This window comes from Abyssibacter profundi, assembly GCF_003151135.1.
Taxonomy (GTDB): Bacteria; Pseudomonadota; Gammaproteobacteria; order Nevskiales; family OUC007; genus Abyssibacter; species Abyssibacter profundi.
Genome location: NZ_QEQK01000004.1, coordinates 57,672 through 113,761 on the forward strand (window position 1 = coordinate 57,672; position 56,090 = coordinate 113,761).

The following is a 56,090-nucleotide window of genomic DNA, read 5'->3' on the forward strand; positions in this document are numbered from 1 at the left end:
ACTCATGGCGCAACTTGGATTGCAGATTGAGGAGTGGGCATGACAGCGCAGGCGCCGGTCATCGCGATCGATGGGCCCAGTGGTGTTGGGAAAGGGACGCTGGCCCTGTCGGTTAGCCAGGCCCAGCAATGGCACCTGCTGGACTCTGGAGCGCTTTATCGCCTGGTGGCGTTGAGTGCGCTGCGGCGTGGCACCGCGTTGGACGACGCGCGGGTGCTGGGCGAGACTGCCCGCCACCTGCCGGTCCGGTTTGAGGTTGTCCAGGATCAGGGCGTGCGTATCGATTTGGACGGCGATGACGTGACCCGGGCCATTCGTGAAGAGTCAGTGGGCGAGGCCGCATCGCGCGTGGCCACCTTGCCAACAGTGCGCGCCGGCTTGCTGGATCGGCAACGGGATTTTCAACAGGCCCCCGGCCTGGTGGCAGATGGCCGTGACATGGGGACGGTGGTGTTTCCTGACGCCGCTCTCAAGGTCTTTTTGACGGCATCGGCGTTGGTACGCGCGCGGCGACGGGCCGCGCAGTTGAGCGTTTCCGAAGACAGTGCTATTTTTGAACGGATTTACTCTGATATTATTCAGCGTGATGAGCGTGATGCGACCCGTGCGACGGCGCCGTTAAAGCCCGCCGACGATGCCGTGATCATCGATACCTCCGAGCTTGGCATCGAGCAGGTATTCGACCGTGTCATGGCGCTGATTGCAGAACGACGCCTGTAAGGCCGTCTCGCCACACTGACAGTTTAAGCCCGGGGCGCCAAGGATTGGCGCCCCGATTGTTTTTGACAGCCCCGGCATTTACGGATGAACCGCCGGTACAAACCAAGTGTGTTTAATTCTTATGTCTGAAAGTTTTGCTGAACTCTTCGAGCAATCCATTGCTCAACAAACCATGCAACCGGGTTCGATTGTTACGGCCCGTGTTCTGCAGGTTAAGCCGGATGTGGTCATTGTCGACGCGGGCCTGAAGTCCGAAGGCGTGATCCCGATCGAGGAGTTCTACAACGACTCCGGTGAGCTGACCATCGGCGAAGGTGACGACGTCGAAGTCGCCCTGGAGACCGTTGAAGATGGCTTTGGCGAGACCAAGCTGTCCAAGGAAAAGGCCGAGCGCATCAAGACCTGGGACCGGCTGCAGAAGGCGTTCGACGACGAGGAAATCGTCGTGGGTCAGATCAGCGGCAAGGTCAAGGGTGGTTACACCGTCGACGTGGGCAATGTCCGCGCGTTCCTGCCGGGCTCGCTGGTGGATATCCGTCCGGTGCGCGACACCGCCTACCTGGAAGGCAAGCCGCTCGAATTCAAGGTCATCAAGCTGGATCGTGTGCGCAACAACGTCGTGGTCTCACGTCGCGAAGTGCTGGAAGCCGAATACTCGGTGGAGCGCGAGGCGCTGATCGAGAAGCTGCAGGAAGGCATCGTGCTGCAGGGCGTGGTCAAGAACCTCGTCGACTACGGCGCGTTCGTCGATCTGGGCGGCATCGATGGTCTGCTGCACATCACCGACATGTCCTGGAAGCGCGTCAAGGATCCGTCGGAAGTTGTCGAAGCTGGCCAGGAAGTCGAAGTCAAGGTGCTCAAGTTTGATCGTGAGCGCATGCGCGTCTCCCTGGGGCTGAAGCAGCTGGGTGAAGATCCCTGGGTCGATATTGCACGTCGTTACCCCGAGTCCACCCGCCTGTTCGGCAAGGTCACGAACATTACCGATTACGGTGCGTTCGTCGAAATCGAAGAAGGTGTGGAAGGCCTGGTTCACGTGTCCGAAATGGACTGGACTAACAAGAACGTGTCTCCCGGCAAGGTCGTGCAGATCGGCGACGAAGTCGAGGTCATGGTGCTGGATATCGACGAGGAGCGTCGTCGTATTTCCCTCGGTATCAAGCAGTGCATCCCCAACCCGTGGGAAGAGTTCGCCCAGAACTTCCAGAAGGGCGACAAGGTCCGGGGCGCCATCAAGTCGATTACGGACTTCGGCATCTTCATCGGCCTGGACGGCGGCATCGATGGTCTGGTCCATCTGTCCGACCTGTCCTGGAACGAAGAAGGCGACGATCTGGTCCGCAACTTCTCCAAGGGCGAAGAGATCGAAGCCGTTGTGCTGTCCATCGATGCCGAGCGTGAGCGCATTTCGCTGGGCGTGAAGCAGATGGAACAGGATCCGTTCGCGTCCTACATGGGCCGTCATCCGAAGGGCTCCATCGTCACCGGTACCATCCGCGAGGTGGATCCGCGTGGTGCCGTCATCGATCTGGAAGAGGGCATCGACGGTTACCTGCGTGTGGCCGACATCGCCCGCGAGCGGATCGAGGACGCCCGCACGGCGCTGACGGTTGGCGAGCAGGTGGAAGCCCGCATCGTCGGTATGGACCGCAAGACCCGTTCGATTTCCCTGTCCATCAAGGCCAAGGAAATGAAGGAAGAGGCCGATGCCGTGGCCGAGTACAGCCGCAGTGCTCAGACCGGCACGACCAGCCTGGGTGATCTGCTCAAGGAGCAGATGGGTGACGGCAAGGACGCGTAAGCGCATCTTGCAATCGCTGTAAGCTTAGGAAAATAAAGAGGAAAAAAGCCCGTGGCGTGTTGCGCGCCACGGGCTTTTGTTCTAGTGTGGCCGGGTGATGACCGATAGGAGCGCGACCGCGTTCATGACCAAGTCTGAACTCATCGATCAATTGGCCGACCAGCAACCCCATCTCTCTCACAAGGATGTGGAGCTGGCAGTCAAGTTGCTACTGGACAAGATCACGGATTCGCTGGCCGGCGAGGACCGGATCGAGATCCGCGGATTCGGCAGTTTCTCGCTGCATCACCGGCCGCAGCGGATTGGTCGCAACCCCAAGACGGGCGATGCGGTTGTCATCCCTTCGAAAGCCGTCCCTCATTTCAAACCCGGCAAGGAGCTGCGTGAGCGTGTCAACGGAAACAGCTGACCAGCAACGTAGCGCCGTCGGTCGGGTTCTCATGGTGCTGGCGCTCGTCCTGGTGTTCTGCCTCGGCGTGGCATTGGCCTTCACCAACACCGAGCACGTCACCGTCGACTTGCTGGTGGCCGAATTCTCGGGCCCGCTGATCTTCTGGATGGTGATCGAACTGCTGATTGTGGTCGTCATCATGCTGGCGGTCAGCGCGTTGCGCGTGGCCCGTCTCAAGCGCCAGATCAAGCGGCAATCCCGCCAAATCAAGGATCAGGAGGCCGAACTCAAAAACCTTCGGAACCTCCCGATCCACGATGTTTGACGCATTCGGCCTAGCGCTGCTGCTGATGCCCATGGCCGGAGCCGTGGGCTGGTATCTGCGCAGCCGCGTCCGCCCACCGGAGGCTGCGGCCGCTCCCAACACCGATTACCTGCAAGGTGTGCAGTATCTCGTCAACGACGAGACCGACAAAGCGATGGATGTCTTTATCCGCCTACTCGAGGTCGATAACGACACGGTGGAAACGCATCTGGCGCTCGGGTCGTTGTTCCGACGGCGCGGCGAGGTCGATCGGGCGCTACGGGTTCACCAGAATCTAGTCGCTCGGCCTAATCTCGATCACCAATACCGCAATCGGGCCCGATTGGAACTGGCTCAGGACTACATGAAGGCAGGCGTGCTGGATCGGGCCGAAGGGCTTTATCTGGAGCTGCTGGAGCAGGGCATGTTTCTGGACGTGGCCCTGGCGTCGCTGGTGTCGATTTACGAGAAAGAACGCGATTGGGAGCGCGCCATCGAGGCCACCCGTCGTCAGGAAAAGGTGCAGGGCCGCCCGGAGCCCCGTCGCCTGGCTCAATATGCCTGTGAGCTGGCCGAGGAAGCACTGTGGCAGAAGGACACCAAGACCGCGCTGCAGTGGACCAAGAAAGCGCTGGCCGATGATCGCGACTGTGTCCGCGCCAGCCTGTTGGAAGGCAAGGCGCGTGAGGCCGCAGAAGATCCCAAGGGGGCCATCCGTGCCTACCGACGCGTCGTCCGCCAGGACACACGCTATGTTGTTGAAACGCTGCAGCCGCTTAAACGGTGCTATGCGGCCGTTGATGATCGCGATCAGTGGTTAAGCCTATTGCACGAACTGGCGAGCGCTGAGGCGCCGCCGGCAGTGCAGATTGCGCTGGCGGACGAGATTGGTAACGGGCAGGGCGTCGAACGGCTGGCCGAGTACCTGTCGCACACGCCATCGTGGACGGCATTCAACCATCTGTTGGCGCTGAATCAGACCGAATTACCAGGGCCATTGGCGGCCCCCCTGGAGACCCTGCATACGGCGCTAAAAGCCACGCTGGCCAGCGCACCGCTCTACGCCTGCCAGCAGTGTGGTTTCTCTGGTCGGGCGATTCACTGGCAGTGTCCGAGCTGTCGCCACTGGTCTTCCATGGTGCCGGTGTCTGACGTCGCGCGTCCTGGAATGGGCTCGCGCCAGGCCGCATCGTGATGCCGGCAGCGCGCCAGTCGTCAATTCGACCTTCGTCGAACAATTACCTATCCTGAGATGACTGGGGTGCGCGTCTAAGGAGTATCGATGCCGCTGGCGTTTGTGACCGGGGCCACGGGATTCGTCGGCCTGAACTTGATCGAAGCGCTGGGGCGCGACGGTTGGGACGTCGTGGCATTGCATCGGTCTAGTTCGGATGTCTCCGAGCTCCTGCACCGGGGTGTCGAGCGCAGGGAAGGAGATATCACCGACTTGGACGCTGTGCGCTCGGCGATGCCGGAGCATGCTGACGTGGTGTTCCACGTGGCCGGGGATACCAGTTTGTGGCGACGACATCGAGCCGGTCAGACGCTGGTGAATGTCCGAGGGACCCGCAATCTCGTCAAGGCGGCGCTTGAGCGGCGTGCCGCCCGTTTTGTTCATACCTCCAGCGCAGTTGCATTCGGTTTGCATTCCGGTCGGATCAACGAGCAAACACCGGTGTCCGCAGCAAAGTCGCCGATTGATTACGTCCGGACCAAGGCCTTGGCTGAGCGAGAGATTCGCCGGGGTATTGCCCGGGGCTTGCAGGCTGTGATCATCAATCCAGCCAATATTCTCGGGCGCTATGACTACAACAACTGGTCCAAGCTGTTTCAGCTAATCCAGCAGCGCCGATTGCCCGGCATGCCCGATGGGGGCGGTTCTTTTTGCCATGCAGAGGCCGTAGCCAGCGCGCATATTGCCGCCGCTCGGGACGGGCGGGTCGGTAACAATTATCTGCTGGGCGGGCAGGATGCCGCCTACCTGACGCTGGTCAAGCGGGTGGCACGTGTATTGGGGCGGACAGTCGCGCCCAGGCCGCTGCCAGTTCCGGTGCTTGCAGCGTACGCGCGGCTGGAGGAGACCGTCGCACCGGTGTTCCGACGAGCACCGGATCTGACGCGCGAGACCGTGACGTTGCTCGCCAGCAACATCTACTGCGACACGACGCGGGCTCGCCAGGAGCTGGGCTTTGAGTGCGTTTCCATGGAGCGGATGCTGCGTGAAACCATGGATTGGATGGTGGAGGCGGGTTTGCTTGCCTCGGTTAACCCGTCGAACCGCTCCGTCTGAGTTCGGCCGGCGCGTTGCGTCGGTACTCCAGCATGCGTGACTCCAGCCGTGCACGCTCCACTTCAGACAAGTCCTGTCGCTGCAGGCCGGTGTGCAACTGATTGATGGCTGCCCGGTAATTGCCGCGGTAACGGAAGAATGCGGCCATCTGATAGTGCGCCTCCGGCTCTCGGCCGCTGTCTCGGGCCGCCAGGGCCAGCAAGCGGAATGCATCGGGTTGATGGCGCTGATAGGCCTGGCTGGCCAGCAGCACCCGTCGAGCCTGGTCTGATTCCCCGTTGCGGATGAGCGTATCGGCGTAGGCCAACGCCGTGGGCGCGTAGCCAGGGAAGCGCCGCATGGTGTCTTCGTAGCGGGCATGGGCTGCCCGGTGCTGACCCGCGATTTGCTCGGCCTGGGCGAGGGCAAGCTGCACGTTAATCTGGTCGGCGTCAGCGATTTGCTTCAGCTGCCTTAACGCCGCTTCACCATCGCCACCGAGCATATCGATGAGTGCGAGGCCGTAGCGAGCTTCGTCATCCGTCTGATCGTGCTCCAGCGAGCGCTGAAAAAATTCGCGCTCCAGCGAGGGCGGGGAGGCAGCCAGAACCCGTGCCCGGGCACGCATGTAACGGTATTCTTTCGAGCTCTCCCGTTCGACCGGCCCGTACTCTTCTGCGCGGTTTAAAGCTTCGGAAACGCGCGTGGCCGAGACCGGGTGGGTGAGGAGAATCTCGGGAAGCTGATTGCCGTAGAGGCGGGTTTGCTGGTGTAGCCGTTCAAAGAATGTGGCCATACCACGTGGATCAAACCCGGCCTGTGCGAGCGTGCGGATCCCGAGTCGGTCAGCTTCTAGCTCATGGCTACGGGTGTGGTTGATCTGCCGCTGTTGGACGGATGCCAATCCGATGCCCAGTGCGGCCTGCACGAGATCGGGGTCTGTGGCACCGGCCAACGCCGCGGCGACCACCAGCGCTGCGGTGGCCAGGTTCCAGCCGGCGGAGCCCTGGAGTTGCCGTGCAATATGCCGCTGGGTGACGTGGGCTTCTTCATGGGCGACCACGCCAGCGAGTTCCGATTCGCTGCTGGACGCCTTGATCAGACCCGTGTGTATACCGATGTAGCCACCAGGCAATGCGAAAGCATTAATGGAGTCATCCCGGATGACAAAGAAGGTGAAGCCGTTGGGTCCGGTTCCTCCATGAACGGCCAGCCGAGCCCCGAGTCGGGTGACGTACTCGGTGAGCTGATGATCCTCAAGAATCAGCCCGGCAGCGTGGAGTTGGGCTTCGATCCGGGCGCCGATATCGGCCTCTTCGGCAGGAGACAGCGTGCGGTCCGCCGGCTCTCCGAAATCGGGAAGATTGACGCTGGCCAGGGCGGTCGTAGCCGCCAGAGCTGCCGTGCAGATCACGACCAGCAGATTGCGGAGAACTGACATCATGTGGTTTCGAGGCGTGTGCTACAGTCGCTGGCATTCGGTGCGCGAACGCCGACTCGGATTCATCCTACGCCGATTAGAGTTCCGCTGCTCGGGAGAGTTCGCCGATCTTTCAGGCCGTACCCGTTGCCGGAACTCCCCGGTGGTTCAGCGGTCTGCTGCAGGAGCCGGCTCGGGGCCACGATGCCCAAAGGCTGCGCCTCCTCCACTGTCCAGGCAAGGAGCCGATTCGTCGTGCATGCGGTCAAGGACTGGCTGAAGCGCCAGCTCTCCAATCCCCAGGTGGTCAGTCTGGCGCTGGTGCTGTTCGCCGTCTGGATCATCATCACGTTCTTTGCCGGTACGTTGGCCCCCGTTCTGGTGGCTGTGGTGCTGGCCTACCTGCTGGAAGGGCCGGTGGCCGTACTTCAGCAACGCACGCGTCTACCGAGATGGTTGTCGGTCACGGTGGTCTGGGCGAGTTTCTGCGCCGGTTCGCTGGCAGCGTTGGTGCTGCTGCTGCCGATGTTGTCGCGGCAGGCCACGCAGGTTGTCCAGGAAGTGCCGGTCATCATCGGCAACATCCAGGCCTATTTGATGACGCTGCCGGAAAAATACCCCTCCATGGTGTCGCCCAAGCAAATCGAAGAGGTCATGCTTTCGGCCGGCGACTACGTGGCTGAATTCCGCCAGTTCGTGCTCAGCAACAGCGTGGTGGTGGGTGTCGGGCTGTTGTACATCGCGGTGTACGTGGTGCTTGTGCCGCTGCTCATGTTTTTTCTGCTCAAGGACAAAACCAGCATCCAGGCGTGGTTCCGTGGTTTTCTGCCTGATGACATCGGCCTGCTGCGCCGGGTCTGGGGTGATGTCGACCGCCAGCTGGCGAACTATGTGCGCGGCAAGTTCGTGGAGATCATCATCGTCTGGGTCGCCGCGTTCGCCACGTTTATGTTGCTGGGCTTGAACTACGCCATGCTGCTGTCCGCACTGGTGGGATTCTCGGTGCTGGTGCCGTATCTGGGCGCGCTGGTGATCACAGCGCCGATTGCAGCCGTGGCCTGGGCACAGTGGGGCACCGAGCCCCAGTTCTACTACGTGCTGATCGCCTATGGGGTGCTACAGGCGCTGGATGGCAATGTGCTGGTACCACTGCTGTTCTCCGAGGCCGTGGATCTCCACCCCGTGGCCATCATTGTCGCGGTGCTGTTCTTCGGCGGCATTTGGGGGTTCTGGGGTGTGTTCTTTGCGATCCCGCTGGCCACGGTCGTCAACGCCATCATCAATGCTTGGCCGGAGCGCCTGCGTGATACCGATGCGCCACCCGAGCCAGCAGACACCCACGAGACGGCTACAGCGTAGCCGACGCGAAGGCTGCCAACCGGGAGCGCTCACCGCGCGCCAGGGTCACATGACCACCGTGCTCCCAGCCACGGAAATGGTCGACGACGTAGGTCAGCCCCGAGTTGGTTTCCGTGAGATAGGGTGTGTCGATCTGGCTGAGGTTGCCCAGGCAAACAATCTTGCTGCCTGGGCCTGCGCGGGTGATCAGGGTTTTCATCTGCTTGGGCGTGAGATTCTGCGCCTCATCAAGAATGATGTAGCGGTTGACGAAGGTGCGTCCGCGCATGAAGTTGACCGAGCGAATCTTAATCCGCTTGGACAGCAGTTCGTTCGTGGCAGCGCGTTCCCATTCACCGGCGTCGTCGGACTGGGTGAGTACCTCGAGGTTGTCCATGAGCGCCCCCATCCAGGGCGTCATTTTTTCTTCTTCGGTGCCGGGGAGAAAGCCGATGTCGTCACCGACCGGCACGGTGACGCGGGTCATGATGATCTCGCGAAAGCGCGATTGATCCAGCGTTTGCGCCAGACCGGCGGCCAGCGCTAGCAAGGTCTTGCCGGTCCCGGCGGCGCCAAGCAAGGTGACAAAATCGATACTGGGGTCGAGCAGCAGATTAAGGGCTAGGTTCTGCTCGCGATTGCGGGCATGAACGCCCCAGACGGACTGTTTGCCTTCGCTGTAGTCATTAATGACCTGCAGCGTGGCCGTGTCCTCTCCAACGGATCGGACGATGAGGTCTGGGCCGCTGCCATCCTCGAAATACACGAACTGGTTGGCATGCAGGTCCTGGATTTCGGGGCCGCCCAGCCGGTAGTGCGCAGAGCCTCGATCATCCGTCCACGACTCCATGTTGTCGCCATGGGCTGACCAGAACCCCTCCGGCAGCGCCTTGTAGCCGGCATCCAGCAAATCCAGATCATCCAACACGCGATCGCTGGCGTAGTCCTCGGCCGGAATGCCGGTGATAGCGGCCTTGATGCGCAGGTTGATGTCCTTGGACACCAGCGTGACCTGACGATTTGGGTGCTCCGCCTTCAGTGCCAGGGTGGTGACGAGAATACTGTTGTCGGGTTTGTTGCCAGGCAGCAGATCGGGCAATTCGACATTGGGTGGTCGGGTCTGGAAGTACAGACGCCCGGATGGCACGGCCTTGTTACGGATATTGAGGCCGAAGTCGGGTAGGGCGAGGCCGGCTTCGATCGCCTGTTCGTCCACGCCGTGGATCATCTCATCAAGAAAACGACTGACCTGACGGACGTTCCTCGACACCTCGCTGGTGCCTTTCTTGGCAGCATCTAGCTCCTCCAGCACCACCATGGGGATATAGAGGTCATGCTCTTCGAATCGAAACAATGCGGAGGGGTCGTGCATCAGGACGTTGGTGTCCAGTACAAAGATGCGGGTCGTCATTCCGGTGCTCCCCGGTGGCTAAACCAAACGAGGGGCGGTGTTGGCCGCCCCTCGTGTCTGAATCGTTACAGTGCTTGAATCGCCTCAAGAACCGCTTGCGCGTGGCCCTTGACCTTGACCTTGCGCCAGGCCTCGCGCAGTCGGCCCTCGCCGTCGATCAGGAAGGTCGATCGCTCGATCCCCATGTACTTGCGGCCGTACATGTTTTTTTCTTTCATCACGTCGTAGGCCTGACAGACGGTTTCGTCAGGATCGGACAGCAGGTGGAACGGAAACTCGTGCTTGGCCCTGAAGTTCTCATGCGAGCGAATGCCTTCGCGGGAAACGCCCAGCACCTCGGCGCCGGCCGCCTGGAACTGGGAATACAGGTCGCGAAAATCCTGGCCTTCCTGCGTGCATCCGGGGGTGCTGTCCTTGGGGTAGAAATACAGCACCAAGTGCTTGCCCTTGAAGTCCGCCAGCGAAAGCGTTTGGTCACCCGTGGCCGGTGCAGAGAAATCCGGTGCGGGTTGTCCGATCTCTATCGTCATATCTGCGGCTGTCTCCTAAGCGTGGGTCGTTCGAGTTGAATCTAGTTCTTGATCGGGTCCAGCAGGCCGTCGGCATGTAACTCGTCGCAAAGGTCCATGAAAGATTCGCGCAGCGCCGGCGGGTGCGCATTCACAGGGACATGGACCACCAACTGCAGGTTCGCAAGCGCCGCGCCAGTCTGCGCCGCGTCATAGTGCTGGGCGGCGATCTCGACCACCGAGGCGTCGTGACTGCGGAAGAACTCCAGCACATCCCTGAGCAAGCCAGCTTCCTGCGGTGCGATGATCTCGACGGCATAGGGGCGCAGCTTGTCATCCATGGGACGCGGCGCGCTGCGTGTGCAATGCGCCGTCAGGCCCAGATCGCCGGCAATCGCCGGTAGCGCGGTTTCGAGTCGGCCCAGGCTGCTCCAGTTGCCGCTGACCAACAGGTTGGCGGCAAACTGGTCACCGACCGGGTACAGGCGGCATTCAAGAATGCTGCAGCCGCGGCTGGCGATCTCGGAGACGACGGACCGGGAAAGGTCTGCCTGCTGGGGACCGTTGAGTGCGATCGACAGCAGGTGTTGCGTATGCGGCATATCAGATTGTCTACGTTATACTGCCGCGCCTTACAGGGGCTGCGGCGATTCGGAAGCGGGCGCGCCTCGCCCCCGTGACTTTTCGAAATTCTAGCAAATGCCGGCCGCCCGAGGGCTGCCTGGCCAGAGTGCAATCCAATGTTTGAAGGCAGCAACGTCGCGCTAGTGACTCCAATGCATCCGGACGGTCGCGTGGATTTCGATGCGCTGGATGCCCTGGTGAATTGGCATATCCAAGCCGGCACTGAGGGCCTGGTGGCCGTGGGCACCACGGGCGAGTCCGCAACCCTGTCGGTCGACGAGCATCTGGAGGTCATCCGCCGGGTCATTGCCGTGGCCGATCAACGCGTCCCGGTCATTGCCGGTACCGGCGCCAACTCCACAGCAGAAGCCATCGCGTTGACGGTCGAGGCTGGGCAGGCGGGTGCCGCCGGTGCCCTGGTGGTCACGCCGTATTACAACAAGCCGCCACAGGAAGGGCTTTACCAGCATTACTGGGCGGTTGCCGAAGCCTCTAGCATCCCTGTCATTCTCTACAACGTTCCGGGCCGAACTGGCTGCGATCTGCTTCCGGAAACGGCCGTCAGGCTGGCCGCGCACCCACGGATTGTCGCGTTGAAAGAAGCCGTCGGAGACCGCGAGCGCGTGGAGACGTTGCGGAGTCGGCTTCCACAACCGTTCGTGCTGCTGTCCGGAGACGATGGGACGTCGGCTGATGCCATGCTGGCGGGCTTTGATGGCGTGATTTCGGTGACCGCGAATGTGGTGCCCGAACAGATGCGCCGGCTTTGTGATGCCGCACGCGCGGGCGACGTCGAAGCCACGCGCGAAGCAGATGCACCGATGGTGGGGCTGCACAGTTCGCTGTTCCTAGACCCGAACCCCATTCCAGTTAAATGGGCGCTGCAGCAAATGGGACGGATTGGAGGCGGCATTCGCCTGCCGCTCGTCCGTCTGCAATCTCAATTCGAAACCCCGGTTCGCACCGCACTGGTCGATGCCGGCGCTCTGGAGCACTGAATGCACAGCAAGACCCTCTTCACAGCCGTACTGGCCCTGGCCGCGGCAGGTTGCGCCAGCACACCCTGCGACCTGGACGAGCCCTACCACCGCGCGGTGGCGTATCCCTATCTCAAAGATGGACCGGGTGTGGCTGCGCCTGAGCCGACGGATGAGTTCCGCATTCCTCAAGTCCCTGAATCTGTCGAGTTTGCAAAGGACGACACCAGCGGCGACGAGCACGCCTGCTTGGAGGTGCCCGCACCACTCCCCGAGTTCGAGGCGGCACCCGCCCAGCCGGAAGAGCCAGCGGAAACAGAACAGGGCTAGCGCACGCCCCGGCATTGCCATCCATCGGCGATATCGCTACCATCGCGCGCCCTGCCAGTCGCCACTTAGCGTAGCGGCCGGACAAAACTAGGGAGAAGTGGCCGAGCGGTTTAAGGCGCACGCCTGGAAAGCGTGTTGGGGTTTACGCCCCTCGAGGGTTCGAATCCCTCCTTCTCCGCCAAATGAGAAAGCCCCGCACCAGCGGGGCTTTTTCGTTTGGTGGGGAAGGGGATTTGGATGAGAGCCCACGGTTCGACGATTGGGCCAGGACGGCCCAATCGGACGCGGGAGCGAAGCGACGGCGCCGCGTAGCGGCGAGGGCCAGGATGGCCCGAGTCTATCCCTCCTTCTCCGCGATGATTAAGCCCCGCACCAGCGGGGCTTTTTCGTTTGGTGGGGAAGGGGATTTGGATGAGAGCCCACGGTTCGACGATTGGGCCAGGACGGCCCAATCGGACGCGGGAGCGAAGCGACGGCGCCGCGCAGCGGCGAGGGCCAGGATGGCCCGAGTCTATCCCTCCTTCTCCGCGATGATTAAGCCCCGCACCAGCGGCGCTTTTTCGTTTGGTGGGGAAGGGGATTTGGATGAGAGCCCACGGTTCGACGATTGGGCCAGGACGGCCGAATCGGTCGCGGGAGCGAAGCGACGGCGCCGCATAGCGGCGAGGGGCAGGTCGGCCCGAGTCGATCCCTCGTTCTCCGCGATGATTCAGCCCGGCACCAGCAGTTCATCAGTCGCGGGTCAGCGCAGGGGCAGCTACTCGATCACTCTTGCGAGTCAGGCTCGCGTTCCGGTGTGCGATTTTGTTGCTCGTAAAGCGATTCCAGCACATAAGACAAGCGGTCGCCCAGGTGTTTGTTGGCGGCGATTTCCATCGATCGCGCAACCTCAGACAGCACCCCTTGCTCCACTAATGGCCGAAGGCGCCAGACCAGCTCGGCCAGCTCGGGCACTTTGTCTGCTGGGGGTAGGCCCGGGCCGTATTTGTCGAAGCAGTGGCGTTCGACCAGCCGCACCATGTCTTCGCTGGCCGCCTCGACATTCGCACGCAGTTTGCGCACGACGCTGACCATGTCTTCGAACGGGATGCCTGCGGCCACCAGTTCGGCCGCGGCGTGGACGATTTTCGGGCTGGGCGCACGAAATTTTGCACCGGTCTGTTCCAGCAGGCCCAGGTCAGTGGCGATCATCAGCCACCTCGGGGAAAAGTGACCGCGGAACAGGCGCATCAGATCTCCCAGCGAATAGGTTTGCGGGACTTCATCGGTCCATGGTGACGATACCGCGCGTTGCAGGCCCATGAGGTCGGCGATGTCGTGGCCGGCTTCCATGGCCTGGAATAGCTCGCCAATGCTCGTGAGCGTATAGCCCCGGCTAATCATCTCGCTGATGACCCGCAGTCGAGACAGGTGATCGTAGTTGTAGATGCTGACCCGGCCCCGGCGAATCGGAGGCGGGATTAAGCCCCGGTCCTGATAGGCCCGGATATTCCTCACGCTGGTGCCCGACAGTCGCGATAACTCACGGATGCGGTATTCCGCGGGCTGGTCGCCTTGGGCGGCGGCTGCCTTGTCGGATGTGCTCATGGTGTCGTCCATCTGTGCTGTGCCCCCCATGCGGCAATGCGCCCCATCCTACAAGCCGGTCGAGGACGAGGGGTGATGACATCAATAGAGAGAATATTACATCAAGTGATGTTGACATTGTGATCCAACGTTGACACCGTATGGTGACACTGACATCCATCGGAGCGTTAAACATGCTGCCCATTCGACGGGACTTCCGGTTCAATCTAGGTTCGCGAGATGTACTGAACTGGCACGAGCGCGGTCCGTACGTCACGCACTTCTTCAACACGCTGTCGGTGTTCTTCCCGGTCGGTGAGCGGTTCTTCATGCACGCGGTGCGGCACTACCGGGACCAGATCACCGATCCGGAACTGAAACAGGCAGTCACCGCATTCATCGGTCAGGAGGCCATGCACGGCCGCGAGCATGAGGCCTACAACGAGGCGGTCTCCGCTGCGGGCATGCCGGTTGAGGCCATGGAGGCCCGCGTGGATCGCCTGCTGGAATACATCAAGGCAAATCGACCAAAGTCGATGCAGCTGTCGGCGACCATCGCCCTGGAGCATTTCACGGCCATCATGGCCGACAAGCTACTGGCCGACCCGAGCATCATGGGTGACTCCGATCCTGTCCTGACCAAGATCTGGAACTGGCATGCGCTGGAAGAAACCGAGCACAAGGCCGTGGCCTACGATGTGTGGGCGGCGGTCATGGAGCCAGGCACCAGTACCTACCTCAAGCGCAGCTTGGGGCTGGTGCTGGCTACGGTCATCTTCTGGCCGTTGGTGGCCAATTTTCACTGGCGGATGGTCAAAGCCGACGCCACGCTGGAGCGCGGCTTGGTGGCGCGTGTGAAGGGCTATGTGGGCTTGGCGGATTTTTTGTTCCGTTCTCCGGGGGCGCTACGGAAGACCATTCCGGAATGGGTGGACTACTTCCGCCCCGGCTTCCATCCCTGGGATCACGACAACAAGGCGTTTCTGGAGCAGTTGCCAGCCTTTGAAGCCGAGATGCAGCGCATGATGGAGGGGCCGAAGGCCGCCTAGCGCGTCCACAACCCATGTTTTGCGACAAGGCCGAAGCTGACGTTGGCTTCGGCCTTCGTTTGTTCGGAGCCTGGCTAGCGCAAACGCACTGCGGCCGGTTCACGCTAGACTTTCCGCGCCATTTAACGACTGACTGAGATCATGGACGAGACACAAAATCGACCAACAACGGTGATTGTTGGCGGCGGGCAGGCCGGCATTGAAGCTGCATTTGCACTGCGCCAAAACGGTTATGAAGGGCGGGTGCTCGTCTTTGGCGATGAGGACGAGCTGCCCTACCGGCGACCGCCGTTGTCCAAGGCGTATCTCGACGGGAGCATGGCGCGTGAATCGCTGACAATCCGCAAGCCCGCCATGCTTGAGAAGGCGAATATCGAATGCAAGACCGGCCTGCGGGTGACTGCCATTGATCGGCAGGCTCGGCAGGTCACTTTGTCTGATGAAGCATCCGTCGGGTATGACGATCTCATCCTGGCGACTGGAGCCCGGGTTCGACGCCTGGGTGAACCAGCCGATGCGGCGGCCAACGTGCACTACATCCGCACGCTGGCTGACATCGACCGGCTCAAGCCTTCATTTGAGGCAGGGAAGCGGCTTCTGGTCGTGGGCGGTGGTTTCATCGGACTGGAGGCGGCCGCGTCAGCCATCAAGGCGGGGCTGGATGTCACCGTCGTCGAGATGGGCGATCGATTGCTGCAGCGCGTGGTCGATGCCCCGATGTCGGCGTATTTTGAGCAGGCCCACTCGCGTCGCGGCGTCCAGGTGCTGACCGGTACCGGCATTGACGAATGGCAGGGAGCCGGACAGGTACAGTCGGTGACATTAACCAATGGCAAGTGCTTACAGGTTGATGTGGTCGTGGTCGGTATCGGCGTGATCCCGGAGACGGAACTCGCGGATGCGGCTGGACTCACCGTCGACAACGGGATTGTCGCGGATGCCTATTCCCGGACGAATGACCCGCACATCTATGCCGTGGGTGACTGTGCGAATCACGCGAACCGGTTTCTGGGCCACGCAGCCCGGCTTGAGTCGGTCCCAGCTGCCCAGGAGCAGGCCAGAACCGCGGCGCGCAGCATCTGTGGACAGGACGAGCCGCATGAAGCCGTGCCGTGGTTCTGGTCAGATCAGTTCGATTTGAAGTTGCAAATGGCCGGCCTATTGGGTGCACACGATCAAACCGTGTTACGTGGCACGCGGGATGAGGACTCATTTGTCGTTTTCTATCTGCAGGCCGGCATCATCGCTGCGGCGCATGCCGTCAATCGGCCGCGCGAGTTCGCCCAGATACGCAAGCTGATCGCGGCGCGTACCCCGGTCGACGGCGATAAGCTTGCCGACGAGGCTTGTGCGATTGCCGATGCTGCACAGGCAGCGGCCGCCTAGCGGGTCGCTTCCGGGGAGAAATCTGGAGCACGTGCCGTTGTTTTTGCGCGAACTCGCGGCAGAAGGAAGTGGTAAATCATTGAAATAAAATGATTTACAAAGAATCCGTTGCAGGGCGGTAGGGAGGTCTGTACTATGCGCCTCCCTGGTGCGGGGTGGAGCAGCCAGGCAGCTCGTCGGGCTCATAACCCGAAGGTCGCAGGTTCGAATCCTGCCCCCGCTACCAATCTTCTTAAAAGCCTCGTCTCCGACGGGGCTTTTTCGTATGTGCGACAGCAACTTGGGTCCGCACGATGAAGTGGTTTCCAGGTTGTTTGATGTTCCAGGTCTGGTTGTTCCTGGCTCGTGTGCAGCATTTGTGAGCGTTGGCGGGTCTTTACTGATTTGCCTCCTTGAGTGTAGGGGCGGTCATCCCTATAATTCTGCGCCTCATGCGGGGCGTTTAGCCTGCACGTCGGGTGTCATCCGGTCTGTGCGGTAGACGTCTTTAAGTAACGTGTCGCGTGCTGCTCATGGTTTGGGGCGGCAGGCGAGCTGACCGAATAAGGGAGCCCCGACCGATCGGGGCTTTTTTATTCTTGAGGATTTGAAAGCTTTGCAGCGAGATCTGACAGCACTGATTGAGCCCGTGGTCGAGTCCCTCGGCTATGAGCTTGTGTGGCTGCAACTGGCCGGCGGTGATGGTGAGCAAATCCTGCGGCTTTACATCGATCACGCGGACGGAATTGGTCTGGGTGATTGTGAACGTGTGAGTCGCGAGGTCAGTGCGCTCATGGACGTTGAAGACCCGATCTCGGGTCACTACACGCTGGAGGTGTCATCGCCAGGTCTCGATCGGCCGTTGGTGAAGCCACAGCACTTCGATGCGTTCGTCGGCTGGGAGATCAAGCTTCGGCTGGTGGATAGCATCGAGGGACGCAAACGTTTTCGCGGCCAGTTGATGGCGCGAGACGACGAGACGATCGAAATGACAGTTGATGGTGAGCTGCACCGGTTTGCGTTGCGCGACATCGACACGGCACGGCTGGTGCCAGAGGAATAGGTCCTAGGAATGGCGGGTGAAATGAACAAGAACGTACTGCTCGTAGTCGATGCGGTGTCCAACGAAAAGGGCGTCGAGAAGGACATCATTTTCGAAGCCATCGAAATGGCGCTGGCCTCGGCCACGCGTAAGAAACATATCGATGACATCGACGCCCGCGTCGAGGTCAATCGTCAGACTGGGGCCTACAACACCTTCCGCCGCTGGGAAGTCGTACCCGATGACGCGCCGACCGCTGAAGAAGCTGGCGAGGATCACGAGGGCCCGGTGTTCATCGCCGAGTCGCGCTCCATTCGTTTGTCCGATGCGCAGCAGCAGTACGAAGGCATTGAAGTCGGCGACTATGTGGAAGAGCCGATGGAGTCCGTGGAGTTCGGCCGCATTGCCGCACAGGCTGCCAAGCAGGTCATCGTGCAGAAAGTGCGCGAGGCCGAGCGGGCACAGGTGGTCGAGGCCTACCAGGATCGAGTCGGCGAACTGATCACCGGTCTGGTCAAGCGCATGGAGCGCGGGGCCGTCATCATGGACTTGGGTGGCAACGCCGAAGCCATTATTCCGCGTGACCAGCTGATTCCACGTGAGCCGATGCGGCCTGGTGATCGCGTCCGCGGATTTCTTTATGACGTCCGGGCTGAGCCCCGCGGTCCGCAGTTGTTCGTGAGCCGCACGCGGCCGGAGTTTTTGATCGAACTTTTCCGTATGGAAGTTCCGGAAATCGGCCAGGGGCTGATCGACGTCAAGGGCGCGGCGCGCGATCCGGGGCTGCGGGCCAAGGTTGCCGTCCTGGCCAAGGACAAGCGAATCGACCCCGTTGGCGCCTGTGTGGGCATGCGCGGCTCACGTGTTCAAAGCGTGTCGAATGAACTCGGTGGCGAACGTGTGGATATCGTGTTGTGGGACGAGAATCCGGCGCAGTTCGTGATCAATGCCATGGCGCCTGCTGATGTTGCCTCCATCATCATGGATGAGGACTCGCATGCCATGGACGTGGCGGTGGACGGCGAAAAGCTGGCTCAGGCCATTGGTCGAGGTGGACAAAACGTGCGCCTGGCGTCCGAGCTGACAGGCTGGACGCTGAACGTCATGACCATCGAAGACGCAGAGAGCAAGGGTGAAGATGAGGCGGAGCGGCTGATCGGGTTGTTCCGCAACCAGCTTGATGTGGACGAAGAGGTCGCTGTCATCCTGGTCCAGGAAGGGTTTACCTCCATCGAGGAGATCGCTTATGTCCCGGCGGATGAGCTCACCCAGATCGAAGAGTTTGATGACGGGATTGCCGAGGAGCTGCGTAACCGAGCACGCAACGTCCTGTTATCGCGCGCGATCGGTGGAGGCGAGGGTGACAAAGCCCAGCCTTCTGAAGATCTGGTTGCCCTGCCGGGCATGTCCGAGGTGGTGGCCTATGCGCTGGCCGCGGAAGGCTTCACCACCCGGGATGAGTTGGCCGACGCGGCAACAGACGAAATTTCAGGCCTGGGCGGTCTGACGGACGCCAAGGCGGCCGAATTGATTATGGCCGCCCGCGCCCATTGGTTTGAGGATGAGGAAGCGGCGGCGGAGTAATTAAACCTGCCTGTTTGCGAACTGATCCACGTATTGAATTGAGAGGACTCGAATGGCTGAGATGACAGTCCAGGACCTGGCCAAGGAAGTCGGCATTGCTGTTGACGCACTGCTGACCAAACTTGCGGATGCCGGGATCGACGCCACGAGCGCCGACGCCAAAATTTCCGACGAAGACAAGCTGACCCTGATTCGCCACCTCCGTGGCGGAACCAGCTCGGTCAAGCTTTCTGCACCCAGCGACAAACGCATTAGCGTTCCGTCGCGTAAACGCAGCCAGTTGAAGGTGAGCGGCCAACGCGGTTCGCCGGCTCGGACCGTGAACGTGGAGGTGCGCAAGCGGCGCACCTTCGTGCGTCGCGATCCTGCGGCCGAGGAACAGGCTCGCGAACAGGAAGCCGCCAAGCTGGCGGAGGAGAAGGCGCGCCTGGAGGCTGAAGAGGCCGCCAAGCAGGCTGCGGAAGCCAAGGCAGCCGCCGAGGCCGAAGCCGAAGCAGAGGCAAAAGCCAAGGCTGAGGCCGAGGCCGCCGCGGCCGTCGAAGCCGAACGCAAGGCTGCTGAGGAAGCTGAGAAGCAGCAGGCCGAAGCCGAAGCCGCAAAAGCCAAGGCGGAAGAGGAAGCGGCTAAGAAGGCGGCCGCCGAAGCTGAAGCCAAGCAGGCCGAGGCGCCCAAGGTTGAGGCTAAGGACGAGGCCAAGGAGGCTGAAAAGCCTGCAGACAGCAAGCCGGCCGATAAACCGGAAGACGCGCCAGCCGAGCCTGCCGGCCCCAAACGTCGTGTCATTGCCGACGAGCTGGCACGCGGTGAACTGGAGGCTGCACGCCGTCGTGCGGCTGAGAACCTGCGGCGTGCGTCCAAGGCACCGCCGCCGGCCCCGCCCCGTAACAAGGCTGAAGAAGAGCAGCGCCGTCGCGAGGAATTGCACGTCGCCAAGGGCAAGGCCGGTCGACGCCGCAAGTCGGGGCGCTCGCCGTCACGCGTTCGCGTCAAGACGGAGCATGGTTTTGCCAAGCCGACAGCACCGGTCGTACGTGAGGTGGCAGTGCCGGAGGCCATTACGGTGGGCGAGCTGGCGCAGCGCATGGCTGTCAAGGCCACTGATCTCATCCGCGACATGATGAAGATGGGTGAAATGGCGACCATTAACCAGGTCCTGGATCAGGACACGGCCACGCTGCTGGTCGAGGAGATGGGGCACTCCGTCAAGCGTGTTAGCGAGGCGGACCGCGAAGAATCACTGATTCAGGGTGCGGTGGGTGAGTCGGATGACTCGATCACCAAACAGCCTCGTCCGCCGGTTGTGACCATCATGGGTCACGTCGATCACGGCAAGACGTCGCTATTGGATTACATCCGCAAGTCACGGGTCGCGTCTGGTGAGGCCGGGGGCATCACGCAGCACATCGGCGCCTATCATGTTGAAACCCCCAACGGGATCGTGACCTTCCTGGATACCCCAGGGCATGCCGCGTTTACCAAGATGCGTGCGCGCGGCGCGTCGTCGACCGATGTCGTGGTGCTCGTGGTGGCCGCTGACGATGGCGTCATGCCGCAGACCAAAGAGGCCATCGATCACGGTCGGGCCGCTGGTGTGCCGATGGTGGTTGCCGTCACGAAATGTGACAAGCCCGAAGCCGATCCCGAGCGCGTTCGCAATGAGCTGTCTCAGGAGCAGGTGATCCCCGAAGAATGGGGGGGTGAGTACCAGTTCATCAATGTGTCTGCGCACTCGGGTGAGGGCGTCGACGCGCTGCTCGAAGCGATTCTGCTGCAGGCCGAAGTGCTGGAATTGAGCGCGCCGGTCGATGCACCAGCCAAGGGTGTTGTCGTGGAGTCCAGCCTTGAGAAAGGGCGCGGACCTGTGGCAACGGTTTTGGTGAAGGAAGGCACGCTGAGCAAGGGCGACGTCATTATTGCCGGCGCCAATTTTGGACGTGTGCGCGCCTTGTTTGACGAGAGCGGAAGCCAGGTTGATTCCATCGGCCCGTCCATGCCGGCCGAGGTGCTGGGTTTGTCCGGTACGCCGGAAGCCGGCGACGAGGTGCTTGCTGTTGCCGACGAGAAGAAGGCGCGCGAGCTGGTCGAGTTGCGTGAAGCCAAACAGCGCGAGAAGCGTCAGATGGATCTGGCCAAGGATCGTCGAAACGCGATGATGGCCAGCTTGTCCGAAGGCGGGCTCAAGCAGCTGGCCATCATGATCAAGGGTGATGTGCAGGGCAGCGTCGAGGCCTTGGCAGATGCCATTGCGAACATCCCGACCGAAGAAGTCTCGGTCAAGGTGGTGTCCTCCAATGTCGGTGGAATCAGCGAGTCCGATATCGATCTCGCCGCGGCGTCCAATGCCCTGGTGATTGGTTTCAACGTGCGAGCTGACGGTAAAGCCCGCAAGGCCGCACAGGAAGCCGGCGTGGATGTGCGCTACTACAGCGTGATCTACGACGTGATGGACGACATGCGCGACGCGGTCAGCGGTCTGCTGGGCACCGAGACCAAGGAACAAATCGTCGGTACCGCCGAGGTGCGCGACGTGTTCCAGGCCACCAAGTGGGGCAAGGTCGCAGGCTGTCTCGTGGTCGAGGGTCAGGTCCGCCGCGGACTGCCCATCCGCGTGTTGCGCGACAACGTCGTGATCTACGAGGGCGAGCTGGAATCGCTGCGCCGGCATAAGGACGACGTGCAAAAGGTCGATGCCGGTACCGAATGCGGCATCGCGGTGAAGAACTACAACGATGTGCGCCCAGGCGACAATATCGAGGTGTTCGAGCGCATCGAAGTCCAGCGTAAGGTTGCCGAGACGGCCGAGGCCTAGCGCCTCGGTCGACGGTTACAGCTGTGCCAAGAGAAGCGCCACGGTCCAGTCGGGTCGGATCACGCATTAAGCGTATTCTCGGCCAGGTCATTTCCATGGATGTCCGCGATCACCGTTTGGGTCTGGCGACGGTAACGGATGTCGAGGTCACCAAGGATTTGTCAGTTGCGCGCGTCTACATCAGCGCTCTGGGCGATCGCGCGGCCGCGGATCAGGCTGTGGAGGTGCTGAACGAGTCGGCGCCCTATCTTCGCCACCGGGTCGCCCAGGCAATGTCGCTGCGACACACGCCGTCGCTGCGTTTTATGCCCGATTACAGCCAGGCGGATAGTGACCGCATTCGTTCGCTGCTCAGTGACGATCACCAAACGCCGCCCGACGCGGACTAAGAGCCCGACGCTTCATGGCGAGAAAACGACGCGGGCGGCCGGTTAGCGGCATTCTTTTATTGGACAAACCGGCTGGCGCCAGCAGCAACGGCGTGTTGCAGCGGGTTCGGTGGCTGTTTAAGGCCCAAAAAGCGGGACATACCGGCAGTCTCGACCCCTTGGCGACAGGCATGCTACCCATTTGCTTTGGTGAGGCCACCAAACTCTCGGGCTATCTGCTGGATGCCGACAAGCGCTATACCGTCACGGCTCAGCTGGGAACGGCGACGACCACCGGTGACGCGGAAGGGGAGGTTGCAGAACACGGCGGCCTCGATCCCCGATCGTTTGTCGCTGCCGCCCAAGACTTCGTCGGCGAGATCGAGCAGGTTCCCCCCATGTACTCGGCGGTCAAGCACCAGGGTCGCCGGCTCTACGAACTGGCGCGCGCCGGAGAAACCGTAGAGCGTAAGCGGCGCCGCATCAGCATTCATGCCATAGAGCTCATTGATCAGACAGCCGAATCCGTGACGCTGTCTGTCTCGTGCTCGAAAGGCACCTATATCCGTACGCTGGTCGAAGACATCGCCAAGGCGGCGGGTGGCTGTGCCCATGTTGCCGCTTTGCATCGAACCCAGGCCGGCCCATTCGAAGGCGCCATGGTTACGATGGATCAAATCGAATCGTTGTCAGACGACGTTGCAGCCCTGGATCAATTGTTGTTGCCAGCAACCACGGCGGTGGCCGATTGGCCCACAGTCCATGTCAATGCTGACTCAGCCTACTTTCTGAGGCGGGGGCAAGCGGTGCAGGTGCCCAAGGCGCCGACCGAAGGATTGGTGGCCATGCTGGGGCCCGGCAACGACTTGATCGGTATCGGTGAGATCCTCGACGATGGCCGTGTCGGGCCGCGTCGGGTGATGGCTTCACAGCCAGCTGGCGATACGCCGTCCTAGGCTCTTTGCGATGCCTGTGACGCCGTGCGGCGGACGCTGTGCAAAAGTCCTTGTTTTCGCGTGATTGCCGCACTAGAATACGCGCCCTTCGATGCCCTCGGGCGTACCGTTTTTCAGGAGTAATTGAATGTCCTTGTCGTCTGACCAGAAGCAGAGCGTGATCGGTAAGCATCAGCGTTCGAGTGCTGACACCGGCTCGCCTGAGGTTCAGGTGGCGCTGCTGTCCAAGCGTATCACCGAGCTGGGTGATCACTTCGCCAAGCACAAGAAGGATCATCACTCCCGCCGCGGCCTACTCAAGATGGTCAACCATCGCCGCAAGCTGCTGGACTACCTCAAGAAAAAGGATCTTGGGCGTTACCAGGCTCTGATTAAAGAACTCGGTCTACGCCGCTAGGCCGCAACGATTCGACACCGGCCGACTTTCTGTCGGCCGTTTTTTTGCAACGGATAAATAATGGATTCGATCAAGAAGACCTTTCAGTACGGTGCCAATACCGTCACGCTCGAAACCGGCGCGATTGCGCGTCAGGCCTCCGCCGCCGTCACGGTGAACATGGATGACACGGTTGTGCTGGTCACCGCCGTGGCGCAGAAGGAGGCAAAACCGGGCCAAGGCTTCTTCCCGTTGACGGTGAACTACCAGGAGCGTTTCTACGCCGGTGGTCGCATTCCGGGTGGTTTTTTTAAGCGTGAAGGTCGTCCGACCGAAGGTGAGACGCTGACGTCTCGCTTGATCGACCGGCCCATCCGGCCGCTGTTCCCGAAGGGCTTCCTGAACGAGGTTCAGGTCGTTGCAACGGTGATCTCGTTGAACCCTGAAGTGCAGCCCGACATCCCGGCGCTCATCGGCGCCAGCGCTGCGCTGACCCTGTCCGGTTGTCCCTTTGCCGGTCCGATCGCCGCGGCGCGAGTCGGTTACATCGACGGCGAGTACGTGCTCAACCCGTCGACCACCCAGATCGAATCCTCCGCGCTGGATCTCGTCGTGGCCGGCACCAAGGACGCGGTGCTGATGGTCGAGTCCGAAGCCGAGGTGCTGACCGAAGAGGTCATGCTGGGTTCGGTCCTGTTCGGTCATGAGCAGTCGCAGATCGCCATCCAGGCCATCGAAGAACTCAAGGCAGAGGCGGGTAAGCCTGCATGGGAGTGGTCAGCACCGGCGGAAGATACCGCGTTGGCCGAAGCGGTTTCCGCAGCTGAAGCTGAAGTGACCGAGGCCTACTCGATTGCTGACAAGCTGGCACGCCAGGACCGCCTGGCCGAGATCCGCACGGCGCTAATCGAAAAACTGGCGGGTGAAGACGAAGACGCCCAGTGGACGGCATCGGATGTGGCGGGCGCGTTCTCCAAGTTGGAGAAGCGGATTGTTCGCAGTCGTGTGCTGGACGGACACCCCCGGATTGACGGGCGTGACACGCGCACCGTGCGTGGTCTGGATATCCAGGTTGGCGCAGTACCGCGCGCGCATGGGTCCGCCGTGTTTACCCGCGGTGAGACACAGGCTCTGGTCGTGACGACCCTCGGGACGGGCCGCGACTCTCAGATCATTGACAGTGTGTCGGGCGAAACCAAAGACCCGTTCATGCTGCATTACAACTTCCCCCCGTACTGCGTGGGTGAGACCGGGTTCATGGGCTCACCGAAGCGCCGCGAAATCGGTCATGGCCGGTTGGCTCGTCGGGGTGTGGCTGCCGTGCTGCCGGATCTCGAAAGCGAGTTCCCTTATGTCGTGCGTGTGGTGTCCGAGATCACCGAGTCCAACGGCTCCAGCTCCATGGCTTCGGTTTGTGGAACCAGTCTGGCGCTGATGGACGCCGGTGTCCCGATCAAGGCGCCGGTGGCCGGTGTGGCCATGGGCCTGATCCTGGATAACGACCGCTTTGCCGTGTTGACCGATATCCTGGGTGATGAAGATCACCTGGGCGACATGGACTTCAAGGTGGCCGGCACCACGGACGGCGTCACCGCCCTGCAGATGGATATCAAGATCGCCGGCATCACCCGCGAGATCATGGAGCGAGCGCTGGACCAGGCGCGGGAAGCGCGGCTGCACATCCTGACCGAAATGAACAAGGTCATCGATACGCCCCGTGAGGACATGTCCGAGTGGGCGCCCCGTATCACGACCATCAAGATCAACCCGGATCGCATCCGTGACGTGATCGGCAAGGGTGGCGTCACCATTCGCGCGATTACCGAAGAGACCGGGACGACCATCGATCTGGATGATGATGGAACGGTGAGGATTGCCGCTGTCGACAAGTCTGCGGCTGATGCGGCCGTTAAGCGAATCGAAGAATTGACTCGTGACGTGGTCGCGGGCGAGGTCTACGAAGGCAAGGTCGCGCGTTTGATGGACTTTGGTGCCTTCGTCACGATTTTGCCGGGCAAGGATGGGCTTGTTCACATTTCCCAGATCTCAGATAAGCGTGTCGAGAATGTCTCCGACGAACTGTCGGAAGGCCAGGAAGTACGCGTCAAGGTGCTGGAAGTCGACAAGCAGGGACGCATTCGCCTGTCCATGCGACTGGAAGAGGGTGAGCGGCAGTAAATTTGACTGCCGCGACATCGATGTCAGTGTCGTCTGCATGGATTTCCCACGTCAGGACGGCGATTTCGAACGATCGTTCAGATAGAATCCGTCGGAAATCGACACTTTGATGCTTGCTTCACCTCATAGGATTCGTTAATGTACCCATTAACAGTTGCTTTACAACGGTTCGGGGAAGCCGAAAGTAACTGCCACGAATCCGGGGGGTGAAGTGGAAAAGGCTCTCGAGGGAGAGTGCCAAGGTGCGTGAAAGGCGTGATGCCTTTCTCAAGGAGACTAGACAAAAGCCCGGCTAGCCCGGGCTTTTGTTTGTCTGCGATTCGCGGCGAGCAGTCCTTCGCATGCCCCCGCCCCGATTAGACGATTTGGACATCAGGGCCGTGTGCGGCTGGCCTCGAGCGCCCCGTGTTGGGCCTGTGTTCAGGCAAAAAAAAGCCCCCGGGGACGGGGGCCAAGGTGCGAGAAAGGCACGAGGGCCTTTCTGGAGGAGACTCTGTTCAGAAGACCGCGCCTTCGGCGCCACGTCTTCGTCTATGTTGCGGTGCAGTATAACCGAATTAGGTGGCCGACCCAACCCTATCCGGGTCCTTACCTCGAGCCAGCAACCATGACTCCACGCAAAAAAAAGCCCCCGGGGGAGGGGGCCAAGGTGCGAGAAAGGCACAAGGCCTTTCTGGAGGAGACTCGGGTCAAGTTGCAGCGCCTGTGGCGCAGATCAACTGTCTGATGTTGCGATGCAGTATATGGTTAGCTTACTAATGTGTCAACAAAAATGTTGCGCTGCACCCAAGGGAATCAATTCCCTTGCTCTAGTCTTTCGTGGAGGTGGGTGACGACGCCTCGCTGTCGTCCTCTTCCAATTTGCCGCCAGCCTTTCCACGTGGAAGATTCTTCACGAATTCACGACGCACGGCACGCCAGAGTTGCGTGTTTTCAGCCGCCAATTCCTTGAGCGACTGGAGTGGCGTCGCCGTGCCCAAGCGCGTGCGTAACTGATCTTTCAACTGTCCGCTGCGTTCGATGAACAGCTGGAGCGAAAGTTCCAGGTAGTGGCTGGCCGTGCTCTGCATGCTGTCGCCATAGAAGCGGATCAGCTGCTCCAGCAACTGTGTACGGAAGAGGGGGTTGCCGCCTTCTTCCTGGTCGGCGATGACTTGCAGCAGGATATTCCGGGTGATGTCCTGGCGGGTGCGTTTGTCGATCACGACGAACTTCACTTCGTCGATCACCAACTGGCGAATTTCCTCCAGCGTGATGTATCGGCTAATCGCCGTATCGTAGAGCCGGCGGTTGGGGTACTTCTTGATGACACGAACGTCGTCAGTCATGGATAGTCTTAAATTGTTGCGCTGCGGAAGTGTGCCAGATGCCCCTCCTGACGCCTAGCTGGTCGGCCAGAGGCCGGCGAAGTCGTGGCATCGGGTGCAGTCGCCGTCTCTTCGGCTGATGTGCGCGTCAACCCTTGCGCCGAAGCGCATCCTCAACTGCGGTGGGAGTTCAGTTGGCTCAGGCGTTCGCGCCAGGCGATCACACCGGCTTGCCAGAGCTCGGGCAGTGTCTTGGCTTCTCGAGCCGCGGTGATGGTCTCCGGTAGCCCCAGTGCGCGGAATGCGGCGCGAATGGTCTCAATGGGTTGCATCGGGTCGATGGCAGGGGCGTGATTCTGTTTGCTGAGCTTGCGGCCATCGGCACCGCGCACCACGGGCACATGGGCATAGCGCGGTGTCGGTAGCCCCAACAGCGTAAGCAAACAGCGCTGGGTGGCGGTCGTTGGGAGTAAATCATCACCGCGCACCACGTCTGTAATCCCGCATTCGGCGTCGTCAACTGCACCGGCCAAGACATAGGCATAACTGCCATCAGCGCGCAGTACCACGGGGTCGCCGTAGTCACGCCCCTGAAGACTGTGTTGTGGGCCGGCCAGCCGGTCGATGAATCGATCCTCCAGCTGGTCAATACGCACACGTGAGCAGCGCGCGACGCGGCCATCGGACAAGCCAGACCGGCACGTTCCGGCGTAGACGCCGGGGCGCGGCGCATGCCTGCGCACCTGCGCGCGGGTGCAGGCGCAGCCATAAACCAGGCCGGCTGCCGACAAGGACTGGAAGGCCTGCTGGTAGGTCGACTGTCGCCTGGATTGCCAGTACACGGGTTCATCGGCCTGCATGCCCAGTTGGGCCAGCGTGTTGATCATTGTCCGGGCAACGTCCGGATCGCAGCGGCCTGTGTCCAGATCCTCGATGCGCAGTTGCCAGCGGCCGTCGTGCGCGCGGGCATCCAGGTAGCTGGCCGCCGCAGCCACCACGGAGCCCCGGTGTAGGGGGCCGGTGGGAGAGGGGGCAAAACGTCCGATGTACGTCACAATTCGGCCTTGTTGTGGCTCATAGGTCGGCTCATGTCCGTATTATGTGGGTTCGTCCGCTAACGCCGCGATAAGACCGTGTGGTTACAGGCTTTACTGTTTGATCTCGATGGCACGCTCGCCGACACCGAAGCTGAGGGGCACCGGCCCGCCTATAACAGTGCGTTCAAGGATTTAGGCCTCACCTGGAAATGGGGCCCGCGGCTATACCGCAAGCTCTTAAGCCTGCCGGGCGGGCGAGAGCGGGTTCGACACTATGTGGAGTCCTATGACCCGGAGCGTGGCGATCAGTCGGTCGACGAGCTGGTCGATGCCGTTCACACGGCGAAGTCACGCCACTACGCGCGGCGGCTGGCGAAGGGGAAAATACCGTTGCGACCCGGTGTGCGCAGGCTGATCGAGCAAGCCAAAGCCATGGGGGTCAAAGTGGCGATTGTCACGAACGCTAGCCACGCGAGCATTGAACCGTTTCTGTCGCATGCGATGGGGCCGGACCTGGTGGACAAGGTGGATCTGGTCATCGGTTCGGAAGAAGCACCGGCCAAGAAACCCGCACCCGACTTGTACCTCATGGCGCTGGAGCGTCTGGGGGTTTCGGCTGATCGGAGTCTGGCCATTGAGGATTCCGATGTCGGGTTGCAGGCCGCGCGCGCTGCAGGTCTGACAACCTTGGTCACGGTGAATTCGAATACGCGTAGCCAGGTGTTCGATGAGGCGGTGTTGGTGGTCGACAGCCTGGGTGAGGCCGATCGGCCGGTGGAGGTGCTGAACTCACTTGGCGCCGACGCGGGTTGCCACGTGATTGATGTGCCGTTTCTCAATCAACTGATCGAGCCCGAAGCGGATGCGTGACCAGCATGTGTTGGCGTTGGACGTCGGCACCCAGAGCGCGCGTGCAATTGTGTTTGATGCCCGGGGGCGGCTGGTCGCGAGCGCGCAAACCGCGTTCGAGCCCTACCAGTCACCGCATCCCGGCTGGGCGGAGCAGGCGCCGGAGGTTTACTGGGACGCCATCTGCGAGAGCTGCCAGCGCGTGTGGGCACAACCCGAGGCCCACCCGGGCCGCATCGCGGCGGTCAGCCTGACCACACAGCGAGGCTCCGTGGTCTGTCTGGATGCGCAGGGACAGCCCCTCCGACCCGCGATTCTCTGGTTGGACAAACGGATGCAGCCCGGGCTCGGCAACGTGCCGGGCCCCTGGGGCTGGCTGTTTCGCGCGCTGGGTGTGGAGGAAACCATCGCCCAGTTTCGAGCCGATGCAGAATGCAACTGGCTGGCTGCGCAAGAGCCGGACACCTGGGCCCGTACGCGCCATTTTTTGTTCCTGTCCGGCTACCTCAGCCTGCGATTAACCGGACAAATCCGGGATTCGGTGGGCTGTCAGGTCGGCTACGTGCCCTTCGACTACCAGCGGCAGCGGTGGGCGCATCGCATGGACTGGAAGTGGCGAGCGGTTTGTGTCCGGGCTGCACAGTTGCCTGAACTGGTGCCGGTGGGCAAACCCCTGGGCCGCTTAACCCCCGAGGCCGCTGCGGCGCTCGGTCTGCGGGCGGATCTCCCGTTGATCGCGGCCGCCGGTGACAAGGCCTGTGAGGTGCTGGGCTCGGGCGCCTTGTCACCCGATACGGCCTGTCTGGGTTACGGCACCACGGCCACCATTAACACGGTGTCACCGCGTTACCACGAGGTGATCCGTTATCTGCCAGCCTATCCTGCCGCCGTGCCAGGGCATTTCAACACCGAGGTCCAGATCTTCCGCGGATTCTGGATGGTGTCCTGGTTCAAAGAGGAATTCGGTGCTGCCGAACGTGCGTTGGCGGCCTCCGCCGGCTTGCCCACCGAGGCCGTGCTTGATGATCAGGTCCGCGATATCGCCCCCGGTTGCGACGGCTTGATGCTGCAGCCGTACTGGAGCCCGGGCGTTCGCGAGCCAGGGCCCGAAGCCCGCGGGGCCATCATTGGTTTCAGTGACGTACACACCCGCGCGCATCTGTACAGGGCCATATTGGAGGGTCTGGCCTATGCCTTGCGGCATGGTCGAGAGCGGATCGAACGCAGTACGCGACAGCCGATCCATCGCCTGCGCGTGGCCGGTGGCGGCTCGCAAAGTGATGTTGCCATGCAGATCACCGCTGACGTCTTCGGTCTGCCTGCCGAACGCCCGCATGTTTATGAAGCGTCGGCGCTGGGTGCAGCGATCTGCGCGGCGGTGGGCGTCGGGCTGCACCCTGACTACCGGACAGCTGTCCGCGCCATGACGCATGTGGGCGACGTGTTCGAGCCTGAGCCGGCGTCGGTGGCGACGTACGACGAACTCTACCGGCGTGTGTATGCACGCATGTACAGGCGGATGCGTCCCCTGTACCGGCAACTGGCACGAACAGCGGTTGCGGGGTAGCGCCCCCGGGGGTTCCCGCCATCTACCCCGGGGGCTGCGTCGTTACTGGACCGCGCTGCGCTGCCCGCGAATCTCATCAAAGAATGTTGCGTTCGACGGGGCTCGACCGAGGAAGCTGCGCACCATGGCATCGGCCGACTGTTCGGAGCCCCGCGCCAGAATCAAGTTCCGAAAGCGTAGGCCCACCTGCGGATTCACGATGCTGGTCCCGAAGGCCGAGAGCATGTCCAGTGCGATGGCCTCCGACCACATATAGCCGTAGTACCCCGAGGCATACCCGCCTGCGATATGCGAGAAGGCGCCGGGAAACTGCGTCTCAGGGGCGTAGCCATACGGGGTCTGTGCCGTCATCTGCTCCCAGAGGGCCTGGGCCGACTGGGGCGGGTTTTGATAGAGCTGAAAGTCGAAGCTCGCGTACAGATGCTGTCGCGCATATCGCATGCCACTGGCCAGGCGACGGGCGACATCTAGGCGACGAATCTGGTCTTCGCCCAGCACCGGGCACCCCGTACAGTGGGCTTGCAACAAAGCCAGTGATTCGGGGCGCCGGGCCCATTCCTCGAACATCTGCGAGGGCGCTTCGACAAAGTCGCGCTCGACACTGGTGCCGGCATGTGACACGTAGCGGGTGCGTGACAGCACACCGTGCACGCCATGACCGAACTCGTGGAAAAAGGTCTCGACCTCGCCCTGGGTGAGCCCGTTCCGGTCGAAATTGGTCACGAGAACCGAGATCGGTGTCCGGCCTTGCAAGGTGCTGGCACCTCGGACGGGAAAGGCGGCTGCGTGTTTGAACTTGCCCTGGCGGGGAAACAAATCCAGATAGAGACCAGACAGCCGCTCTCCACTGTGCTGGTCGATGACATCGTAGTAGACGACATCTTCATGCCAGACAGGCACGTCGGCGGGTTCGAAACGCAGGCCGTACTGGGTGGCCGTCACGGCGAGTATCCAGTCACGCACCGCCAGGGTGGGGAAGTACGCACGTAGCGCCTCTTGATCGACTTGTGCGGTGGCTTGCCGGTATTGCTCGATGTAGTACGAACGATCCCACTGCTTGAGTTGGACTTCGTCCAGCGGGCGTCCCTGGTCTTCGGCCTTCATCGCACGCAGACGCGCCACGTCGGCGGCCTCGGCTTCGCGGGTGACAGCGCCGACCTCGGTTAGGAAACGGTCCAGCCGTGCCACCGAGCCCACCATGCGCCGCTGGAGCACGAACTCGGCGTAAGACTCCAGCCCGTGCAGGCCGGCGTATTCGTGCCGCAGTTCAACAATGCGATCCAGCAGTTCCAGGTTTTCCGCGCCGCCACGGCGGTTGAACGCGGTGTAGTAACGCTGACGGGCCGACTCGTTGCTTGCGCTGCGCATGAACGGTCCGTAGTCCGGGTAATCGAAGCCCACCGTCAGGCTGCCGCCGGGCTGGACGTCGTGCTGCTCCAGGTAGCTGGCTGGCAGACCTGCGAGCTCATCTCCAGAGAACGTCAGCTTGGTGTTGTTCTCCCGGATATTTCGCGCGAACCGCTGACCCAGCGACTGGAGTTCGGTGAGGATTGCTGCGGCACGTTGACGCCGCTCCGGGGGCAGGCTGACACCGGCATCCGCGAAAGCGATCAGCAAATCCTGCTTGAGCTTGGCGTCGATGGCGTCTTGCGGCTCCACGTCCGAGATGGCCGCATAAAGCGCCTCGTCCTGATACAGCGAGGTCTCAAACTGTGTGTACTCGACAATGCAGGCCTCACCCGCATCCCGCACCGTCTTATCCGGGTGCACATAGGCCAGGATGTACACCGGACCCACGGTGTTTTCCACCGACGCCATCATCCGGTCCCAGCCGTGCAGGACCGGACCATCAACACGGCCTTGCGCCAGCTGCTGGGCGCGTGCCGCCCCCAACGTGAGGGCCTGCTCGCAGCTGGCCGAGATTTCCGCCGCCGTGAGCATGGGTAGGGTGATCCGTGCTTCGGCGACACCTGCGAGCAAACAGCTCGCCACACAAAGCAGGCGGCGCATCATTGTCCTACCCCCGTGACGGCTGGTGGCACCGGTGCGGGCGGAGCCGGCGTCCAGTCTTCGGCGCGGTGCTCGGCCACCACATTGGTGTAGATGCCACCGCGTACGTAGAACTCGGCGGTGACGCGCATATAGCGAGGCGATGTGGCGGCGACCAGATCGTCCAGGATGCGATTGGTCACGGCCTCGTGAAATGCGCCCTCATCGCGAAAGCTCCACATATAGAGCTTGAGCGACTTGAGCTCCACGCAGGTCTGGTCTGCGATGTAGTCCAGGTGAATGGTGGCGAAATCAGGCTGGCCGGTCTTGGGGCACAGGCAGGTGAACTCAGGAATCCGCATCTGGATCAGGAAGTCACGCTCAGGATTCGGATTCGGAAAGGTTTCCAGGTCCTTGGAAGGCTGGGTGGACATAGGGGCTCCAAGTCGGTGCTGCGGCACGGTTGCGCATGCGCGGTAGGGCGCGCATACGCAAACAATGGGATGGCGAAGCAAGCGGGATCATCGGTTTTCACCCACGTCGGCTACTTCGCGGCGACCGCATTAATTTACACTACGGCGTTGATTCCCCTGAACAGCGCCACCTGATGCGGCTCAGCGCCATCCGGCTTGCCGGTTTCAAGTCCTTCGTGGACCCCACGCACCTCAAACTGGATTCCAACCTGACCGCGGTTGTGGGTCCCAATGGCTGCGGCAAGTCGAACATCATCGACGCGGTGCGTTGGGTCATGGGCGAATCCAGCGCGCGACAGCTGCGTGGCGATGCCATGGAAGACGTGATCTTCAACGGCTCCAAGGGTCGTAAACCGGTGGGCCGGGCCTCGGTTGAACTGGTGTTCGATAACAGTGAAGGCCGGCTGGAAGGTCAGTTTGGGCAGTACGCCGAAATCTCCGTCAAGCGCGAGCTGGCTCGCGATGGTCAGTCCACCTATTTCCTCAACGGCAAACGTTGCCGGCGCCGGGATGTCTCCGATCTGTTTCTCGGAACCGGGTTGGGCTCTCGCAACAGCTACGCAATCATCCAGCAGGGCACGGTCTCCCGTCTTGTGGAGGCACGTCCCGAGGACATGCGCAACATCATCGAGGAAGCCGCCGGAATTTCGCGTTACAAGGAACGGCGGCGTGAGACCGAGAACCGAATTCGGCATACCCGGGACAATCTGGATCGCCTAGATGATCTGCGATCCGAGCTGGGGGAGCGACTGGCTCAGCTCAAGCGCCAGGCCGATAACGCCGAGCGATACAAGCTGCTGAAAACGGAAGAGCGCAAGGTCGGGGCCGAGCTCGTCGTGCTGCGTCTGCAGGCACTGGAAGTCGAAAGTCGCGAGCAGGAGGCCCGGATCGAGTCGGCGCGTAGCGCCTACGAGGCCGCCCGCGTGGAGGCCGATGCCGGTAACAAATCTGCCGAGGAGGCCCGGGCGGATCAGCAGGTGGCCACCGATGCGCTGCAAGCGGCGCAGGGTGCGTTCTATGGGGCCGAGTCGGCACTGTCGCAGCTGGACCAGGCGATTCGCCATGCCAGAGAGCTGGCTGAAATTCGCCGCCGTGAGCAGGCTCAGCTTGCTGGAGAGCTGGACCGTCTCGAAGCCGAGCAGAAAACGGCCGGGGATGCACGGCAGACGCTTGAACGCGAACTGGCCGATGCGCGCGCCCAACTGGCACAGGCCACGGAGAGCGAAGATCGTTTGGCCGACCAGGCGGCTCGGGCCGAAGAGGAGCTGTCCCGCGTCCAGTCCGGCTGGGACCAGATTGTCGAGCAGGCCCAAAAACCGTTACGAGACGCCGAACGGGAGCGTGTTCGCGTAGAGCATGCCGAGCGGCAACTCGAAGACTATGCGCGTCGCGCCGACAGGCTGCGCGCGCGCCTGGCGGAACTGGACATCGAGGCGGCGGAGCGCAAGGCGGCGGCATCGACGCAGCAGCACGCCAAACGGGTTCAGGAGCAGGAGGCCGCGCGCGCGCAGGTCACTGAACTGGATGTCCGATTGGGTGAATTAAGACTGCGCCGCAGCGAATCTGACCGCGCCCTGGATGAGGCCCGCAAGGTGCTGCACCGCCTGCGAGGCCAACAAACCTCATTGGAGGCGCTGCAAAAAGCGGCCCTGCAACAGGACGAAGCCCGCATGGGCGGCTGGCTGCAGCAACATGGTCTGGCCGAGCAGCCGAGGCTGGCGCAGCTGCTACAGGTCGAACCTGGTCATGAGACCGCCGTCGAGGCGGTGCTGGGTCCCTGGCTACAGGCAGTGGCCGCTGCCTCGGCCCCCGAGCTGGAGGACGCACCGCCCGCGGCGCTGGGCTTGGTGTCAGACAGTCCTTCGGGCGCCTTGCCTGTCCCGGCCACAGTAGCGGGCGCACGGCCGCTCATCCGTCTTGTCGAGGGCCCAGCAGTTCTCATGGCTTTGCTCGATGACGTCTACTACACCGACGATCCGGCGACGGCCGCGCACCGGGCCGACCAACTCAAGCCCGGTCAGCGTCTGGTGACGTCAGACGGCTCCATTTACGGGCCTGGTTACCGCTGGTACGCATCGGCCGGGTCGGCAGGGGAGTCCGTGATCGCGCGTGAGCGCACCCTCAAGCAGCTCCATCAAGACGTCAGCGCGGCGGAAGCCGAGGAGCAGCAGCATCGGCAAGCCCTGGAGACGGCCCGGACTGAATTGTCGGCACTGGATGCCCGACGCTCCGAGCTGGTGAGCGCTGCCGATCAAGTGAGTCGCCAGGCTGCCCGGGCGTTAGCCGAGCAGGAGCGGGACCAGAGTCAGCTGGAGCAGGCGCGGCGTCAGCGAGAGGCCGGCGATACCGAGCTCAAGGAGCTCACGGCGGCTCAGATCAAGGCACGCGAGGAGCTGGACGCGGCGAGAGCCACGCTGTCCAAACTCATGGAGCAGGCAGCCCAGGCCGAGCAGCGCCGCAACGCTTTACAGGCTGAGTTGACCCAGGCACGCCAGGCCATGGCCGAGGTGCGTCATCAGCTGGATCAGGCCCGTCGTAGCCGCCAGGATGCTGCGATGCAGCTGTCTCAGCGCGAAACCCGCCTGGGTGCCGCCCGCCAGCGGGTCGATGAACTGGTGGCCCGTCGCCGTGAACTCGATGCGCGGTTGCGTGCCGAGGATGCCCGTGCGGACCGTAGCGAAAAGCCGATCGAGACGCTGGAAGCCGAGCGTGGTCCCGCCGAGGCGCATAAGCAGGCAGCCGAGGCCGATTTGCGCAAGGCCAGAGAACGCCTGCAAACCGCCGAGGTGCGTGTCCGCGAGCGAGCAGACCTTGCACGCAAGGCGAGTTCGAAACTGGAGCCCCTGCGCGAACGACTGCAGCAGGCCAAGCTGGATGCCCAGGGCTTGCAGGTGCGCCGCCAGACGCTGGTTGAGCGCTTGCAGGAAATGAATGCCACGCTGTCAACCGTTCGAGCCGGCTTGCCCGAGGACGCCACGGTCGATGCGTGGGTTGAACAGCTGGCCTGGTTGGAACGGCGGATTCAGCGGCTGGGTGCAATCAATCTGGCCGCGATTGAGGAGTACGCCGAACAGCAGGCCAGAGCCGAGTATCTGGATGCCCAGCACAAGGATTTGACCGATGCCCTGGAGCAGTTGACCTCGGCGATTAACCAGATTGACCGCGAAACGAGGGCGCGCTTCCGCGAAACCTTCGAAACGGTCAACGGCCACTTCCAAACACGGTTTCCCATGTTGTTTGGCGGTGGTGAGGCGACACTGGAGCTGACCGGCGACGATTTGCTGGAGACCGGCATCCGGGTCATGGCGCGGCCGCCAGGCAAACGGAATGCGTCAATCCAGCTCTTGTCCGGTGGCGAGAAAGCGATGACAGCCGTTGCGCTGTTGTTCGCGCTGTTCCAGCTGACCCCGGCGCCGTTCTGCATGCTGGATGAGGTCGACGCGCCCCTGGATGACGCCAACGTTTCGCGCTACTGCGACATGATTCGGCACATGTCGGAAGACGTGCAATTTATAATCATCTCTCACAACAAGCTGACGATGGAACTGGCCGACCGGTTGCACGGTGTCACCATGCAAGAACCGGGTGTCTCGAGGCTGGTCAGCGTGGACATGGAACAGGCGCTGGAGATGGCCGGCTGACCACATGGCGGCTGATCGAAGCGTATCCGAATAAGGCAATGGAAATAGCATGAGCGCAATGCAATGGGCCCTACTGGTGGCCGGACTCGCTGTGGTGGGCCTGGTGTACTGGTACAGCCGGCGAGACCTCGACGAGCCCGAGACAACCGAGACGGAGGATGCGCAGGGCCAGATGGGGCTTTGGGACAACTTCGGGGATCAGTTCGACGAGTTTGGTGTTGGCAAACCGCGGGTCCGCTCTGCCCCCGGGCTGGATGAACCCGCCGATGACCAGGCCGATGCGCCGGAACCCAAGCTGGTCGTCTTCTATCTTGTTGAGCGGAACAACGCCTTCATTCCGGGGACCCACATCCACCAGTCCATGGATGTGCTCAAGATGCAGTTCGGGCATCGTCACATCTATCACCGGATCAAGGAGGTCGGTGGGGTGCCCCAGGAGGTGTTCTCGGTGGCCAGTATCGCGAAGCCGGGCTACCTGGATCCGCAGGAAGCCGAGAGTTTTTCGACTCCCGGGCTGGTCGTTTTCATGAACCTGCCGGGGCCGGAGCATGCGGAGGTGGCGCTGGACGATATGCTGCGGACCACACGAAAGCTGGCCGAGTGGCTGCAGGCCGATATCCTCGACGATCAGCGCGAACCGCTGAGCGATGAGCGCATCGAGGCCTTGCAGCGGGATGCGCGTCTCATCGCCAGTTCACGATGAGCAATCCGGCGCAGCGGATCGCCACGCTGCGCGATGAACTGCACGCGCATGCGTATCGCTACTACGTGCTCGACGCGCCTTCGATACCGGACGCTGACTACGACCGACTGTACCGAGAGCTCGAAGCGCTGGAGGCCGCTCACCCCGAACTGATCACGTCCGATTCGCCGACCCAGCGCGTCGGAGCACCGCCGGACACGGCGTTCGCACCGATTCAGCACCGGCTGCCGATGCTGTCGCTGGCCAATGCCTTCAACGAGCAAGAGGTTCGGGATTTCGATCGGCGGGCCCGTGAGCGTACCGACGTGGCATCGCTGCGCTACGTCGTCGAGCCGAAGATGGATGGCCTGGCCGTCTCGTTAACCTACGAGAACGGGCGGTTGGTCCAGGCGGCTACCCGAGGCGACGGTCGGACGGGCGAAGACGTGACGGCGAATGTGCGCACCATTCGCCGGGTGCCCCTGCGCTTACAGGGCGAGGCACCGACCTTGGTGGAGATCCGAGGCGAGATCTATCTGCCGCTGGAGGGCTTCCACGCCATGAATCGGCGCCTGGAGGCCGAGGGCGCGAAGACCTTCGTCAATCCCCGTAATGCCGCCGCCGGCGCGCTGCGTCAGCTCGATCCTGCCATGACGGCGCAGCGGCCGCTGGACCTGGTGTGTTATGCGCTTGGCGCCATGGAAAGCGGGGAACTCCCCGAGACGCATGCCGAGGTGCTCGAACAGTTGCGCAGCTGGGGATTGCCTGTCTCCGATCTCAATACCGTGGTGGATTCGGTGGACGGCTGTCTGGCGCGTTATCAGCAGCTCCAGACGCAGCGGCCCGAATTGCCCTATGAAATCGACGGCGTGGTGTACAAGGTGGACTCGCTCGCCCTGAGAGCAGAGCTAGGGCAGGTGGCACGCGCGCCGCGCTGGGCCATCGCCCACAAGTTTCCGGCAGAAGAGGCGAGTACCCGGCTGCTCGATGTGGAATTCCAGGTCGGTCGCACGGGTGCGCTGACGCCGGTCGCGCGTCTGGAGCCGGTGTTTGTGGGTGGCGTTACGGTCTCGAACGCGACGCTGCACAACATGGACGAGATCGAGCGCAAGGATGTGCGGATCGGAGACCGCGTGGTCGTGCGCCGGGCAGGCGATGTCATTCCCGAGGTGGCGCGGGTGCTGCCCGATGCGCGTGATGATGATGTCCGGCCCGTCCAAGCGCCAGACCAGTGCCCGGTCTGCGGGTCGGCAGCGGTTCGCGCCGAGGGTGAGGCGGTGGTCCGCTGCTCGGGTGGGCTGGTTTGCTCGGCGCAGCGCGAGGCGGCATTGCGACACTTTGTGTCCCGGCGCGCAATGGATGTCGATGGGCTGGGCGACAAGCTCATCCAGCAACTGGTTGCCAACGGCCGTGTGCAGTCGCCAGCGGACCTGTTCACGCTGACTGCAGAGGAACTGGCCGGACTGGATCGCATGGGTGCCAAGTCTGCTGCCAATCTGGTTGCGGCGCTGGAGCGGGCGCGGGAGACCGAGCTGGCCCGGCTTATCTTTGCGCTGGGCATTCGAGAAGTAGGCGAGGTGACCGCGGCGGCTCTGGCTGCAGCCTTCGGCGATCTGGACCCGCTGATGCAGGCCGAGGAAGCGGATCTGCTGGCCGTGCCGGATGTCGGCCCCATCGTCGCTCGGCACGTGCGCAGCTTTTTCGATCAGCCCGACAACCGTCGTGTGATCGAGGCCTTGCGCGAACGTGGGGTGCGCTGGCCGGCGGTGGAGCCACCTGAGGACACGGGCCAGGCCCAACCCCTGGCGGGCAAAACCTTCGTGGTCACAGGGGCGCTGGATGGTCTGAGCCGCGACGAGGCGAAAGCTCGAATTCAGCAGGCCGGGGGCAAGGTCACCAGCAGCGTTTCAAAAAAGACGGATTACCTGGTTGCCGGAGCCGATCCGGGCTCCAAGCTCGAGAAGGCACGGAGCCTGGGTGTTGCGATAATCGACCAAGCCGAGCTGGAGGCCTTGCTGACCGGTGGCTGAGGGGCCTGGCTACCGACCCGGCGAGTGATCGCGACGATCGTGGCGGGCAGGCGGCGGGGGTTCGCGCACAGGGGACTCCGGGGCGAGGCGCTCGCTGCGCCAGATCCGTCGGGCGATGCCAACGCCAATGATCAGCGAATGCTCGGTATCGACGAGCGGGCTATCTGCGAACGTGGCACCCGACAGATTGTCGTACAGCATGAAGGTGCCGATCCGCGTGTCGCCGCGGCGCCAGGTCAGGATCACATTGGCGCGCGCGCCGGAGTATCCGCCGCCGGCATCGTAGGCGGGCCGATCGAGACGTGCGAACTGGGGTTGCACGTCATAGAAATAATCGTGGTATTTCTCGGTGGCGAACAACGGGCCGACCGATAGCGTCAATCCCCAGGCGGTGCTGCCTGCCAGCCAGTTGCGCGATGCTTCCAGGTTGGGGTGCAGTAGCCAGCCGATGCTGCTCACACTTTGCAAATCGGTGGCCATGACCGCCCGTGCCGGGATGCGTAGGCGATGCGTCCAGCCGCCGGGCTCACGTTGCAAGACGAAATCCAGTGATGGTCCGATTTCGAACGTCGCATCGATATCGGGCATGTCTTCCCGATTGGGGTTGTCGTCGGCATCGCCAGGTAGCGAGGTGGCCAGCGACAGAGACAACTCCGCATTGAGTTCTTCGAAGAGCGAAGCGCTGGCGCCCTCGCGGCTTAAGCGAAAGCGTTCGCCACGATAGACTGCGTAGGGAGCGGGAAGTCCGAAAACACTGTACTGCTCGGCACCGCGATAGTCGGGAAACGTGGAGCCGGCGGCGGCAAAGCCGACCTCCCAGAGCGGGTCTCTGGGTGCATCCGCCGACACCGCCGAGCAGGCATAGCAAAGCGCAGCAAGCCCAAAGGCTGCAGAGTAAAGTCGATTCATATCATTGAGTGTGCAGCGTTTGATGGGTGAAGGCGAGTGGTAATCCGGTGCTGGCGCGCCCTTCGATTGTTCGCGGCCGCAGGGCTCGCGGTGGCCTGCTGGTCCTACCTGTCGACCGAGCAATGGGATCAGACGCTGGCGAGTTTGCCGGACTATCCGTTTGAGACGGCCTACCGGCAGGCTTTCGAAGCTGGACGGCTTTCGGAGGCGGCCACCATTCTAAACGCCGCGGATGACGCCGGTGTGATGTCTGGGGAGGCGATGGCTGTTTATCGGCAGCAGCTGGAGCTGCGCAGCGAGTCGTCGGCCTACCTGCTCACGCAGACGCTGGATGGGGCTTGGACGGGGCGGGGCGAGTCCACGCCCGCGTTATTGGGCGCCCTGGTCTCCGACCTGTTCGTGTTTGGAGACATCCGCGATCTGCTGATTCAGGGGGTACGGCAGATCAAGGGTGAGCCAACCGATCCGGTGATCATCGCGCTGTCAGCCCTGGGCCTTGGGCTCACCGTGGCGCCCGCCGTGGATGGGGGTGCGGCCTTGCTCAAGCTCGCCCGAAGGCAAGCGGTGCTGGGCGAGCGCATGGGTCAACGTTTACGGCGAATGGCCCAGCAGCCCGACGGTCTGCGGCGCTTGTCCGCAGTCGCCCGGCAGACCCAGCAGCTTGCGCGCCAGACGGACCCGGCCACGGCCCTGCGGCTGCTGCGGTTCATGGATCACCCCTCCGAGCTTGCGCTGGCCCTGCGCCTGACCCGCCGGGGTGGAGGCGGCGCATTCGCGCTGGAACTGGGTGGGCGCCGCAGTCTGCGGCTGATGAAGCAATGGGGGCCAAGAGGCGATGAATGGCTGATCCGTGCATCACGAAAAGGCAGGCAGGGCATCGATTGGCTGGCGCATGGCGGACGTCATGCCCTGCGCTCCCATCCACTGCTGGGCGTGGTCAAGGCGGTCTACAAAGGGCATCCCCAGGCGGTGATAGCCCGCTGGCTGCGCCGGCACGCCGGTGCGCTGCGCTGGCTGGTCAGCGCCTGGTGTCTATTGGAATGGCTGGGCTGGTGGCAGCGCCGACGGCTGCGTGACACCCGACGACCGTCTGGTTAGGGTGCGGCGTCGATGGCCAGGGCGTGTATATCCGTATCCATCAACTGCCCCAGTGCTGCGTATACCGCGCGATGGCGCGCCAACGGTGCCTGGCCCTCGAATGAGGAGGCGCGAATCCGGACCGTGAAGTGGCCTTTGCCACTACGTGCCCCGGCGTGGCCCACATGCAGGTGGCTGTCATCCTGAATGGCCAGTTCGTAGGGGTCGAACGCGGATTCAAGACGGGTACGAATCTCGGCAATGCGGTCTTCAGCTGACTTCATCGAGGATAAACGGCTTTGAAGGGGTAGATGGTGACGTCGCTGTAGACACCCGCCTCGCGGTAGGGGTCGGCTGCCGCCCATCTGCGCGCGGCGTCCAGGGATTCGAAATCGGCGACGATCAGGCTGCCGTGGTAGCCGGCTGCAGCGGCGTCCGGGTGTTCGGCCACGGGCAGTGGGCCCGCAAGGTGCAGACGGCCTTCGGCCTGCAGCCGGTCCAGCCGCTCGAGGTGGGCCGGGCGTGCTGCCGCGCGTGCTTTCAGCGAGTCTGCTGCGTCCTGGGCAAAGATCACGAACGGCATCATGACTGCGCTTCCTCCTCCTTGGGTAGATAAGGCGCAATAAAGGGCAGGTGAGCCAGTAGGAACAGGAAGGACGCACCGGTGTAGCCGAAGGTTTTGATCATGACCCAGGTTGATTCCGGCAGGTAGAAGGCGATGGGGACGTTCACAACGGCGCAGAGCAGAAAGAACACGGCCCAGGCGGCATTGATCCGGGACCAGAGCCAGTCGGGCAGGTCGATCATGCTGGGCGGGATACGGGCCATGAGCGGCTTGTCCCCGACGAAGTGGCTACCTGCCAATACCACTGCGAAGATGGCATAGACGGCGGTTGGCTTGAGCTTGATGAACATCGGGTCGCGTATCCACAACGTCAGCCCGCCAAGTAGCAGGGCGATGATTGCCGCAATCGCGTTTGTCTTATGCCATTCGCCAGTGCGCAGCCGGTGGACGGCCACCGCCGCGAACAGCGTGGCAATGAGCACCGCTGTGGCGACATAGATGTCGTAAACTACGTAAGCGGCCACGAAGGCCAGCGCCGGCAACCAATCCATCAAAGTTTTCATGCGGCACAGTATAACGGCCGCGTCTTCTTTCAGCCTGTACTGCGGCCCGAGGCCAGCAGACCCGAAGCCATGGCACAGCACGTCGCAATTCATCCGGTCGATCCGCAGCGGCGACTGGTGCTCCAGGTGGTCGATCAGCTCCACGCAGGTGCGGTGATCGCGTATCCCACCGATTCGTCCTATGCGCTGGGATGTCACATCGGTGACAAGCAGGCGATGACACGGATTCGACGCCTGCGCGGCTTCGATGACAAGCACCACATGACGCTGATGTGTCGGGATTTATCCGAGATATCGACCTACGCCAAGGTCGACAATCAGCAGTATCGGATGATTCGCGGGGCCACGCCTGGCCCCTATACCTTCGTGCTCAAGGCCACGCATGAAACGCCGAGGCGCCTGCAGGATGCCAAGCGTAAAACCGTCGGCATTCGTATCCCGGACAACACGATCTGTCAGCACCTGCTTGAAGTGTTGGGCGAGCCGCTGTTGACCTGTACGGCCTTGCTCCCCGGCGATGATCTGCCGCTGTCCGATCCCGATGATGTGCTGGATCGGCTGGATCGTGAGGTGGATGTCATCGTCGATGGTGGTGCCTGCAGTATCGACCCCACGACCATCGTCGATCTCAGCGGAGACTTGCCCGAGGTACTGCGCGAGGGGCAGGGGGCGCTTGCGGCCCTGGGCCTATAATTCTTCGATGAACGACTTTAACTTCATCCAGCTGCTGGCGATCTGGGCTCTGCCAGTGGTGTTTGCGGTGACCGTCCATGAGGCTGCTCACGGCTTTGTCGCCCGTGCATTGGGGGACGACACCGCGAGCCGCTTGGGCCGGCTAACGCTGAACCCCGTTAAGCACATCGACCCGGTGGGGACCTTGCTGGTACCCGGTTTGATGCTGCTGGGTGGAGCCTTGTTGGGCGCTGGAGGGCTAATTTTTGGCTGGGCCAAGCCGGTGCCGGTTAATGCGCTGCGATTCAAGGACCCCCGCCGAGGCATGGCGGTGGTGGCGGTCGCCGGCCCGCTGTCGAACCTGGTCATGGCCATTGGCTGGGCCCTGGGCCTGAAATGGGCAATGACCACCGGAACGCAGGCCCCCTGGATACAGGGCGTGGCCTATATGTGCTTTGCAGGCGTCCTCATCAACCTGGTGCTGATGGTGCTGAACCTGCTGCCGATTCCGCCGCTGGATGGCAGCCGGGTCGCCGCCTCGTTGCTGCCGCGTGATACGGCAGCGCAGTACATGAAGATCGAGCCGTATGGGCTGGTCATTCTTGTTGTGCTGCTGGCCACGGGTGTCCTGGGTGTGCTGATTGGCCCGCCCATGGATGGCCTGCGCAACCTCATCTTTCAAATGCTGGGAATATCTCTGTGAGTACGCAACGACCTGTCATGCTGTCGGGCATCCAGCCCTCCGGCCATCTCACCCTGGGCAATTATCTTGGTGCGATCCGAAACTGGGCGCAGAAGCAGGATGACTATGACACCCTGTTCATGCTGGTCGACCTGCATTCCATCACCGTGCGCCAAGACCCCGCTGCACTGCGTGAGCGGTGCTACCAGTTCCTGTGTCTGTACATGGCCTGTGGCCTGGATCCGGACCGCAACACGCTATTTGTCCAGTCACATGTGCCGGCGCACTCCGAACTGGCCTGGTTGCTGAACTGCTACACCTACGTGGGTGAGCTCAACCGCATGACCCAGTTCAAGGACAAGTCCAAGAAACATGAGGCCAACATCAACGCCGGGTTGCTGAACTACCCGGTGCTCATGGTCGCGGATATCTTGCTGTACCAGACCGATCTGGTGCCGGTCGGGCACGACCAGAAGCAGCATCTTGAGCTGACACGTGATGTCGCACAGCGCTTCAACGCGTTGTATGGCGACGTGTTCAAGGTGCCCGAGCCGTATATACCCGAGGTTGGCGCGCGCATCATGAGCCTGCAAGAGCCGACCGCGAAGATGTCGAAGTCCGACTCGGTCGAGTCGAACTACATCACTTTGCTGGACGAGCCCAAGCGCATCGTCAAGAAGATCAAGCGAGCCGTGACGGACTCCGAGGCCGAGGTGCGCTTCGACATCGAGAACAAGCCGGGTGTGTCCAATCTCATGAGCATCTTGTCTGCCGTGACCGGCAAGCCCTTTGATCAGATCGAGCGGGACTATGCCGGCCTGGGTTACGGCCAGTTCAAGCAGGACGTGGCCGATGCGCTATTGGCCGAGTTGGAGCCCATTCAGGCCCGCTACGCCGAACTGCGGCAGGATCAGGCCCGGTTGACCGAAGTGCTGCGTCGAGGTGCCGAGGCCGCTTCGGATCGCGCCTCCGACACGCTGAACCGAGCGAGGGATGTGATTGGTCTGGTGGCTGCGTGAGCGAGACGGCGGTCGCCAATCCACAGGACTGGACCGTCAAGGTCCATGGGCAGCCGCTGGCCGCGCTGCCCAAGGATTTGTACATCCCGCCGGATGCCTTGGAGGTCTTTCTGGAGACCTTTGAAGGCCCCCTGGATTTGCTGCTTTATCTAATCCGCCGTCAGAACATCGACATTCTCGACATCCCGGTCTGCCAGATCACCACGCAGTACATGGATTACATTCGCCTGATGCAGCACATGCGATTCGAGCTGGCGGCCGAGTATCTGGTGATGGCGGCGATGTTGGCCGAGATCAAATCAAGATTGCTGCTGCCCCGGCCGGCCAGTGTTGAGGATGAGGAAGAGGACCCCCGTGCAGGGTTGGTTCAGCGCCTGCAGGAGTACGAGCGGTTCAAGCAGGCGGCCGAGCAACTGGATGCCATGCCGCGCCACGGTCGCGAATTCTGGAGTGCCGGGGCACGGCCGGATCGCATCGAGGTGCAGGCTGAGCCCCCTCAGCCCAGCCTTCAGGAATTGCTGGAATCCTTGCGTGATGTGCTCCAGCGTGCCGAGTTATTCGCCAGTCATGAGGTGGCCAGGGAGCCGCTTAGCGTGCGCGAGCGGATGGGGCGGGTGATCGAACTGCTCAAGGACCGGGTCGCCAGGCCATTTTCCGGTTTGGTCGATTTCAGCGAGGGGCGCGCCGGTGTGGTGGTGTGTTTTCTCGCCGTGCTTGAGTTGGCACGGACCTCGATGATCGAAGTCCATCAGCCTGATATGGATGCATTGCCGCTCATCCGTCTGGCCGGTCCCATGGAGGCAGCATGAGTCACGCGGCCGACCAAAGCGCGGAGTCGCGCGCCCCGGAAGAGCTGGCACGAATACTTGAGGCGGTCCTGCTGGCAAGCGATCAACCGCTGTCCTTCGAGCGGCTACAGGCGGTGTTTGACCAAGAGGCGGCACCCTCGCGCTCGGAACTGCGTGCGGCCCTGGATCTGATTGCCAATCAGCGCCAGGACAGCGCCATCGAACTGGTCGAGGTTGCCAGCGGCTGGCGGCTGCAGGTGCGTGAACGCTATGCACCCTGGGTGGCCCGTCTCTGGCGCGAGAAACCGCAGCGGTATTCCCGTGCGCTGCTCGAGACATTGGCCATTATCTGTTATCGCCAGCCGATTACCCGTGGCGAGATCGAAGAAATTCGTGGGGTCTCGCTGTCGGCCAACATCGTGCGCACGCTGCTGGAGCGCGGCTGGGTGCGAGAGCTGGGTCATCGGGAGGTGCCGGGTCGTCCGGTCTTGCTGGGCACCACCCGACAGTTTCTCGACGACTACAATCTCAAGTCGCTGGACCAGCTCCCGGCACTGCCGGAGATCAAGGATCTCGATGCCCTGCATGCCGCGCTGGCGCGGCTGGACCCGACATTCAAGCCCCCCGCCGACGATGCGGCAGACGAGGAGGGGGATGCGTCCGCATCGACCTCCGAATCAGCGGCGGCGCCGGCTATCGCGGATGCTCATCCTGAAGACGCAGAGGAGCCGGGCGCTGACGCGTCGCCGGCAGATCAGCCTCAGAGGTTGCCAACATGAGTCGTGGAGAGCGCATACATAAGTTTCTGTCGCGCGCCGGCCTGGGATCTCGGCGTGAGATCGAGCGCTGGGTGCGTGAAGGGCGGGTGCGTGTCAACGGTGAAGTGGCGGCCCTGGGCCAACCGGTGACGCCGGCCGATCAGATTCAGGTTGATGGCCGCAGAATCGCCATGCGTGTCGCCGCCGAGGTGCCTTGTCAGGTGCTTATTTACCGTAAGCCCAGCGGTCAGATCGTCACGCGAAGTGATCCGCAGGGGCGAGAAACCGTCTTCGCCAATCTGCCGCGGCCTGGGCGGGGGCGCTGGGTGGCGGTTGGTCGTCTTGATGTCGCCACGTCCGGCGTGTTGGCCTTCACCACGGATGGCGAGTTGGCCCAGCGACTCATGCGCCCGGAGTACCGAATTCCGCGACAATACTCGGTGCGTGTGTTCGGGCAGGTCACGGAGGCTCAGCTCAAGGCCTTGCGGTCTGGCGTCGAGCTGGACGATGGCATGGCCCGCTTTGACGCCTTGGAGATCGGGGGCGCAACCGGGGACAACCAGTGGTTTCATGTGACCGTTCATGAAGGCCGAAACCGGCTGGTACGCAGGCTCTGGGAAAGTCAGGGCCTGCAGGTCAGTCGCCTCATCCGAACCCGTTTTGGCCCGCTGGTCGCCGATAAATCCATCCGAGCGGGCGGAAGTCGGCTGGCCACGGGCGAAGAGGTGCAGGCGTTGCGTGAGCTTGTCGGTTTGAAAGGTCCCGACACCAAACCCACCAAGCCGCGCTGAAGCCCCAGCAGGCATTGCGGCGCCTCGCGGCGCGGTACGGCAGGCAGCAGGCTTGGTGGCCTGCGGCGCATACCTTCAAGGTTGTGATTGGAGCCCTGCTCGTTCAGCAGACACGCTGGGTGCAGGTGGAGCAGTCGTTGGCCGCGCTACGGGCGCAGTCGCTACTGCGTCCCGAGTTACTTGCCGACGTCGATTTGCAGCGCTTGGCCGAACTGATACGACCGTCTGGGTTCAACCACCAGAAATCGGCGCGTCTGCGTCGGATCGCTGGCTGGTGGCAGGCGCAGGGTGGTTACCCGGCGCTAAGCCGTTGGACAACACCGGATCTGCGGGGCGCTTTGCTTGGTCAGTCAGGCGTCGGACCTGAAACCGCGGATGCCATTTTGCTCTACGGCTTTAATCGGCCTGTTTTTGTGGTGGATGCGTATCTGCGTCGACTGCAGCAGCGCTTAGCTGGTCGAACAGATGGCGATAACGGTGATCAGGCACTGGCTCGGCAATGGCTAGCCGCATGTGACCATGACGTCGAGCGCTGTCGCCAGGCGCATGCGCTCGTCGTGATTCACGGCCAGCGCAACTGTCGGCCAAAACCGGACTGCCGTGGTTGTCCCTTGCAGCCCGGCTGTTCTTACGCGGGGTCTTCGATACTGGCCAGGCGATAGCCCATTTTCGGCACGGTATGCAGCAGCGGCTTGTCGAAGGGACGGTCGATCGCATTGCGCAGCGTGTAGATGTGCACGCGCAGCGCATCAGAGTCAGGCGGATCATCGCCCCAGACCACAGACTCCAGCGCAGATCGTGAGACCACATCAGGCGACCGCTGCATCAACAGCGTCAGAATGCGGATATGGATCGGGGCCAGCTCGATGCGCTGGTCGGCCCGGGTGACTTCCAGCGTCCCCAGGTCGAGGCTTAGGTCGGCAATCTGGAGGCGCTTGGACGCCGGGGCCGCCGAGCGACGGACCAGGGCCTTGACGCGTGCATCGAGTTCCAGAATCGAAAACGGCTTGGCCAGGTAGTCGTCCGCACCGGCAGCGAACCCTTCGATCTTGTTCTCGACGGCGCCACGGGCAGTCAGCATCAATACTGGCGTGTAGCGCTCGCTGCGCTCGCGTAACGCGCGGCAAACCTCCAGGCCGTTGAGGCCCGGCAACATCAGGTCGAGAATGATGACGTCGTATTCATTCTCCAGTGCGAGCTTCAGCCCGAGTTCGCCGGTGCCGGCTGAATCGAGCACGAAGCCCTGCGGTTCGAGTTGTCCGTAGATGAAGGCCGTAATGTCTTCATCGTCATCCACGACCAGAATGCTGGTGGGTTTGTCCCCATTCATCCCCAATTCCTTTGGGTTGAGTCACTTGCAGCGGTACGTTAACAGACCTTTCACCCGCTCGGGAGCCGTTGACGTGAAAAAATCAGCGGTCAATGGCCACTGTTTATGGTCTCGGATTGTTCAGTGTTTCCTGAACAAAATGAGCGAGTTGGTCGGCCACCTGATCGGGTGCAGCGAGGTCGCTGGGCTCCAGGGCAGGGAAGGCCAGTCGACGCAGGGCGGTAAACATCGGCGGCGGGCCAAACAATCGCATGCGGACGGTCGAAGTGGCGTCCAACTCCTGGGCCCAGCTGTCCTGCAACTTATGCAGCGCCGCTTTGGACAGCCCGTAAGCGCCCCAGAACGCGTTGGAGCGTCGTGCATCGGCGTCGTCAACCCAGATGACCGTGCTTGGCCGCCGGTTCAGCAGTGGCAGCAATGCCCGCGTGAGTAGCCAAGGCGCGGTGACGTTGACATGAAGGATGGTCGCCATATCTTCCGGTTTCAGTTCATGCAGCGGCGTCAGGCCGGTGAACTGCGCCGCGCAGTGGATCACGGCGTCCAGTCGACCCATGGACTCCTCAAGCATGCTGGCCACCTGCGCATAATCGTCCATGGTGGCACCGGCAAGGTTTAGGGGGAGGACGGCGGGTTCCATTGCGGACTGGTCGGCCACCGCAGTGGCGGCGTCTTCCAGCCGGCGGCGGCTGCGTCCGGCCAGGACCACGCGGACACCTCGGGAGGCGGCTTGTATGGCGGTGGCACGGCCCAGACCGCTCCCCGCGCCGGTGATGAGCCAGACGGGTGCGTCGTTCAGGTTGTTCATGGTGTCAGAGTCTGTCGAGCAGGGAGAGGAGGTCGCGCGGCGTCGCGGCATGGTGGTCGGCGGGCCAGTGCTCGTAACCGGCTTCGTCTTCGGGCACATAACCCCAGCCGACGGCCACGGTTTGCATGCCGGCTCGCTGGCCGGCCGCGATGTCCGTGGGTGCGTCACCGACGTAAACAATCCGGTCGACCGGCGCATCCAGTTGATCGGCGGCCAGCAGCAGCGGAGCTGGATGGGGCTTGCGCTCACCTGCGGTGTCTCCGCCGATCAGCACGGATGCGTCGGTGAGTTGCTCCGCGTCGGCGCACTCCTGGACCACGCGTCTGGCCAGCGCTTCCAGCTTGTTCGTCACGATGCCCCAGCGATGCCCGCCTGACCGTAGCGCGTCGAGCACCTCGACCATGCCATCGAATGCCCGGCTGTGTGCCGCAATGTCTTGCTGATAGAGGTCCACCAAGCGGCTCGTCAGCATGGCTTCATTGGGGACATCGCCAAAGGCCAGGCGGACCAGACCGCGGGCACCGCGGGACACATGGCGGCGTGTCTGTTCCAAGGCGATGGGCGGCCGATCATGTTCGGTGAGTAGACGTACCAGGGCGCGGTGCAGGTCCGTTGCTGTGTCCAGCAGCGTGCCGTCGAGATCGAACAGCATGACGTCCATGGCGTTCATTCAGCCGGCCGGGTCCGCATGAAATAGTTCACGCTGACATCGCTGTCGTGCAGGCGGTAAACCTGTGTCAGGGGGTTGTAGACCAGCCCGGTCATTTGCTGGACTTCCAATCGGTTCGTCCGGCACCAGCCGGCCAGTTCTGCCGGGCGTATCAGCTTTTCGTATTGATGAGTCCCCCGGGGCACCAGGCCCAGCACGTATTCGGCGCCCACAATCGCGAAGGCGAAGGCCTTGGCGTTCCGGTTGATGGTGGAGAACAACACCTCGCCATCGGGCCGCGCCAATTGCCGGCAAGCCTGGACGATGGCGGCGGGGGCGGGGACATGCTCCAGCATTTCAAAGCAGGTGATCAGGTCGAAGGCGCCCGGCAGCTCCGCAGCCAGCGCTTCCGCGCTGGTGTCTCGGTAGTCGATGTCCAGACCGGCGTCCTCGGCATGTAGCCGGGCCGCTCCGAGGAGGTCGGACGACAAATCGATGGCAGTGACCTGGGCGCCCGCCCGCGTCATTGCCTCAGCCATGAGTCCGCCCCCGCAACCGATATCGGCGACGCGCAGGCCTCGCACCGGACGGGTCTGCTGCACATAGTCCATGCGCAACGGGGTGATCGCGTGCAGGGGCGCCATCGGCCCCTGGGGGTCCCACCAGCGTTGCGCCAGGGCGTTGAAGCGGTCGAGTTCCGCCTGATCGGCATTCGTGGTCATGCGGGCTCCTGCATGCGCTCAGCCCATTGGGCCGCGCGTTCCATGATCTGCTGCTCATCCATCCCCTGGACGCGGCCGGCCTGCAGCAGCTGCTGTCCTGCAATCCAGCAGTCGGTGACCTGGTCACGGCCCGCCGCGTAAACCAATTGCGACAGCGGCTGATGGACTGGCCAGGTCGCGGGATGGTCCAGGGCAATCGCGGTTAGATCTGCCGATTTACCGGGCTCGATCGAGCCGATTTCATGGTCAAGGCCCAGCGCCCGTGCACCGCCTAACGTGGCGGCGTGCAGCGCCTCGGCGGCAGAAAAGGCGGTTGCCTGACCCTGTGTCAGTTTTGCGAGCATCGCGGCGGAGCGCATTTCACCGAACATGTCCAGGTCGTTATTGCTGGCCGCCCCATCCGTCCCCAGGGCGACGTTCACACCGGCTGCGAGCAGGTCGGACACCCGGCACTGTCCGCTGGCCAGTTTCATGTTGGATTCGGGGCAATGCACCACGGACACGCCTCGACGACCACATAGCTCGATCTCATCATCGGTTAGCGCGGTCATGTGGACGGCCATAAAGCCGGGCTTCAGCAGGCCCAGGGCGTCCAGTCGAGCCAGCGGTCGGCTGCCTGACTGGTCCTGCGCCTGCTGCACCTCAAAAGCGGTCTCGTGCACATGCATTTGCACCGGACGATCGAGCTCGTCAGACAGGGTGCGCACCCGCTGCAGCGGGGCATCCGACACCGTGTAGGGTGCGTGAGGGGCGAACATCGTGCTCACCAGTGGCATATCACGGGTGGCGTCCTGCACGGCCAGTCCCTTGGCCAGATATTCATCGGCGTCAGCGGCCCAGGCTGTGGGGAAGTCGATCAGTATCATCCCGACCACCGCGCGCAAACCTGCGGCATCGACAGCCCTGGCGACTGCATCCGGGAAGAAATACATGTCGGCGAAGCAGGTGGTTCCGCCGCGCAGCATTTCCAGCATGGCCAATTGGGTGCCGTCATGAACGAAGGCTTCCGATGCAAAACGGGCTTCGGTGGGCCAGATGTGCTGCTCCAGCCAAGTTTGCAACGGCAAATCGTCAGCCATGCCACGCATCAGGCTCATGGCCGCGTGGGTATGGGTGTTGACCAGGCCGGGCATCAGCACGTGCTGCGGCAGGTCGATCCGCTCGGCGGCTTGAATCGAGCTCAGCGCGTCCGGCGGCACAATCGCCGTGATCCGGCCGTTGTCGATGGCGACTCCATGGCCTTCCAGTACAGCCATGGGCTGCACCGGCACAAGCCAGCGGGGCGTGATGAGGGTCTGGACTTCCACCTGCTGATGTCCTGAGTGGCGTAGGCAGCCATGCGATGAACTGCGACCATAGGGCGCTGCACTGCTGCGAGGAAATTGAATGCCCGAAAGCATATCAAAGGGTTGCCCCAGTCCTGTGACCTGGACCGGGCGTACCGTGCGCTTGCTGGATCAGCGCTGGTTGCCCGCGCGGGAGACCTATGTCGATTGCGATTCCTCGGACGCCGTTGCCGAGGCCATCCACGCCATGGTGGTCCGCGGAGCGCCCGCAATCGGCGTGGCGGCGGCGTATGGCTTGGCGCTGGCCGCGCGCAACACAACCCGACTAGATGCGTTGGCTGCGGCCGGTCAGCGGCTCAAGGCGGCGCGACCAACCGCCGTGAATCTGGCCTGGGCCGTGGACCGGGTGCTGGCCCGCTGTAAGACCGAGCAGGGACTGGCGGCTGACGTGTTGGCCGAGGCCCAGGCCATCGAAGCCGAAGACCTGCGCGCCAACCATGCCATGGCGCGGCATGGCGCGGAGTGTCTGCAAGGGACGGTGAATGTCTATACGCATTGCAACACCGGGTCGTTGGCGACTGCAGGGTTTGGTACCGCGCTGGGTGTGGTCCGGCAGCTCCATGCGGAAGGGCGGCTCGGCCAGGTCTTTGTCGGCGAAACCCGGCCCTGGTTGCAGGGGGCGCGGCTGACCGCATGGGAACTGGCAATGGATGGCATCGAGCCAACCCTGATCGTGGATTCGGCTGCCGCCAGCGTGATGCGCTCGGGCGCGGTCGATGTCGTGATCACGGGGGCTGATCGCGTCACCGCGGATGGTGACGTGTTGAACAAGATCGGAACCTACAGCCTGGCTGTACTGGCCCGCCATCATGGATTGCGAATGATGGTTGTCGCACCCATGTCCACCGTTGACCTGGACACGACCAGCGCCAGCGAGATCGAGATTGAGCAGCGACCTGCGGAAGAGGTCACGGCCTGGAATGGCGAGCGCGTGGCTCCCCAGGGGGTCTCGGTCTTCAATCCTGTCTTTGACGCCACGCCCTACGCGCTGATCGACTGGATCGTCACGGAACAGGGGGTGTTCACGCCCCCGGCGAGTTAATCAATCACCGCGGATGACGACCATCTGCCGCTGCTGAAAGTGGACCGCCCCGCCGTAGGCTTGAGACAAGGCCTGGGCGCCCAGGCCCTCCAGTGTTGGGGCGGCTGCCAGCACCGCGCCCGCATGCAGCAGGTGGATGGTCGCGTCCAGATCATGGAGCGCATCGAGCTCGTGCACGCTGATCACAATGCCCACGCCATCGCCCGCCAGTTCCTCAAGCAGCGTCAGCAGCCGCGAACGGTAGCGCAGATCTAGCGCCGCCAGCGGTTCATCCAGGAACAAGAATGAGCCAGGTGCCGGGACCAACTGCGCAAGGACCCGGGCGAGTTGTGCACGCTGCCGTTCTCCGCCGGACAACGTATGCACGCGCCGCGGCAGTAAACGCCCAAGGTCCAGCGCCTGAATCGCTCGATGCTTGGCGGTGTGGGTTTCCTGCGGGTGGGGGTGTCGCCCCAAATCGATCAAGGCCCCGACACGATAATCGAAGGCCAATGGGTTTGACTGTGGCAGGACGGCCCGACGACGGGCAAGTTCAGCGGGCGGGTAGTGCTTGAGATCGTGCCCGTTCAGCTGCACGCGACCACCATCCAGCGGCTGCAGGCCGGCCAGGCTGGCGAGCAGCGTGGACTTACCAGCGCCGTTGGCGCCGATCAGGACATGGAGCTCACCTGGCCGGACACGGCAATTCACGGCCGTGAGTCGCGGTCGCTGCGTCCCCTGGACGGACAGTTCACTGGCTGTCAGGTCACTCATGAGGGGCGCTGCCAGACCATGAGCAGGAAAAACGGACCACCGAGCAGGGCGGTGAGCACGCCGGCCGGTATCTCTGCCGGCGCGATCACACTGCGCGCGACCAGGTCCGCCCAGATGAGCAGGTTGGCGCCGGCGAGCGCGGACAGGGGGAGTAGCGGGCGCTGATCCGGGCCCACCCAGGTGCGCATCAAATGGGGAACAACCAATCCGACAAACGCAATGGTACCGACCAGAGCGACGGCTGTTCCCACGCCCAGGGCGACGGCAATGAGCACGGTGTTACGCAGCCGCTGGGGACGCACACCCAGCGCCAGAGCATTGGCAGGCCCTAGCTGCAGCAGATTAAGTCCTCGAGCCAGGCGCCAGAGGCAAACGGCGGCCAACACCATCCACGGCAAACCAGAGGCCAACTGTCCGGCGGTGGGTCGGCTGAGGTCGCCGAACAGCCAGAAGCTCAGCTGCCGTAGCGCGCTGTCGCTGGCGATGTAGGTCAGCAGGGCGATCCCGGCTCCGGCCACCGCATTGATCGCGATGCCCGCGAGCAGCAGGGTGCCGTGATCTCCCGCCGCGCTGCGCAGGCCGATGCTGGCGATCAGTGCTGCGGTGGCCAGTGCACCGAAGAAAGCGGCCACAGGCAGGGCTGCGGCGGTTGCCACGGCGGGGCATAACACCAGCAGGCCGGCTGCCCCCAAAGCAGCCCCGGCCGACACTCCGACCAGCCCGGGTTCTGCGAGGGGGTTCTGAAAAAGTGCTTGCAGCGCCGCTCCGCTGGCGGCGAGCAAGCTGCCGGCGCAGAGCGCAGCCATCAGCCGGGGCAGGCGCAGCTCCAGCAAGACGAGGCGGGCGAGATCTGCATCTGCGCCAGCGCCCCACAGCAAAGCCCAGTTCAGCGCGGCAGGCCCGGCCGCCAGCGAAGTCAGGCTGCCTACGAGGAGGCCTGCCAGCAGGGCGCAGGCAGCAAAGCGGGGAGAGCGAAGAAGTGCGGGCACAGGTCGGCGAATTGAGGCTGAATGGCCCGAGTGTAGCCTGCAGGCTCAAGAGACCTGCGGGCTCTGGTAGAATCTCGCGCCCTGCGAAAGTGGCGGAATTGGTAGACGCGCTGGATTTAGGTTCCAGTGGGGAAACCCGTGGGAGTTCGAGTCTCCCCTTTCGCACCAATTATTCATTCTTGACCGTCCTGCCCCCGGGCACGCGGTTCTCAACAGCAGACACCTAGCATGGAAGTATCCGTAGAACAGTCCGAAGGCCTTCGTCGACGCCTGAGCGTCGAAATCCCGGCAGATCAGCTCGAGCAGGCGTTTAGCACGCGCATCAAGCAGATGGGCCAGCGCGCCAAGGTGCCGGGATTCCGTCCGGGCAAAGTGCCCACGAAGGTTCTGGTTCAGCGCTACGGAGATGCTGCGCGTGCCGAGGCAGTGGAAGAACTGCTGCGCACGACCTACCCGAAGGCCATCGAGGAATCCGAACTCAAGCCTGCCGGGTATCCGACGTTTGACATCCAGGCAGAAGTAGTCGGCGAGCCGCTCAAGTACACCGCGAGCTTCGAGGTGTATCCCGAAGTCACGCTGACCGGTCTGGACGGCCTGAAGGTCGAGCGGCCGCAGGTTGAGATTGGTGAAGACGATGTCGAGCGGACCCTGGGCACGATCAAGGAGCAGCACCGCAAGTGGGTTGCCGTGGACCGTCCTGCCGCCAAGGGCGACAAGATGAAGCTTGATTTCGTCGGCAAGCTGGATGGCGAGGCATTTGAAGGCGGCGCTGCCGAGGCGGCGGAAGTGGAGCTGGGCGCCGGTCGTTTCATCCCCAGCATGGAAGAAGCCCTGGTCGGACTGACAGCCGGTACCGAAACCACGATCGACGTCAGCTTCCCGGATGACTATCAGGCGGAGAATCTCAAGGGCAAGGACACGCAGTTCGAAGTCAAGATTCTAAGCGTTGAAGCCGGTGAAGATCCTGCGCTGGATGACCCGGAACTGCTGAAGTCCCTGGGCGTTGAAGAGTCGGCAGGTGAGGCCGGTTTGCGTGCCAAGGTGCGCGAGCAGCTCGAGCGTGAACGTGACAAGGCCGTGTCCGGCAAGGTCAAGGAGCAGGTCATGGACGGGCTGCTGGCAGCCAATCCTATCGATGTGCCGCAGGCGATGGTGGACGAGGAAATTCAGCGCATGCGTCAGGAAGCCGTTCAGCGTTTCGGCAATATGCCGAACAACGATCCGGACGCGATGGCGCGGATGCTCCCCGATGACCTGTTCAAGGACAATGCCACCAAACGCGTCGCCTTATCCTTGCTGATCTCCGAAGTGATTCAAGAAAAGCAGGTCAAGGTCGAAGAAGAGGATATCGATGCCGTGCTGGCGCGGTACGCCTCTGAACTCGCGGACACTGAGCAGGCGATGCAGTACTATCGATCCCAGCCGCAGATCATGCAGCAGTTCCAGGCCCTGGCCATGGAAGAGCGCGTGGTCGACGTGCTGCTGGAGGGCGCGACCGTGACGGACCAGTCCGTGACGTTCGATGACCTCATGAACCCGAACAACGAGACCGCTGAATGAATGAACGCGCACTGAATCTGGTCCCGATGGTCATCGAGCAGACCCCAAGGGGGGAACGCTCGTTCGACATCTACTCACGGCTGCTCAAGGAGCGTGTCGTGTTCGTGG

General features: G+C 62.6%; 55 protein-coding genes and 3 tRNA genes (2 of these 58 cut by a window edge). 38 read left to right on the plus strand and 20 right to left on the minus strand.

Annotation, left to right across the window (positions count from 1 at the left end; genetic code table 11):
* The 7 genes from aroA to DEH80_RS04890 form a co-directional block, all read left to right on the plus strand.
* Nucleotides 1-43, plus strand: partial view of a 3-phosphoshikimate 1-carboxyvinyltransferase gene (gene aroA, locus DEH80_RS04860; protein WP_109719360.1) — the 3' portion only. Its footprint begins 1,274 nt before the window's first position; only the last 43 of its 1,317 coding nucleotides appear in the window; its start codon lies off the left edge, out of view; its stop codon occupies nt 41-43.
* Nucleotides 40-720 (plus strand): (d)CMP kinase, encoded by a 681-nt coding sequence (cmk, locus tag DEH80_RS04865; RefSeq protein ID WP_109719361.1) that lies wholly within the window; start codon nt 40-42, stop codon nt 718-720. Before aroA ends, cmk begins: the two co-directional genes overlap by 4 nt.
* Before the next feature lie 121 nt (nt 721-841).
* A complete protein-coding gene (rpsA, locus tag DEH80_RS04870; RefSeq protein ID WP_109719362.1) occupies nt 842-2,521 on the plus strand; it encodes a 30S ribosomal protein S1 in 1,680 nt (559 codons plus the stop codon).
* Between the two features lie 124 nt (nt 2,522-2,645).
* Complete coding sequence (locus tag DEH80_RS04875; protein WP_109719526.1) at nt 2,646-2,930, plus strand: integration host factor subunit beta; 285 nt, start codon at nt 2,646-2,648, stop codon at nt 2,928-2,930.
* Entirely contained in the window at nt 2,911-3,237 is a 327-nt protein-coding gene (locus DEH80_RS04880) for a LapA family protein (RefSeq protein ID WP_165831295.1), read from the plus strand. Before DEH80_RS04875 ends, DEH80_RS04880 begins: the two co-directional genes overlap by 20 nt.
* The gene (gene lapB, locus DEH80_RS04885; RefSeq protein WP_109719364.1) at nt 3,230-4,411 is read left to right on the plus strand and encodes a lipopolysaccharide assembly protein LapB; all 1,182 of its coding nucleotides are present in this window, start codon (nt 3,230-3,232) and stop codon (nt 4,409-4,411) included. The genes DEH80_RS04880 and lapB overlap by 8 nt, the downstream gene beginning before the upstream one ends.
* Nucleotides 4,412-4,498: 87 nt before the next feature.
* Nucleotides 4,499-5,506, plus strand: a complete 1,008-nt coding sequence (locus DEH80_RS04890; RefSeq protein WP_109719365.1) for an NAD-dependent epimerase/dehydratase family protein — start codon at nt 4,499-4,501, stop codon at nt 5,504-5,506.
* Here the strand turns inward: DEH80_RS04890 and DEH80_RS04895 are convergent.
* A complete protein-coding gene (locus tag DEH80_RS04895; RefSeq protein WP_109719366.1) occupies nt 5,481-6,929 on the minus strand; it encodes a M48 family metalloprotease in 1,449 nt (482 codons plus the stop codon). The genes DEH80_RS04890 and DEH80_RS04895 overlap by 26 nt on opposite strands.
* 231 nt (nt 6,930-7,160) lie before the next feature.
* Between DEH80_RS04895 and DEH80_RS04900 the strand changes: the two genes are divergently transcribed.
* The gene (locus DEH80_RS04900; RefSeq protein ID WP_109719367.1) at nt 7,161-8,264 is read left to right on the plus strand and encodes an AI-2E family transporter; all 1,104 of its coding nucleotides are present in this window, start codon (nt 7,161-7,163) and stop codon (nt 8,262-8,264) included.
* Here DEH80_RS04900 and DEH80_RS04905 read toward each other — a convergent pair.
* From DEH80_RS04905 to DEH80_RS04915, 3 genes are all read right to left on the minus strand, one after another.
* Nucleotides 8,254-9,654, minus strand: a complete 1,401-nt coding sequence (locus DEH80_RS04905) for a PhoH family protein (RefSeq protein WP_109719368.1) — start codon at nt 9,652-9,654, stop codon at nt 8,254-8,256. The genes DEH80_RS04900 and DEH80_RS04905 overlap by 11 nt on opposite strands.
* Before the next feature lie 65 nt (nt 9,655-9,719).
* Nucleotides 9,720-10,184, minus strand: a complete 465-nt coding sequence (locus tag DEH80_RS04910) for a peroxiredoxin (protein WP_109719369.1) — start codon at nt 10,182-10,184, stop codon at nt 9,720-9,722.
* A gap of 41 nt (nt 10,185-10,225) precedes the next feature.
* A complete protein-coding gene (locus tag DEH80_RS04915) occupies nt 10,226-10,765 on the minus strand; it encodes a glycine cleavage system transcriptional repressor (protein ID WP_109719370.1) in 540 nt (179 codons plus the stop codon).
* Between the two features lie 138 nt (nt 10,766-10,903).
* On the opposite strand from DEH80_RS04915, the gene dapA reads away from it, so the two are divergent.
* The 3 genes from dapA (at nt 10,904) to DEH80_RS04930 (ending at nt 12,275) form a co-directional block, all read left to right on the plus strand.
* Nucleotides 10,904-11,785, plus strand: a complete 882-nt coding sequence (gene dapA / locus DEH80_RS04920; RefSeq protein ID WP_109719371.1) for a 4-hydroxy-tetrahydrodipicolinate synthase — start codon at nt 10,904-10,906, stop codon at nt 11,783-11,785.
* On the plus strand, nt 11,786-12,094 hold the full coding sequence (locus DEH80_RS04925) for a hypothetical protein (protein ID WP_109719372.1): 309 nt from the start codon (nt 11,786-11,788) through the stop codon (nt 12,092-12,094).
* A gap of 91 nt (nt 12,095-12,185) precedes the next feature.
* Nucleotides 12,186-12,275: transfer RNA gene (locus tag DEH80_RS04930), tRNA-Ser, on the plus strand.
* A 584-nt stretch (nt 12,276-12,859) separates the two neighbouring features.
* Here the strand turns inward: DEH80_RS04930 and DEH80_RS04935 are convergent.
* The gene (locus tag DEH80_RS04935; protein WP_207774478.1) at nt 12,860-13,681 is read right to left on the minus strand and encodes a MerR family transcriptional regulator; all 822 of its coding nucleotides are present in this window, start codon (nt 13,679-13,681) and stop codon (nt 12,860-12,862) included.
* A 173-nt stretch (nt 13,682-13,854) separates the two neighbouring features.
* Between DEH80_RS04935 and DEH80_RS04940 the strand changes: the two genes are divergently transcribed.
* The 10 genes from DEH80_RS04940 (at nt 13,855) to pnp (ending at nt 25,387) form a co-directional block, all read left to right on the plus strand.
* The gene (locus DEH80_RS04940; RefSeq protein WP_109719527.1) at nt 13,855-14,709 is read left to right on the plus strand and encodes a metal-dependent hydrolase; all 855 of its coding nucleotides are present in this window, start codon (nt 13,855-13,857) and stop codon (nt 14,707-14,709) included.
* A gap of 141 nt (nt 14,710-14,850) precedes the next feature.
* Nucleotides 14,851-16,095, plus strand: a complete 1,245-nt coding sequence (locus tag DEH80_RS04945; RefSeq protein ID WP_109719374.1) for an NAD(P)/FAD-dependent oxidoreductase — start codon at nt 14,851-14,853, stop codon at nt 16,093-16,095.
* 149 nt (nt 16,096-16,244) lie between these two features.
* Nucleotides 16,245-16,321, plus strand: a tRNA-Met gene (locus DEH80_RS04950).
* A 369-nt stretch (nt 16,322-16,690) separates the two neighbouring features.
* Complete coding sequence (gene rimP, locus DEH80_RS04955) at nt 16,691-17,137, plus strand: ribosome maturation factor RimP (RefSeq protein WP_207774479.1); 447 nt, start codon at nt 16,691-16,693, stop codon at nt 17,135-17,137.
* Nucleotides 17,138-17,158: 21 nt separating this feature from the next.
* Nucleotides 17,159-18,700, plus strand: coding sequence for a transcription termination factor NusA (gene nusA / locus DEH80_RS04960; RefSeq protein WP_109719376.1), 1,542 nt, complete (start codon nt 17,159-17,161; stop codon nt 18,698-18,700).
* Between the two features lie 52 nt (nt 18,701-18,752).
* On the plus strand, nt 18,753-21,509 hold the full coding sequence (gene infB, locus DEH80_RS04965; protein WP_109719377.1) for a translation initiation factor IF-2: 2,757 nt from the start codon (nt 18,753-18,755) through the stop codon (nt 21,507-21,509).
* A 23-nt stretch (nt 21,510-21,532) separates the two neighbouring features.
* Entirely contained in the window at nt 21,533-21,898 is a 366-nt protein-coding gene (gene rbfA / locus DEH80_RS04970; protein WP_109719378.1) for a 30S ribosome-binding factor RbfA, read from the plus strand.
* A 14-nt stretch (nt 21,899-21,912) separates the two neighbouring features.
* Nucleotides 21,913-22,833, plus strand: coding sequence for a tRNA pseudouridine(55) synthase TruB (gene truB, locus DEH80_RS04975; protein ID WP_109719379.1), 921 nt, complete (start codon nt 21,913-21,915; stop codon nt 22,831-22,833).
* A 127-nt stretch (nt 22,834-22,960) separates the two neighbouring features.
* On the plus strand, nt 22,961-23,230 hold the full coding sequence (gene rpsO, locus DEH80_RS04980; protein WP_109719380.1) for a 30S ribosomal protein S15: 270 nt from the start codon (nt 22,961-22,963) through the stop codon (nt 23,228-23,230).
* A gap of 60 nt (nt 23,231-23,290) precedes the next feature.
* Nucleotides 23,291-25,387 (plus strand): polyribonucleotide nucleotidyltransferase, encoded by a 2,097-nt coding sequence (pnp, locus tag DEH80_RS04985; RefSeq protein WP_109719381.1) that lies wholly within the window; start codon nt 23,291-23,293, stop codon nt 25,385-25,387.
* Between the two features lie 809 nt (nt 25,388-26,196).
* Here the strand turns inward: pnp and phaR are convergent.
* Together phaR and gluQRS are read right to left on the minus strand one after the other, a co-directional pair.
* A complete protein-coding gene (gene phaR / locus DEH80_RS04990; RefSeq protein WP_109719382.1) occupies nt 26,197-26,715 on the minus strand; it encodes a polyhydroxyalkanoate synthesis repressor PhaR in 519 nt (172 codons plus the stop codon).
* A gap of 152 nt (nt 26,716-26,867) precedes the next feature.
* The gene (gluQRS, locus tag DEH80_RS04995; protein WP_165831297.1) at nt 26,868-27,749 is read right to left on the minus strand and encodes a tRNA glutamyl-Q(34) synthetase GluQRS; all 882 of its coding nucleotides are present in this window, start codon (nt 27,747-27,749) and stop codon (nt 26,868-26,870) included.
* A 78-nt stretch (nt 27,750-27,827) separates the two neighbouring features.
* On the opposite strand from gluQRS, the gene DEH80_RS05000 reads away from it, so the two are divergent.
* Nucleotides 27,828-28,601, plus strand: a complete 774-nt coding sequence (locus DEH80_RS05000) for an HAD-IA family hydrolase (protein ID WP_109719384.1) — start codon at nt 27,828-27,830, stop codon at nt 28,599-28,601.
* Nucleotides 28,594-30,147 carry an FGGY-family carbohydrate kinase gene (locus DEH80_RS05005; RefSeq protein WP_109719385.1) on the plus strand — a complete coding sequence of 518 codons (1,554 nt, stop codon included), beginning with the start codon at nt 28,594-28,596 and terminating at the stop codon, nt 30,145-30,147. Before DEH80_RS05000 ends, DEH80_RS05005 begins: the two co-directional genes overlap by 8 nt.
* Nucleotides 30,148-30,189: 42 nt before the next feature.
* On the opposite strand, the gene DEH80_RS05010 is transcribed toward DEH80_RS05005, so the two are convergent.
* Together DEH80_RS05010 and queF are read right to left on the minus strand one after the other, a co-directional pair.
* On the minus strand, nt 30,190-32,160 hold the full coding sequence (locus DEH80_RS05010) for a M3 family metallopeptidase (protein WP_109719386.1): 1,971 nt from the start codon (nt 32,158-32,160) through the stop codon (nt 30,190-30,192).
* Nucleotides 32,157-32,570 carry a preQ(1) synthase gene (gene queF, locus DEH80_RS05015; RefSeq protein WP_109719387.1) on the minus strand — a complete coding sequence of 138 codons (414 nt, stop codon included), beginning with the start codon at nt 32,568-32,570 and terminating at the stop codon, nt 32,157-32,159. The genes DEH80_RS05010 and queF overlap by 4 nt, the downstream gene beginning before the upstream one ends.
* Nucleotides 32,571-32,605: 35 nt before the next feature.
* Between queF and smc the strand changes: the two genes are divergently transcribed.
* Genes smc through ligA form a run of 3 tightly spaced genes read left to right on the plus strand, consistent with a single transcriptional unit; the run spans nt 32,606 to nt 38,962 of the window.
* On the plus strand, nt 32,606-36,250 hold the full coding sequence (gene smc / locus DEH80_RS05020) for a chromosome segregation protein SMC (protein ID WP_109719388.1): 3,645 nt from the start codon (nt 32,606-32,608) through the stop codon (nt 36,248-36,250).
* Nucleotides 36,251-36,299: 49 nt separating this feature from the next.
* Nucleotides 36,300-36,953, plus strand: coding sequence for a cell division protein ZipA (locus DEH80_RS05025; RefSeq protein WP_109719389.1), 654 nt, complete (start codon nt 36,300-36,302; stop codon nt 36,951-36,953).
* Nucleotides 36,950-38,962, plus strand: coding sequence for an NAD-dependent DNA ligase LigA (gene ligA / locus DEH80_RS05030; protein WP_109719390.1), 2,013 nt, complete (start codon nt 36,950-36,952; stop codon nt 38,960-38,962). The genes DEH80_RS05025 and ligA overlap by 4 nt, the downstream gene beginning before the upstream one ends.
* A gap of 9 nt (nt 38,963-38,971) precedes the next feature.
* Here the strand turns inward: ligA and DEH80_RS05035 are convergent, their stop codons facing one another.
* Entirely contained in the window at nt 38,972-39,871 is a 900-nt protein-coding gene (locus DEH80_RS05035) for a MipA/OmpV family protein (RefSeq protein WP_109719391.1), read from the minus strand.
* Nucleotides 39,872-39,961: 90 nt separating this feature from the next.
* Here DEH80_RS05035 and DEH80_RS05040 point away from each other — a divergent pair, with 90 nt between their 5' ends.
* Nucleotides 39,962-40,969, plus strand: a complete 1,008-nt coding sequence (locus tag DEH80_RS05040; protein ID WP_133249119.1) for a hypothetical protein — start codon at nt 39,962-39,964, stop codon at nt 40,967-40,969.
* On the opposite strand, the gene DEH80_RS05045 is transcribed toward DEH80_RS05040, so the two are convergent.
* Genes DEH80_RS05045 through DEH80_RS05055 form a run of 3 tightly spaced genes read right to left on the minus strand, consistent with a single transcriptional unit; the run spans nt 40,966 to nt 42,064 of the window.
* Nucleotides 40,966-41,232 (minus strand): BolA family protein, encoded by a 267-nt coding sequence (locus tag DEH80_RS05045; protein ID WP_109719393.1) that lies wholly within the window; start codon nt 41,230-41,232, stop codon nt 40,966-40,968. The two genes, DEH80_RS05040 and DEH80_RS05045, sit on opposite strands and share 4 nt — an antisense overlap.
* Complete coding sequence (locus DEH80_RS05050; RefSeq protein WP_109719528.1) at nt 41,229-41,531, minus strand: YciI family protein; 303 nt, start codon at nt 41,529-41,531, stop codon at nt 41,229-41,231. The genes DEH80_RS05045 and DEH80_RS05050 overlap by 4 nt, the downstream gene beginning before the upstream one ends.
* Nucleotides 41,531-42,064 carry an inner membrane-spanning protein YciB gene (locus tag DEH80_RS05055; RefSeq protein WP_165831298.1) on the minus strand — a complete coding sequence of 178 codons (534 nt, stop codon included), beginning with the start codon at nt 42,062-42,064 and terminating at the stop codon, nt 41,531-41,533. Before DEH80_RS05055 ends, DEH80_RS05050 begins: the two co-directional genes overlap by 1 nt.
* Nucleotides 42,065-42,145: 81 nt before the next feature.
* Between DEH80_RS05055 and DEH80_RS05060 the strand changes: the two genes are divergently transcribed.
* The 7 genes from DEH80_RS05060 to DEH80_RS05090 all read left to right on the plus strand — a co-directional run bounded on the left by DEH80_RS05060 (nt 42,146) and on the right by DEH80_RS05090 (nt 47,448).
* Nucleotides 42,146-42,769, plus strand: a complete 624-nt coding sequence (locus tag DEH80_RS05060) for an L-threonylcarbamoyladenylate synthase (RefSeq protein ID WP_109719530.1) — start codon at nt 42,146-42,148, stop codon at nt 42,767-42,769.
* A 7-nt stretch (nt 42,770-42,776) separates the two neighbouring features.
* Nucleotides 42,777-43,451 carry a site-2 protease family protein gene (locus DEH80_RS05065; RefSeq protein WP_109719394.1) on the plus strand — a complete coding sequence of 225 codons (675 nt, stop codon included), beginning with the start codon at nt 42,777-42,779 and terminating at the stop codon, nt 43,449-43,451.
* Complete coding sequence (trpS, locus tag DEH80_RS05070; protein ID WP_243412752.1) at nt 43,448-44,449, plus strand: tryptophan--tRNA ligase; 1,002 nt, start codon at nt 43,448-43,450, stop codon at nt 44,447-44,449. Before DEH80_RS05065 ends, trpS begins: the two co-directional genes overlap by 4 nt.
* Nucleotides 44,446-45,258, plus strand: coding sequence for a segregation and condensation protein A (locus DEH80_RS05075; RefSeq protein ID WP_109719396.1), 813 nt, complete (start codon nt 44,446-44,448; stop codon nt 45,256-45,258). The genes trpS and DEH80_RS05075 overlap by 4 nt, the downstream gene beginning before the upstream one ends.
* On the plus strand, nt 45,255-46,016 hold the full coding sequence (gene scpB, locus DEH80_RS05080) for an SMC-Scp complex subunit ScpB (protein ID WP_109719397.1): 762 nt from the start codon (nt 45,255-45,257) through the stop codon (nt 46,014-46,016). The genes DEH80_RS05075 and scpB overlap by 4 nt, the downstream gene beginning before the upstream one ends.
* Entirely contained in the window at nt 46,013-46,786 is a 774-nt protein-coding gene (locus tag DEH80_RS05085; RefSeq protein WP_109719398.1) for a pseudouridine synthase, read from the plus strand. Before scpB ends, DEH80_RS05085 begins: the two co-directional genes overlap by 4 nt.
* 83 nt (nt 46,787-46,869) lie before the next feature.
* Nucleotides 46,870-47,448, plus strand: a complete 579-nt coding sequence (locus DEH80_RS05090; RefSeq protein ID WP_165831299.1) for an endonuclease III domain-containing protein — start codon at nt 46,870-46,872, stop codon at nt 47,446-47,448.
* On the opposite strand, the gene DEH80_RS05095 is transcribed toward DEH80_RS05090, so the two are convergent.
* The 5 genes from DEH80_RS05095 to DEH80_RS05115 all read right to left on the minus strand — a co-directional run bounded on the left by DEH80_RS05095 (nt 47,415) and on the right by DEH80_RS05115 (nt 51,599).
* Nucleotides 47,415-48,116 (minus strand): response regulator transcription factor, encoded by a 702-nt coding sequence (locus tag DEH80_RS05095; protein ID WP_109719400.1) that lies wholly within the window; start codon nt 48,114-48,116, stop codon nt 47,415-47,417. The genes DEH80_RS05090 and DEH80_RS05095 overlap by 34 nt on opposite strands.
* Nucleotides 48,117-48,219: 103 nt before the next feature.
* Nucleotides 48,220-48,921 carry an SDR family NAD(P)-dependent oxidoreductase gene (locus DEH80_RS05100; RefSeq protein ID WP_165831300.1) on the minus strand — a complete coding sequence of 234 codons (702 nt, stop codon included), beginning with the start codon at nt 48,919-48,921 and terminating at the stop codon, nt 48,220-48,222.
* A gap of 4 nt (nt 48,922-48,925) precedes the next feature.
* Nucleotides 48,926-49,591, minus strand: coding sequence for an HAD family hydrolase (locus DEH80_RS05105; protein ID WP_109719402.1), 666 nt, complete (start codon nt 49,589-49,591; stop codon nt 48,926-48,928).
* The gene (ubiG, locus tag DEH80_RS05110; RefSeq protein WP_109719403.1) at nt 49,588-50,292 is read right to left on the minus strand and encodes a bifunctional 2-polyprenyl-6-hydroxyphenol methylase/3-demethylubiquinol 3-O-methyltransferase UbiG; all 705 of its coding nucleotides are present in this window, start codon (nt 50,290-50,292) and stop codon (nt 49,588-49,590) included. Before ubiG ends, DEH80_RS05105 begins: the two co-directional genes overlap by 4 nt.
* Complete coding sequence (locus DEH80_RS05115; protein WP_243412753.1) at nt 50,289-51,599, minus strand: TRZ/ATZ family hydrolase; 1,311 nt, start codon at nt 51,597-51,599, stop codon at nt 50,289-50,291. The genes ubiG and DEH80_RS05115 overlap by 4 nt, the downstream gene beginning before the upstream one ends.
* A gap of 79 nt (nt 51,600-51,678) precedes the next feature.
* Here DEH80_RS05115 and mtnA point away from each other — a divergent pair, with 79 nt between their 5' ends.
* Nucleotides 51,679-52,680: an S-methyl-5-thioribose-1-phosphate isomerase gene (mtnA, locus tag DEH80_RS05120; protein WP_109719531.1), complete on the plus strand. Its 1,002-nt coding sequence runs from the start codon at nt 51,679-51,681 to the stop codon at nt 52,678-52,680.
* On the opposite strand, the gene DEH80_RS05125 is transcribed toward mtnA, so the two are convergent.
* Nucleotides 52,681-53,433, minus strand: a complete 753-nt coding sequence (locus DEH80_RS05125) for an ATP-binding cassette domain-containing protein (RefSeq protein WP_109719405.1) — start codon at nt 53,431-53,433, stop codon at nt 52,681-52,683.
* Entirely contained in the window at nt 53,430-54,422 is a 993-nt protein-coding gene (locus DEH80_RS05130) for a FecCD family ABC transporter permease (RefSeq protein ID WP_165831301.1), read from the minus strand. Before DEH80_RS05130 ends, DEH80_RS05125 begins: the two co-directional genes overlap by 4 nt.
* A gap of 83 nt (nt 54,423-54,505) precedes the next feature.
* On the opposite strand from DEH80_RS05130, the gene DEH80_RS05135 reads away from it, so the two are divergent.
* The 3 genes from DEH80_RS05135 to clpP all read left to right on the plus strand — a co-directional run.
* Nucleotides 54,506-54,590: transfer RNA gene (locus tag DEH80_RS05135), tRNA-Leu, on the plus strand.
* 60 nt (nt 54,591-54,650) lie between these two features.
* Nucleotides 54,651-55,982: a trigger factor gene (tig, locus tag DEH80_RS05140; RefSeq protein ID WP_109719407.1), complete on the plus strand. Its 1,332-nt coding sequence runs from the start codon at nt 54,651-54,653 to the stop codon at nt 55,980-55,982.
* A protein-coding gene (gene clpP / locus DEH80_RS05145; protein WP_109719408.1) for an ATP-dependent Clp endopeptidase proteolytic subunit ClpP crosses the window boundary here: on the plus strand, nt 55,979-56,090 show its start. It continues 509 nt past the right edge of the window; the window shows 112 of its 621 coding nt (coding positions 1-112); its start codon is at nt 55,979-55,981; the stop codon falls past the right edge of the window. Before tig ends, clpP begins: the two co-directional genes overlap by 4 nt.

Coding starts and splice junctions, on each gene's coding strand:
- cmk (WP_109719361.1), top strand. CDS start 40: ATGACAGCGCAGGCGCCGGTCATCGCGATCGATGGGCCCAGTGGTGTT.
- rpsA (WP_109719362.1), top strand. CDS start 842: ATGTCTGAAAGTTTTGCTGAACTCTTCGAGCAATCCATTGCTCAACAA.
- DEH80_RS04875 (WP_109719526.1), top strand. CDS start 2,646: ATGACCAAGTCTGAACTCATCGATCAATTGGCCGACCAGCAACCCCAT.
- lapB (WP_109719364.1), top strand. CDS start 3,230: ATGTTTGACGCATTCGGCCTAGCGCTGCTGCTGATGCCCATGGCCGGA.
- DEH80_RS04890 (WP_109719365.1), top strand. CDS start 4,499: ATGCCGCTGGCGTTTGTGACCGGGGCCACGGGATTCGTCGGCCTGAAC.
- DEH80_RS04895 (WP_109719366.1), bottom strand. CDS start 6,929: ATGATGTCAGTTCTCCGCAATCTGCTGGTCGTGATCTGCACGGCAGCT.
- DEH80_RS04905 (WP_109719368.1), bottom strand. CDS start 9,654: ATGACGACCCGCATCTTTGTACTGGACACCAACGTCCTGATGCACGAC.
- DEH80_RS04910 (WP_109719369.1), bottom strand. CDS start 10,184: ATGACGATAGAGATCGGACAACCCGCACCGGATTTCTCTGCACCGGCC.
- DEH80_RS04915 (WP_109719370.1), bottom strand. CDS start 10,765: ATGCCGCATACGCAACACCTGCTGTCGATCGCACTCAACGGTCCCCAG.
- dapA (WP_109719371.1), top strand. CDS start 10,904: ATGTTTGAAGGCAGCAACGTCGCGCTAGTGACTCCAATGCATCCGGAC.
- DEH80_RS04925 (WP_109719372.1), top strand. CDS start 11,786: ATGCACAGCAAGACCCTCTTCACAGCCGTACTGGCCCTGGCCGCGGCA.
- DEH80_RS04935 (WP_207774478.1), bottom strand. CDS start 13,681: ATGAGCACATCCGACAAGGCAGCCGCCGCCCAAGGCGACCAGCCCGCG.
- DEH80_RS04940 (WP_109719527.1), top strand. CDS start 13,855: ATGCTGCCCATTCGACGGGACTTCCGGTTCAATCTAGGTTCGCGAGAT.
- DEH80_RS04945 (WP_109719374.1), top strand. CDS start 14,851: ATGGACGAGACACAAAATCGACCAACAACGGTGATTGTTGGCGGCGGG.
- nusA (WP_109719376.1), top strand. CDS start 17,159: ATGAACAAGAACGTACTGCTCGTAGTCGATGCGGTGTCCAACGAAAAG.
- infB (WP_109719377.1), top strand. CDS start 18,753: ATGGCTGAGATGACAGTCCAGGACCTGGCCAAGGAAGTCGGCATTGCT.
- truB (WP_109719379.1), top strand. CDS start 21,913: ATGGCGAGAAAACGACGCGGGCGGCCGGTTAGCGGCATTCTTTTATTG.
- rpsO (WP_109719380.1), top strand. CDS start 22,961: ATGTCCTTGTCGTCTGACCAGAAGCAGAGCGTGATCGGTAAGCATCAG.
- pnp (WP_109719381.1), top strand. CDS start 23,291: ATGGATTCGATCAAGAAGACCTTTCAGTACGGTGCCAATACCGTCACG.
- phaR (WP_109719382.1), bottom strand. CDS start 26,715: ATGACTGACGACGTTCGTGTCATCAAGAAGTACCCCAACCGCCGGCTC.
- DEH80_RS05005 (WP_109719385.1), top strand. CDS start 28,594: ATGCGTGACCAGCATGTGTTGGCGTTGGACGTCGGCACCCAGAGCGCG.
- DEH80_RS05010 (WP_109719386.1), bottom strand. CDS start 32,160: ATGATGCGCCGCCTGCTTTGTGTGGCGAGCTGTTTGCTCGCAGGTGTC.
- queF (WP_109719387.1), bottom strand. CDS start 32,570: ATGTCCACCCAGCCTTCCAAGGACCTGGAAACCTTTCCGAATCCGAAT.
- smc (WP_109719388.1), top strand. CDS start 32,606: ATGCGCGGTAGGGCGCGCATACGCAAACAATGGGATGGCGAAGCAAGC.
- DEH80_RS05025 (WP_109719389.1), top strand. CDS start 36,300: ATGAGCGCAATGCAATGGGCCCTACTGGTGGCCGGACTCGCTGTGGTG.
- ligA (WP_109719390.1), top strand. CDS start 36,950: ATGAGCAATCCGGCGCAGCGGATCGCCACGCTGCGCGATGAACTGCAC.
- DEH80_RS05035 (WP_109719391.1), bottom strand. CDS start 39,871: ATGAATCGACTTTACTCTGCAGCCTTTGGGCTTGCTGCGCTTTGCTAT.
- DEH80_RS05045 (WP_109719393.1), bottom strand. CDS start 41,232: ATGAAGTCAGCTGAAGACCGCATTGCCGAGATTCGTACCCGTCTTGAA.
- DEH80_RS05050 (WP_109719528.1), bottom strand. CDS start 41,531: ATGCCGTTCGTGATCTTTGCCCAGGACGCAGCAGACTCGCTGAAAGCA.
- DEH80_RS05055 (WP_165831298.1), bottom strand. CDS start 42,064: ATGGATTGGTTGCCGGCGCTGGCCTTCGTGGCCGCTTACGTAGTTTAC.
- DEH80_RS05060 (WP_109719530.1), top strand. CDS start 42,146: ATGGCACAGCACGTCGCAATTCATCCGGTCGATCCGCAGCGGCGACTG.
- DEH80_RS05065 (WP_109719394.1), top strand. CDS start 42,777: ATGAACGACTTTAACTTCATCCAGCTGCTGGCGATCTGGGCTCTGCCA.
- scpB (WP_109719397.1), top strand. CDS start 45,255: ATGAGTCACGCGGCCGACCAAAGCGCGGAGTCGCGCGCCCCGGAAGAG.
- DEH80_RS05085 (WP_109719398.1), top strand. CDS start 46,013: ATGAGTCGTGGAGAGCGCATACATAAGTTTCTGTCGCGCGCCGGCCTG.
- DEH80_RS05095 (WP_109719400.1), bottom strand. CDS start 48,116: ATGAATGGGGACAAACCCACCAGCATTCTGGTCGTGGATGACGATGAA.
- DEH80_RS05100 (WP_165831300.1), bottom strand. CDS start 48,921: ATGAACAACCTGAACGACGCACCCGTCTGGCTCATCACCGGCGCGGGG.
- DEH80_RS05105 (WP_109719402.1), bottom strand. CDS start 49,591: ATGAACGCCATGGACGTCATGCTGTTCGATCTCGACGGCACGCTGCTG.
- ubiG (WP_109719403.1), bottom strand. CDS start 50,292: ATGACCACGAATGCCGATCAGGCGGAACTCGACCGCTTCAACGCCCTG.
- mtnA (WP_109719531.1), top strand. CDS start 51,679: ATGCCCGAAAGCATATCAAAGGGTTGCCCCAGTCCTGTGACCTGGACC.
- DEH80_RS05125 (WP_109719405.1), bottom strand. CDS start 53,433: ATGAGTGACCTGACAGCCAGTGAACTGTCCGTCCAGGGGACGCAGCGA.
- tig (WP_109719407.1), top strand. CDS start 54,651: ATGGAAGTATCCGTAGAACAGTCCGAAGGCCTTCGTCGACGCCTGAGC.